At 46.8% G+C, this 57,671-nt stretch carries 55 protein-coding genes, 1 tRNA gene, 1 other RNA gene and 1 pseudogene (2 of these 58 running past the window's edge); 48 read left to right on the top strand and 10 right to left on the bottom strand.

Annotation, left to right across the window (positions count from 1 at the left end):
* The 3 genes in view from M3M37_RS04405 to M3M37_RS04395 are tightly spaced (at most 55 nt apart) and all read left to right on the top strand, a layout consistent with a single transcriptional unit that may run on beyond the window.
* Nucleotides 1–199, top strand: the 3' end of a protein-coding gene (locus M3M37_RS04405; RefSeq protein ID WP_252794417.1) for an amino acid permease. 1,187 nt of this gene lie to the left of the window's left edge; only the last 199 of its 1,386 coding nucleotides appear in the window; its start codon lies off the left edge, out of view; it ends in the stop codon at nt 197–199.
* Nucleotides 186–1,100: a homocysteine S-methyltransferase gene (gene mmuM / locus M3M37_RS04400; protein ID WP_252794415.1), complete on the top strand. Its 915-nt coding sequence runs from the start codon at nt 186–188 to the stop codon at nt 1,098–1,100. Before M3M37_RS04405 ends, mmuM begins: the two co-directional genes overlap by 14 nt.
* 55 nt (nt 1,101–1,155) lie before the next feature.
* Nucleotides 1,156–2,079 carry an L-lactate dehydrogenase gene (locus M3M37_RS04395; protein ID WP_252794413.1) on the top strand — a complete coding sequence of 308 codons (924 nt, stop codon included), beginning with the start codon at nt 1,156–1,158 and terminating at the stop codon, nt 2,077–2,079.
* Nucleotides 2,080–2,528: 449 nt separating this feature from the next.
* On the opposite strand, the pseudogene nrdF reads toward M3M37_RS04395, so the two are convergent.
* The 3 genes and pseudogenes from nrdF to nrdH all read right to left on the bottom strand — a co-directional run.
* Nucleotides 2,529–3,506: pseudogene (gene nrdF, locus M3M37_RS04390) on the bottom strand (class 1b ribonucleoside-diphosphate reductase subunit beta); the annotation flags it as partial.
* Between the two features lie 14 nt (nt 3,507–3,520).
* Complete coding sequence (gene nrdE / locus M3M37_RS04385; protein ID WP_252794412.1) at nt 3,521–5,689, bottom strand: class 1b ribonucleoside-diphosphate reductase subunit alpha; 2,169 nt, start codon at nt 5,687–5,689, stop codon at nt 3,521–3,523.
* A 39-nt stretch (nt 5,690–5,728) separates the two neighbouring features.
* A complete protein-coding gene (nrdH, locus tag M3M37_RS04380) occupies nt 5,729–5,974 on the bottom strand; it encodes a glutaredoxin-like protein NrdH (RefSeq protein WP_252794410.1) in 246 nt (81 codons plus the stop codon).
* Between the two features lie 166 nt (nt 5,975–6,140).
* On the opposite strand from nrdH, the gene M3M37_RS04375 reads away from it, so the two are divergent.
* The 17 genes from M3M37_RS04375 (at nt 6,141) to tsaD (ending at nt 19,033) form a co-directional block, all read left to right on the top strand.
* Nucleotides 6,141–6,749, top strand: a complete 609-nt coding sequence (locus tag M3M37_RS04375) for a class I SAM-dependent methyltransferase (protein WP_252794408.1) — start codon at nt 6,141–6,143, stop codon at nt 6,747–6,749.
* The gene (gene tadA / locus M3M37_RS04370) at nt 6,746–7,234 is read left to right on the top strand and encodes a tRNA adenosine(34) deaminase TadA (protein ID WP_252794406.1); all 489 of its coding nucleotides are present in this window, start codon (nt 6,746–6,748) and stop codon (nt 7,232–7,234) included. Before M3M37_RS04375 ends, tadA begins: the two co-directional genes overlap by 4 nt.
* 28 nt (nt 7,235–7,262) lie before the next feature.
* An RNA gene (gene ffs, locus M3M37_RS04365) (signal recognition particle sRNA small type) lies at nt 7,263–7,361 on the top strand.
* A gap of 147 nt (nt 7,362–7,508) precedes the next feature.
* On the top strand, nt 7,509–9,242 hold the full coding sequence (dnaX, locus tag M3M37_RS04360) for a DNA polymerase III subunit gamma/tau (protein ID WP_252794404.1): 1,734 nt from the start codon (nt 7,509–7,511) through the stop codon (nt 9,240–9,242).
* A gap of 25 nt (nt 9,243–9,267) precedes the next feature.
* Complete coding sequence (locus tag M3M37_RS04355) at nt 9,268–9,588, top strand: YbaB/EbfC family nucleoid-associated protein (protein ID WP_420842961.1); 321 nt, start codon at nt 9,268–9,270, stop codon at nt 9,586–9,588.
* 19 nt (nt 9,589–9,607) lie between these two features.
* Nucleotides 9,608–10,207, top strand: a complete 600-nt coding sequence (gene recR, locus M3M37_RS04350; RefSeq protein ID WP_252794403.1) for a recombination mediator RecR — start codon at nt 9,608–9,610, stop codon at nt 10,205–10,207.
* Nucleotides 10,208–10,214: 7 nt separating this feature from the next.
* Complete coding sequence (locus M3M37_RS04345; RefSeq protein WP_252794401.1) at nt 10,215–10,460, top strand: YaaL family protein; 246 nt, start codon at nt 10,215–10,217, stop codon at nt 10,458–10,460.
* A gap of 128 nt (nt 10,461–10,588) precedes the next feature.
* Nucleotides 10,589–12,529, top strand: a complete 1,941-nt coding sequence (locus tag M3M37_RS04340) for an ABC transporter ATP-binding protein/permease (RefSeq protein ID WP_252794399.1) — start codon at nt 10,589–10,591, stop codon at nt 12,527–12,529.
* Between the two features lie 121 nt (nt 12,530–12,650).
* Nucleotides 12,651–13,280, top strand: coding sequence for a dTMP kinase (gene tmk, locus M3M37_RS04335; protein WP_252794397.1), 630 nt, complete (start codon nt 12,651–12,653; stop codon nt 13,278–13,280).
* Between the two features lie 21 nt (nt 13,281–13,301).
* Nucleotides 13,302–13,628, top strand: coding sequence for a cyclic-di-AMP receptor (locus M3M37_RS04330; protein ID WP_252794391.1), 327 nt, complete (start codon nt 13,302–13,304; stop codon nt 13,626–13,628).
* Nucleotides 13,629–13,631: 3 nt separating this feature from the next.
* Complete coding sequence (gene holB, locus M3M37_RS04325; RefSeq protein ID WP_252794389.1) at nt 13,632–14,660, top strand: DNA polymerase III subunit delta'; 1,029 nt, start codon at nt 13,632–13,634, stop codon at nt 14,658–14,660.
* 14 nt (nt 14,661–14,674) lie between these two features.
* Entirely contained in the window at nt 14,675–15,001 is a 327-nt protein-coding gene (locus M3M37_RS04320; RefSeq protein WP_252794387.1) for a DNA replication initiation control protein YabA, read from the top strand.
* Between the two features lie 2 nt (nt 15,002–15,003).
* Nucleotides 15,004–15,900 carry a 16S rRNA (cytidine(1402)-2'-O)-methyltransferase gene (gene rsmI, locus M3M37_RS04315; protein ID WP_252794386.1) on the top strand — a complete coding sequence of 299 codons (897 nt, stop codon included), beginning with the start codon at nt 15,004–15,006 and terminating at the stop codon, nt 15,898–15,900.
* Nucleotides 15,900–16,670 (top strand): acyl-[acyl-carrier-protein] thioesterase, encoded by a 771-nt coding sequence (locus M3M37_RS04310; RefSeq protein WP_252794385.1) that lies wholly within the window; start codon nt 15,900–15,902, stop codon nt 16,668–16,670. Before rsmI ends, M3M37_RS04310 begins: the two co-directional genes overlap by 1 nt.
* Nucleotides 16,667–17,392, top strand: coding sequence for a tRNA (adenosine(37)-N6)-threonylcarbamoyltransferase complex dimerization subunit type 1 TsaB (gene tsaB, locus M3M37_RS04305; protein ID WP_252794383.1), 726 nt, complete (start codon nt 16,667–16,669; stop codon nt 17,390–17,392). Before M3M37_RS04310 ends, tsaB begins: the two co-directional genes overlap by 4 nt.
* Nucleotides 17,376–17,975, top strand: coding sequence for a GNAT family N-acetyltransferase (locus tag M3M37_RS04300; protein ID WP_252794381.1), 600 nt, complete (start codon nt 17,376–17,378; stop codon nt 17,973–17,975). The genes tsaB and M3M37_RS04300 overlap by 17 nt, the downstream gene beginning before the upstream one ends.
* Before the next feature lie 23 nt (nt 17,976–17,998).
* The gene (gene tsaD / locus M3M37_RS04295) at nt 17,999–19,033 is read left to right on the top strand and encodes a tRNA (adenosine(37)-N6)-threonylcarbamoyltransferase complex transferase subunit TsaD (protein ID WP_252794379.1); all 1,035 of its coding nucleotides are present in this window, start codon (nt 17,999–18,001) and stop codon (nt 19,031–19,033) included.
* 61 nt (nt 19,034–19,094) lie between these two features.
* Here the strand turns inward: tsaD and M3M37_RS04290 are convergent, their stop codons facing one another.
* The gene (locus M3M37_RS04290) at nt 19,095–19,943 is read right to left on the bottom strand and encodes a 3-hydroxyacyl-CoA dehydrogenase (RefSeq protein ID WP_252794377.1); all 849 of its coding nucleotides are present in this window, start codon (nt 19,941–19,943) and stop codon (nt 19,095–19,097) included.
* Nucleotides 19,944–20,588: 645 nt separating this feature from the next.
* Between M3M37_RS04290 and M3M37_RS04285 the strand changes: the two genes are divergently transcribed.
* Both M3M37_RS04285 and M3M37_RS04280 read left to right on the top strand, forming a co-directional pair.
* Entirely contained in the window at nt 20,589–21,350 is a 762-nt protein-coding gene (locus M3M37_RS04285; RefSeq protein ID WP_252794376.1) for a MucBP domain-containing protein, read from the top strand.
* 178 nt (nt 21,351–21,528) lie between these two features.
* Nucleotides 21,529–22,035 (top strand): hypothetical protein, encoded by a 507-nt coding sequence (locus tag M3M37_RS04280; RefSeq protein ID WP_252794374.1) that lies wholly within the window; start codon nt 21,529–21,531, stop codon nt 22,033–22,035.
* A 46-nt stretch (nt 22,036–22,081) separates the two neighbouring features.
* Here M3M37_RS04280 and abc-f read toward each other — a convergent pair whose 3' ends face one another.
* Complete coding sequence (abc-f, locus tag M3M37_RS04275) at nt 22,082–24,028, bottom strand: ribosomal protection-like ABC-F family protein (RefSeq protein ID WP_252794372.1); 1,947 nt, start codon at nt 24,026–24,028, stop codon at nt 22,082–22,084.
* A 247-nt stretch (nt 24,029–24,275) separates the two neighbouring features.
* Between abc-f and M3M37_RS04270 the strand changes: the two genes are divergently transcribed.
* From M3M37_RS04270 to M3M37_RS04255, 4 genes are all read left to right on the top strand, one after another.
* On the top strand, nt 24,276–24,920 hold the full coding sequence (locus tag M3M37_RS04270) for a redox-sensing transcriptional repressor Rex (protein ID WP_252794370.1): 645 nt from the start codon (nt 24,276–24,278) through the stop codon (nt 24,918–24,920).
* 133 nt (nt 24,921–25,053) lie between these two features.
* The gene (gene groES, locus M3M37_RS04265; RefSeq protein ID WP_252795919.1) at nt 25,054–25,338 is read left to right on the top strand and encodes a co-chaperone GroES; all 285 of its coding nucleotides are present in this window, start codon (nt 25,054–25,056) and stop codon (nt 25,336–25,338) included.
* A gap of 57 nt (nt 25,339–25,395) precedes the next feature.
* Nucleotides 25,396–27,021 (top strand): chaperonin GroEL, encoded by a 1,626-nt coding sequence (gene groL, locus M3M37_RS04260; RefSeq protein WP_252794368.1) that lies wholly within the window; start codon nt 25,396–25,398, stop codon nt 27,019–27,021.
* A gap of 131 nt (nt 27,022–27,152) precedes the next feature.
* On the top strand, nt 27,153–28,991 hold the full coding sequence (locus M3M37_RS04255) for an APC family permease (protein WP_252794366.1): 1,839 nt from the start codon (nt 27,153–27,155) through the stop codon (nt 28,989–28,991).
* Between the two features lie 153 nt (nt 28,992–29,144).
* Here the strand turns inward: M3M37_RS04255 and lrgB are convergent, their stop codons facing one another.
* The 3 genes from lrgB to M3M37_RS04240 form a co-directional block, all read right to left on the bottom strand.
* Nucleotides 29,145–29,882: an antiholin-like protein LrgB gene (gene lrgB, locus M3M37_RS04250; RefSeq protein WP_252794364.1), complete on the bottom strand. Its 738-nt coding sequence runs from the start codon at nt 29,880–29,882 to the stop codon at nt 29,145–29,147.
* Between the two features lie 6 nt (nt 29,883–29,888).
* The gene (locus tag M3M37_RS04245; protein ID WP_252794363.1) at nt 29,889–30,308 is read right to left on the bottom strand and encodes a CidA/LrgA family protein; all 420 of its coding nucleotides are present in this window, start codon (nt 30,306–30,308) and stop codon (nt 29,889–29,891) included.
* 69 nt (nt 30,309–30,377) lie between these two features.
* Nucleotides 30,378–31,025 (bottom strand): YigZ family protein, encoded by a 648-nt coding sequence (locus tag M3M37_RS04240; protein WP_252794361.1) that lies wholly within the window; start codon nt 31,023–31,025, stop codon nt 30,378–30,380.
* Nucleotides 31,026–31,068: 43 nt separating this feature from the next.
* Between M3M37_RS04240 and M3M37_RS04235 the strand changes: the two genes are divergently transcribed.
* The 16 genes from M3M37_RS04235 to whiA all read left to right on the top strand — a co-directional run bounded on the left by M3M37_RS04235 (nt 31,069) and on the right by whiA (nt 50,739).
* Complete coding sequence (locus M3M37_RS04235; protein WP_252794359.1) at nt 31,069–32,388, top strand: ATP-dependent helicase ComFA; 1,320 nt, start codon at nt 31,069–31,071, stop codon at nt 32,386–32,388.
* The gene (locus M3M37_RS04230) at nt 32,381–33,061 is read left to right on the top strand and encodes a ComF family protein (protein WP_252794357.1); all 681 of its coding nucleotides are present in this window, start codon (nt 32,381–32,383) and stop codon (nt 33,059–33,061) included. Before M3M37_RS04235 ends, M3M37_RS04230 begins: the two co-directional genes overlap by 8 nt.
* A gap of 51 nt (nt 33,062–33,112) precedes the next feature.
* Nucleotides 33,113–33,676 carry a ribosome hibernation promotion factor gene (locus M3M37_RS04225; protein ID WP_252794355.1) on the top strand — a complete coding sequence of 188 codons (564 nt, stop codon included), beginning with the start codon at nt 33,113–33,115 and terminating at the stop codon, nt 33,674–33,676.
* A 169-nt stretch (nt 33,677–33,845) separates the two neighbouring features.
* Nucleotides 33,846–36,212 (top strand): preprotein translocase subunit SecA, encoded by a 2,367-nt coding sequence (gene secA, locus M3M37_RS04220; RefSeq protein WP_252794353.1) that lies wholly within the window; start codon nt 33,846–33,848, stop codon nt 36,210–36,212.
* Nucleotides 36,213–36,283: 71 nt separating this feature from the next.
* A protein-coding gene (gene prfB / locus M3M37_RS04215) for a peptide chain release factor 2 (RefSeq protein WP_252794352.1) occupies nt 36,284–37,397 on the top strand; the annotation gives its coding sequence in 2 pieces (ribosomal slippage) (nt 36,284–36,355 and nt 36,357–37,397; 1,113 coding nt in all).
* An 11-nt stretch (nt 37,398–37,408) separates the two neighbouring features.
* On the top strand, nt 37,409–38,593 hold the full coding sequence (locus tag M3M37_RS04210) for a PDZ domain-containing protein (protein ID WP_252794350.1): 1,185 nt from the start codon (nt 37,409–37,411) through the stop codon (nt 38,591–38,593).
* A complete protein-coding gene (locus tag M3M37_RS04205) occupies nt 38,590–38,928 on the top strand; it encodes a phage holin family protein (protein WP_252794349.1) in 339 nt (112 codons plus the stop codon). Before M3M37_RS04210 ends, M3M37_RS04205 begins: the two co-directional genes overlap by 4 nt.
* A gap of 15 nt (nt 38,929–38,943) precedes the next feature.
* Entirely contained in the window at nt 38,944–39,906 is a 963-nt protein-coding gene (gene hprK, locus M3M37_RS04200; protein ID WP_252794347.1) for an HPr(Ser) kinase/phosphatase, read from the top strand.
* Between the two features lie 17 nt (nt 39,907–39,923).
* On the top strand, nt 39,924–40,754 hold the full coding sequence (lgt, locus tag M3M37_RS04195) for a prolipoprotein diacylglyceryl transferase (RefSeq protein ID WP_252794345.1): 831 nt from the start codon (nt 39,924–39,926) through the stop codon (nt 40,752–40,754).
* The gene (locus M3M37_RS04190) at nt 40,755–41,771 is read left to right on the top strand and encodes an NAD(P)H-dependent glycerol-3-phosphate dehydrogenase (protein ID WP_252794340.1); all 1,017 of its coding nucleotides are present in this window, start codon (nt 40,755–40,757) and stop codon (nt 41,769–41,771) included.
* Between the two features lie 93 nt (nt 41,772–41,864).
* Nucleotides 41,865–42,794, top strand: a complete 930-nt coding sequence (trxB, locus tag M3M37_RS04185; protein WP_252794339.1) for a thioredoxin-disulfide reductase — start codon at nt 41,865–41,867, stop codon at nt 42,792–42,794.
* A 141-nt stretch (nt 42,795–42,935) separates the two neighbouring features.
* Nucleotides 42,936–44,945, top strand: coding sequence for an excinuclease ABC subunit UvrB (uvrB, locus tag M3M37_RS04180; RefSeq protein WP_252794337.1), 2,010 nt, complete (start codon nt 42,936–42,938; stop codon nt 44,943–44,945).
* A gap of 18 nt (nt 44,946–44,963) precedes the next feature.
* Complete coding sequence (uvrA, locus tag M3M37_RS04175; RefSeq protein ID WP_252794335.1) at nt 44,964–47,819, top strand: excinuclease ABC subunit UvrA; 2,856 nt, start codon at nt 44,964–44,966, stop codon at nt 47,817–47,819.
* Between the two features lie 84 nt (nt 47,820–47,903).
* On the top strand, nt 47,904–48,797 hold the full coding sequence (gene rapZ / locus M3M37_RS04170; RefSeq protein ID WP_252794333.1) for an RNase adapter RapZ: 894 nt from the start codon (nt 47,904–47,906) through the stop codon (nt 48,795–48,797).
* The gene (locus M3M37_RS04165) at nt 48,787–49,794 is read left to right on the top strand and encodes a gluconeogenesis factor YvcK family protein (RefSeq protein ID WP_252794331.1); all 1,008 of its coding nucleotides are present in this window, start codon (nt 48,787–48,789) and stop codon (nt 49,792–49,794) included. Before rapZ ends, M3M37_RS04165 begins: the two co-directional genes overlap by 11 nt.
* A 12-nt stretch (nt 49,795–49,806) precedes the next feature.
* Nucleotides 49,807–50,739, top strand: coding sequence for a DNA-binding protein WhiA (whiA, locus tag M3M37_RS04160; RefSeq protein ID WP_252794329.1), 933 nt, complete (start codon nt 49,807–49,809; stop codon nt 50,737–50,739).
* A gap of 59 nt (nt 50,740–50,798) precedes the next feature.
* Here whiA and clpP read toward each other — a convergent pair whose 3' ends face one another.
* Both clpP and M3M37_RS04150 read right to left on the bottom strand, forming a co-directional pair.
* Nucleotides 50,799–51,392 carry an ATP-dependent Clp endopeptidase proteolytic subunit ClpP gene (gene clpP, locus M3M37_RS04155; RefSeq protein ID WP_252794320.1) on the bottom strand — a complete coding sequence of 198 codons (594 nt, stop codon included), beginning with the start codon at nt 51,390–51,392 and terminating at the stop codon, nt 50,799–50,801.
* Nucleotides 51,393–51,974: 582 nt separating this feature from the next.
* Nucleotides 51,975–52,046, bottom strand: a tRNA-Arg gene (locus tag M3M37_RS04150).
* Nucleotides 52,047–52,293: 247 nt separating this feature from the next.
* Here M3M37_RS04150 and gap point away from each other — a divergent pair.
* The 6 genes from gap to rnr all read left to right on the top strand — a co-directional run.
* Nucleotides 52,294–53,298, top strand: coding sequence for a type I glyceraldehyde-3-phosphate dehydrogenase (gene gap, locus M3M37_RS04145; RefSeq protein WP_252766192.1), 1,005 nt, complete (start codon nt 52,294–52,296; stop codon nt 53,296–53,298).
* Nucleotides 53,299–53,401: 103 nt separating this feature from the next.
* Nucleotides 53,402–54,619, top strand: coding sequence for a phosphoglycerate kinase (locus M3M37_RS04140; RefSeq protein ID WP_252794317.1), 1,218 nt, complete (start codon nt 53,402–53,404; stop codon nt 54,617–54,619).
* A 114-nt stretch (nt 54,620–54,733) separates the two neighbouring features.
* Nucleotides 54,734–55,492 (top strand): triose-phosphate isomerase, encoded by a 759-nt coding sequence (gene tpiA, locus M3M37_RS04135; protein WP_252794315.1) that lies wholly within the window; start codon nt 54,734–54,736, stop codon nt 55,490–55,492.
* An 87-nt stretch (nt 55,493–55,579) separates the two neighbouring features.
* The gene (gene eno / locus M3M37_RS04130) at nt 55,580–56,899 is read left to right on the top strand and encodes a phosphopyruvate hydratase (RefSeq protein ID WP_252766189.1); all 1,320 of its coding nucleotides are present in this window, start codon (nt 55,580–55,582) and stop codon (nt 56,897–56,899) included.
* 148 nt (nt 56,900–57,047) lie between these two features.
* Nucleotides 57,048–57,284 carry a preprotein translocase subunit SecG gene (gene secG, locus M3M37_RS04125; RefSeq protein ID WP_252766188.1) on the top strand — a complete coding sequence of 79 codons (237 nt, stop codon included), beginning with the start codon at nt 57,048–57,050 and terminating at the stop codon, nt 57,282–57,284.
* Between the two features lie 90 nt (nt 57,285–57,374).
* On the top strand, nt 57,375–57,671 hold the start of the coding sequence (gene rnr, locus M3M37_RS04120; RefSeq protein ID WP_252794313.1) for a ribonuclease R. 2,058 nt of this gene lie beyond the right edge of the window; only the first 297 of its 2,355 coding nucleotides appear in the window; it begins with the start codon at nt 57,375–57,377; the stop codon falls past the right edge of the window.

Genomic DNA, 57,671 nt, shown 5'->3' with positions numbered 1-57,671 from the left:
AGCCTTTCGGACCCCGGGTTATCCCTGGTTACCCTGGCTGGCCTTTGTACTATGCTTTTTATCATGCATCCTGATTTGGTTTGATCCGAACCAACGGATTGCTTTAGAAGTTACGCTTCCCTTCGTCCTAATCTGTTATGGTGGTTATGAACTAAAGGAATGGTTTCAAAAGAGGAGGAAACAACATGCCACAAACTAATCCAATTACAGCTAGCTTAGAAACGCCTGTTGTGCTAGACGGCGCAATGGGAACGGAACTGGAAAAACGCGGAGTTAAAACCAACGATGCGTTATGGTCTGCCAACGCACTGCTGACGGATCCGGATGCGATCTATGACGTCCATGCCAGTTACTTCCGGGCAGGGGCAGAGATTGCCATCACTGATACGTATCAAGCTAATGTGACCGCCTTTGCAAAAGTCGGCATTGAAAAAGAAGCAGCGCTGGACTTGATTCGCCGGGGGGTTCAATTAGCTCAACAAGCGCGCGATGACGTCAAACCGGAGGGTCTCGTGGCCGGCTGCGTGGGACCGTATGGGGCTTATCTAGCGGATGGTTCCGAATACACGGGAGACTACCAGTTAAGTCCTGCTGAATACGAAGCCTTTCACACGGAAAAGATTCAAACGTTGGTGGACGCTGGGGTAGATTTACTGTCGGTTGATACGATTCCCAACTTTGCGGAGGTCCAGGCCTTAACTACGATTCTGGCGCAGCAACCTCATTTAGTCCCGACTTGGATTAGTTTAAGTATCAAGGATCCTTATCATCTTAGTGATGGAACGCCGTTAGACGTGGTTACAGAGTGGCTGGATCATTCACAGGCGGTCAGTGGGATTGGAATCAACTGCATGCCTTTTGAGAACGTTTTGCCAGCGTTGAAATTAATGAGGCAAGTCACGCAGAAGCCGTTGGTTGTTTATCCCAATCCGGGTGATATTTATGATCCAGAAACCAAAACCTGGACTCCGGTCGAACACCCCCAGACCTTTGCCGACGTAGTGCCGGATTGGTTGGCTGCGGGTGCGAACATTATTGGCGGTTGTTGCCGGACTACGCCAGCGGAGATCGAACAAATTGCAAAATTATTAAAAAAATAATGGTAAAAACTTAACTTTGTGTTAAAATATGCAACAACGAACGGGAGGGATTTTTATGACACGAAAAATTGGAGTAATTGGGATGGGACACGTTGGTTCTACGGTAGCCCACTACATCGTGGCCAACGGGTTTGCGGATGATCTGGTCCTAATCGATAAGAACGAGGCCAAGGTTACGGCGGATGCGATTGATTTTCGCGAAGCCATGCCCAACTTGCCGTTTCACACCAACATTACGGTGAACGACTATGCGGCTTTAAAGGATGCGGACGTCATTATTTCCGCTCTGGGAAACATTCGCTTAAACGACGGAGCCAACGAAGATCGGTTCTCCGAATTAGCTTATAACAGTGAGCAGGTCAAAGAAGTGGCCCCGCGGATTCGGGATTCCGGCTTTAACGGTATCATCATTGCGATTACCAATCCGGTGGACGTGATTACCCAGTTGTACCAACAAATCACGGGCTTACCAAAGAAACACGTGATTGGAACGGGAACCTTATTGGATTCCGCTCGGATGAAGCGCGCGGTTGCCGAAAAGCTTGGCATCGATTCGCGGTCCGTGACGGGTTATAACCTGGGTGAACACGGAAACTCCCAGTTTACCGCTTGGTCAACGGTGCGCGCTTTAGACCAACCGCTGACGGAACTGGCAGAAACTAAGGGACTTGATTTGGCTGCCTTGGATAACGAAGCTCGGCACGGTGGTTACGCGGTCTTCAAGGGGAAAGGTTACACCAACTATGGAGTAGCGACGGCGGCCGTTCGATTAGCAAACGTGGTCTTGTCAGACGCCAAAACCGTCTTGCCAGTGTCGAACTATCGTTCCGAATACGACGTCTACCTGTCTCATCCAGTGATTGTCGGGCGTGACGGTGTGGTTGCTGACGTGCCGTTGCAATTGACGGATGAAGAACTGGAAAAGCTCCAAAATTCGGCGGATTTCATCAAGGAAAACTACGAAAAGTATAAAAATTAGTGCACAAAAAAAGCTGTCATCCAATTGGGTGACAGCTTTTTGTTTATCTATAAAATATAATGAATATACGAAAATGTAATTTAACTTTTACTAAAACTAGCGAATAAATAGTATTTTTCACCCATTTTTTGAATAAAAACAAGTGCTTCTGTATTGTTTAAATTTTCAGGGTTAATGACATCTTGTATTCTATTTTTAATTATTTCGCTAGATTTGGGGTCTATATCATTAAATAAATTATAAAAAGTGTAATAGACTTCTTCAGCAGATCCCCCATTTGGTTGACCTACCGAAAATTTAAGATGGTTAAATTCAGTAACGTTTATTTTTTTGAGTTCAATTGAGAAACTTATATCACTCCAAAGGCCTGTTTTAATATCATCAACGGTATTTAAATTTTCTTCTAATGCTTTTTTTATAAATTTTTTGTTCTTTGTTAAATTAGGCTTGTAATCGTTGTCGCTCATGGCTTCGACGTTTCCCAGTCGATAACCGTTTCCAACTTCGGAGAAGAAGTCATGGTTCACGGTCGAAGTGGAGATTCCGTTCATAACCACGGGGTTCACGTCTTCGGCAGTATCAGGGAACATCGGATCCTGACCGAGGTTCATGAGCGCCTTGTTGGCGTTGTAACGGATGAAGGTTAAGACCTTGTCCGTCCAGCCGACTTCATCGTACAAGAGGTGGGTATACTTCTCTTCGTTTTCATAGAGGTCATACAGGAAGCTGTACATCCAGTCCTTGAGTTCTTGTTGCTCGTTGTCTGAAAGCTGGTTGAACTCGGTTTGGAATTTGTAACCAATGTAAGTTCCGTGCACCGATTCGTCCCGGATAATCAATTTGATGATTTCAGCCACGTTGGTTAACTGGTTGTGACCTAGGTACCAGAGCGGCGTAAAGAAACCGGAGTAAAAGAGGAAGGTTTCCAAGAAGACGCTGGAAATCTTCTTTTTCAAGGGACTTTCATCGTCGTGGTAGAGGGTATAGATGCGTTTCGTCTTGTTTTGCAGGAACTCTTCTGAGTCACTCCATGCAAAGATCTCGGTAATTTCCTTCGGGGTATTCAGGGTTGAGAAAATGGTGGAGTAACTCTTGGCGTGGACCGATTCCATGAACTGGATGTTATTTAACACCGCAATTTCATGCTGGGTCTTGGCGTTAAGGCGTAGGGCCGCCATTCCGTCTTGGGATTGGAGCGTATCTAAAAGGGTTAAGCCCCCAAAGACGTGCCCGACCAACCACTTGTGGTCGTCGTCTAATTCGCGCCAATCCTTTAAGTCGTTTGACACCGGCACCCGCGTATCGAGCCAGAACTGTTCCGTTAGTTTGTGCCAGGTCGCCTTATCAATCTCGTCGGAAACCTCGTTCCAGTTGATGGCGTCGTAATTACCGTCCCATTTTCCGGTTAGTACTTTGTTTAAATCCATGAACTTTTCCCCTCCTAAATTACACAGCTTTCACACTCGTTGGCCCCGATGGTATCGTTGTTATCGGTAAACGTCCGGACGTAGTAAATCGACTTAATTCCCTTGTGGTGGGCGTAGTTCCGCAGAATCGTGAGATCCCGGGTCGACATTTTTTCGTCCCGTCCGGTTTTCCACTCGTACATGCCTTCCGGAATCGTGGACCGCATGAACATGGTCATACTAAGGCTTTGGTCAACGTGTTGTTGAGCTGCCGCGTAAATGTCGATTTCCTTGCGCATGTCAACGTCGTAGGCCGATTCGTAGTACTTGATGGTGTCGTTAGACAGGTAGGGAGCGGGATAGAAGATGGTTCCAATCTTCGCTTCCTGCCGTTCCTCAATTCGGCTCACGATGGGCGCCAAACTAGCGGTGGCATCCCCAATGTAGGACGTCGATCCGTTGGGGGCGACGGCCAAGCGGTTTTGGTGGTACAAGCCATCCCGCATTACGGCCAGTTTCAGTTCTTCCCAGTCTGCTGGACTCGGAATAAAAGTATCCTTAAATAATTCTTTAACCCGGTCAGAAGTGGGTCCCCAATCTTGTTGGGTGTACTTATCAAAGTAACTGCCGTCAGCATACTTACTCTTCTCAAAGTTGTGGAAGGTTTTGCCTCGTTCGCGAGCTAACCGGTTAGAAGCGACTAAACTCCAGTAGTTTAAGAGCATGAAGTAGATGCTGGTAAACTCGATTGATTCGGGGGAACCGTAGTACATGTGGTGGAGGGCAAAGTAGGAATGTAAGCCCATCGCTCCCAGCCCAATCGAGTGGCTGAGGTCATTACCGTGGCGAATCGAGGGCACGGTGTTGATGTTACTGATGTCCGTCACAAATGTGAGGGCCCGGACCATGGCTTCAATTGATTTACCAAAGTCCGGGGACTGCATCAGGTTCACAACGTTTGTGGAACCCAAGTTACAGGAGACGTCGGTTCCGAGTTTTTCGTACTGTTGTTCGTCGTTAATGATGGACGGCGTTTGGACCTGCATGATTTCAGAACACAGGTTACTCATGATGATTTTGCCGTCGATGGGGTTCTCGCGGTTAGCCGTGTCAATGTTAATGATGTAGGGATAACCAGATTCTTGTTGCAACTTACCAATCTCAGTTTCCAGGTCCCGCGCCTTAATGTACTTCTTTTTAATGTTGTCATTATTGACCAGGTTGTCGTATTCCTTAGTGATGTCCACGTAGGAGAACGGCACGCCGTATTCTTGTTCGACGTCGTAGGGGCTAAATAGGGCCATGTCCTTGTTTTCGGCAGCCAGTTCGTAGAACTTATCGGGGACGGTCACCCCTAAAGACAGGGTATTAACCCGAATTTTTTCGTCCGCGTTTTCCTTTTTCACGGCCAGAAAGTCGATGATGTCTGGGTGAAAGACGCTCAGGTACACGACTCCGGCTCCTTGTCGTTGACCTAGTTGGTTCGAGTAGCTAAAGCTATCTTCCAACAGTTTCATGACCGGCATCACACCACTAGCGGCTCCCTGGATGTGTTTGATGGGATCGCCAGCGGCCCGCAGGTTGTTGAGGTTAATGCCGACCCCGCCCCCAATTTTGGAGAGCTGGAGAGCCGAGTTAATCGTCCGACCAATGCTGTTCATGTCATCAGTGGATTGGATTAAAAAACAGGAGACGAATTCGCCCCGGCGCTTTTTCCCGGCGTTTAAGAAGGTCGGGGTAGCTGGTTGGAAGCGTTGATGAATTAATTCGTCTGCTAAAGCGAGAGCCAGTTCCTGATCGCCGTTCGCCAGGTAGAGGGCGTTCATTGCCGTCCGATCGATGTAACGTTCGAGGTATTGATTACCGTCATCCGTCTTTAAAGCATACTGAGCGTAAAACTTGTAAGCAGCCATAAAGGAATGGAAGTGGAAATCCTGACTGTTTAAGTAGTCGTAAAGTTTTTCAATGAACGTCAAAGAATATTGTTTTAAAAACGCTTCTTCTACGTAATCGTGGTCGATTAGGTAGTCAAAGCGTTCTTGTAACGAGTTAAATTGCATGAGGTTAGGTGCGACGTTTTCTGCTAAGAAAGCTTCGAGCGCCTCTTGATCTTTATCGAGCCGGATACGGCCGTCCTTGGTCGGAATGTTAATTTCGTTGTTTAAGCGAAAGTAACTGGCATCCGTGTGGTCTTTGAGCGACATATACTGATTCCCCTTAATGTGTATAATGAAAGTGGTGGTTTATACAGTTGCTAATTGTTCAACTAAGCGTTTCAGTTGGTCGGGCCGAAAACCACCAAAAGCCTCTAATACTTCTGATTCCACCACGGGAACGGCTTGAAAACCTTGCTCCTTTAAGTAGGGAATTAAGGCTGGGTTTTCACTGGTGTTCTTTTCAGTAAAATCCACGTTGTGTTCGGTTAAAAAACGCTTGGTCATTTTGCATTGGATGCAGTTGTTTTTAGTGTAAACGGTAATCTGGTTCATAATGGACTCCTTCTTTCGTTTGACTATATTCTGATTCTACTACGAAAATGGATTCTTTCAACCAAAAAAACACCACATGTTGTGTCACTCGATTGAGAAACACACTACATGTGGTATGTGAAACAAAATTTTAGCATGATTAATTAAATTAAGGGATGTGATTTTTGTGAGCGACTTTTATTATACACCGAATCCGGATGTGATTCACGACGAAAAAGAATGGGATTTTACAATCGAGGGGCAGACCCTCCATTTCATTTCAGACAACGGAGTGTTTTCTAAACGAACCGTGGACTACGGCTCCCGGGTTTTGATTGAGAACGTGAACCTTACTGATCTACCTGCCGGTCCAATCTTAGACTTAGGTTGTGGTTACGGTCCGATTGGGTTGTTTTTAGCTAAAGAATATCCAGACCGTCAGTTTGAGTTAGTGGATGTGAACCAACGAGCGCTGGCGCTCGCAGAACGCAACGCCGCGGTCAACGGGATTAGCAACGTTACCGTTGCGACTTCAGACGTGTATGCGGGGGTAGGCGAGCAGCAATTTGCCGCCGTGGTCACGAATCCCCCGGTTCGGGCTGGCAAAGACGTGGTGGACGCCATGATTACCGGGGCTGCCACTCATTTGCGTCCCAACGGCCGACTGTTGGTGGTGTTACAAAAGAAACAAGGGGCACCGTCAGCCAAGCGCTTGATGCAGGCAACCTTTGGGAACGCGGAAGTCATCAAACGCGATAAGGGTTACTACGTCTTAGCGAGCGTGCAGCACTCATGATGACGGAGGACGAACGCTACATGGGCCAGGCACTGGCGGAAGCGCGCTTTGCGGCCCAAATCGGCGAAATTCCCATTGGAGCCGTGATTGTCAAGGACCACCAAGTCATTGGAACCGGCCATAACCTGCGCGAACATACGAAGTTAGCCACCCAGCACGCGGAACTGATTGCGATTGAGGAGGCTTGTCTAGCGGTGCAAAGTTGGCGGCTAACCGGCTGTACTTTGTACGTCACGATTGAACCCTGCCTGATGTGCGCCGGAGCAATTGTGAACGCCCGGGTTGACCGGGTGGTTTACGGGGCAGCTAATCCGAAAGCCGGGGCGGGGGAAAGTTTGTACCAAGCTCTGACGGACGAACGCCAAAATCACCAAGTGGAACTAGTGACCGGCTGCCGGGCTGTGGAAGCTGGGGCCGTGATGCAGGCTTTTTTTCGCGACAAACGCCAGCGCCGGAAAAAACGAAAGCAAGGGCTGGACAAGTAGCCGGGGTTAAGTTATGATAGTAACTGCCGTAAGGCCTTGAAGCAAGGGCAGACTTACGAACCGTGTCAGGTCCGGAAGGAAGCAGCACTAAGTATTTTTTGTCCTGTGCTTCTTGTTGTTAGCAAATAAACTCCTAGCCAATTTGGCTAGGAGATTTTTTTTACAATAATTATGGTAAAAACGGATGCGAATGCATCAATTAGAATCGTGGTAATTCGGCGGCATTCTCGCTATAATGTTAGCAGGTGGCGTTCCAGAAGAAAGGAAGGGTGACATGAGTTATCAAGCTTTATACCGGGTCTGGCGGCCCCAACGCTTTGATGAAATCGTGGGGCAACGGGTCATTACGAAGACGTTAAAAAACGCTTTGATAACCGATCAGATTAGTCACGCTTATCTGTTTAGTGGACCCCGTGGAACGGGGAAAACTTCAACTGCGAAGATTTTGGCTAAGGCGGTTAACTGTCAGCATTTAAAAGACGGAGAGCCGTGTAACGAGTGTGAAACCTGCGTCGCCATCAATCAGGGTGCTTTAAACGATGTGATTGAAATTGACGCGGCCTCTAATAACGGGGTCGAAGAGATTCGTAACATCCGTGATAAGGCCAAGTATGCCCCCACGGAGGCAACGTATAAGGTTTACATCATTGACGAAGTGCACATGTTGTCGACCGGAGCCTTTAACGCGTTGTTAAAAACCCTGGAGGAACCGCCGACCCACGTGATCTTTATCCTGGCCACGACGGAACCCCATAAGATTCCGGCAACCATCCTGTCCCGGTTGCAGCGCTTTGATTTCAAACGCATTAGTGCGACGGACATCGAGGAACAGCTCACAAAGATTTTGGAGAGTAAAAAGGTTCAATTCGATGACCGCGCGGTGAAAATCATTGCTAAGAGCGCCGAAGGGGGAATGCGGGATGCCTTGAGTATTCTGGATCAAGCTCTTTCGTATGATCCGGAGCAGTTGACTTATGACAGTGCCCTCCAAGTGACGGGGAGCGTTGCCCGTGATGAGCTCCAGCGCTACTTTGAAGCTGTACTAGCGGGGGACGTGAGCAGTGGACTCCAGGTCGTAGAAGCCACTTTAGCGGATGGCAAAGACGCCAGTCAGTTTATTGAAGACCTGGTGGATTACTGCCAAAACTTGTTGCTGTACCAACAAAATGAAGCCCTGGTAACGGCTGACGAGTTAGGCCTGCTGGGCGATAACTTCCAAAAGATTGCGCAGGAAGTCGACCGGCGCAAAATCTACCAGTTCGTAGAGATTATGAACGAGGTGCAACAACAGCTGCGGTTTACCTATCATCCGGACCTCTATCTGGACATTTTAACCGTTCGGTTGGCGGATGCAGAAGCGCAACCAACGACGCCGGCACCTCCGGCAGAAGCTGCGCCTCCTGCCGGATACCAGCAGCTAGAAGAGCGAGTGGCCCAGTTACAACAGCAACTGCAGACGTTACAGCAACAGCCAGCCCCTGCGACGCCAGCATCGGAGCAAGCGTCATCTGTTAAACGGGCGGTTCCGAATAGTCCCAAGGCTCCTAAGCCCGATGTAAATGGCATCTTTGGCATCTTGGATGCGGCGACTAAGCCGGCCTTGGAACAATATCGTAGCAACTGGGGCGCGTTGTTACAGTTACTGAGCGTTACCCAGCGGGCCGTATTACACGTGGCCCGACCGGTAGCGGCCAGTGATGCGGGCGTCGTGATTGCCTTTGACTACGGCTTTTTATACCAAAAAGCCGGAAGTGATGAACAACTAATGACAGCGCTTGAGCAAGGCTTAGAACAGTTGCTGGGTCAGGTTCCTAAAGTCTTTTTTGTGCCGAAAGAAGAATGGCCGACGCTCCGGCAGGAGTACCTACAGCAGCATCCGCGTGGAGCGCAATCAGAAACAGCTGAGCAACCAGCGGAACAATCTGAACCAACGACGGAAGAACCAAAGAACGTCCGTCGCGCCAAAGAACTCTTTGGCGATGAGTTAGTGAACGTTGAAGATGATTAATTTATAATTTAAAGGAGAAATTACAATGGCAATGAACGGAATGAACATGGGTAAGTTAATGAAGCAAGCACAAGACATGCAACGCAAGATGAGTGCCCAACAAGCAGAAATTGACCAACAAGAATTCACGGGTAAAGCTCCCGATGACTTAGTGGTTGCTACTTTTACCGGGGACCGGAAGATGAAGGATTTACAAATTAAAAAAGAAGCATTGGATCCCGATGATCCGGACATGATTTCTGATTTGACGATTGCAGCCGTGAACGACGCATTGGAACAAATTGACGAAACCACGAAGAACAAGATGGGACAATTCACCCAGGGAATGAACATCCCCGGACTTTAATAGTAAAGAGGAAATCAGCATGCAGTATCCAGAACCAGTGGCTAAGCTCATTGATGGTTTCATGCACCTGCCTGGAATCGGGGAAAAAACGGCCACCCGGTTGGCATTTTATACGATTGATATGCCCAAGGATGAGGTGCAGCAGTTTGCCCAAGCTTTAAATGATACGAAGGAAAAATTAACCTTCTGTTCCGTGTGCGGTAATATCACGGAAACCGATCCGTGTGAAATCTGCAGTGATCCTCTGCGTGATCAATCCCAAGTGTTGGTGGTAGAGCAACCCAAAGACATTGCCACCATGGAAAAGATGAAGGATTACCACGGGCTGTACCACGTGTTACACGGAGTACTGTCGCCAATGGAGGGCAAGGGTCCTGATGACATTAACATCAGCTCTTTAATTAAACGGTTGCAACAAAACGAGACCATCAAAGAAGTGATTATTGCTACAAACGCCACGCCGGAAGGGGACGCCACGGCGATGTACTTGGCGCGCTTGTTAAAACCGGCCGGATTAAAGGTGACCCGCTTAGCCCGGGGACTGGCCGTGGGAAGTGACATTGAGTACGCCGATGAAATGACCCTGTTTCGGGCGGTGGAAGGACGAACGGAAATGTGAGGTTAGGATGTTTAACTTTTTTAAGCCCAAGAACTTCGAAAAGGAGTACGATGAAGAGCTACTCCAGTCGTTGAACCTGTTAAAACAGGATTGGGACCAGGCCCAACAAACAGAAGCAGCCGTGGCGGATGTTGATCCGCAGGTGAAGGCCCAAACCGAATTAGCCAAGCAAAAATTTGAATTTATGTACCGCCAAGCCCGACTCCGGAAGATTAAAAACGATCACATTCAGTCAAGCGTGTACGATTCGTAAAAGGGGAAACTACTTTGGAGTAGGGACCTCTTTTTTAATTAATGGATTAAAAAGGGCTTACAACGGATGCTATATGGTGTATACTATCAACTAAACTAATAATGATTATTAGACTAAAGGAGAACTAGATGGCCTATTTACAACTACAGGATATCCACAAGTCTTATCAAGTGGATCATCAGGAATTTCACGTTTTAAACGGGATTAACCTGGACTTCGAACGAGGCGAATTCGTTTCGATTCTGGGAGAATCCGGTGGTGGAAAGACCACGTTAATGAACATCATTGCGGGGTTAGACAGCCAGTATACCGGCGACGTGTTACTGAACGGGAAATCGTTGAAACATGATACGCCGAAGGAACTGGACCAATACCGCCGGAGTACGATTGGGTTTGTGTTCCAAAGTTTTAACCTAGTTAGCCACCTGACGATTCGGGCCAACGTCATGGTTTCGTTAGAGATGACGAACCTGTCACACCATGAACAGGTGAAACGTGCGGATGAATTATTAGATCAGGTGGGACTGTCCGAACATAAGAACAAGTACCCGAACCAATTATCAGGTGGGCAAAAGCAACGGGTTTCGATTGCGCGGGCGTTGGCTTCTGACCCAGACATCATCATTGCTGATGAACCAACGGGAGCGTTGGATGCCCAAAATACCGACGAAATTTTGCGGTTACTAAATCAAATCGCAGAAGACGGGAAACTCGTGATTGCTGTAACCCACTCCCAAATAGTGGCTGATTACGGAACTCGGATTGTGCATCTGGCCAACGGGTTGATTGACGATGACCGGGTTTTAAAACCGGCTTATCCGGTTGACGAGCAACAAAAACCGTTCCGGGATAAAGTAGCTAGCATGAAGTCGATGGCTGGGATGGCTTGGCAACACTTCCGCTATAACTTGAAGCGGAACCTGTTGATCATGTTTGGCGCCGCCATCGGAATCTTTAGTGTGATTGTAATGCTGGGACTCGGAAACGGGACCAAGGGGTACATTAACCACGAAATTTATTCCCAAATTAATCCGAACACGATTCAAGTGGCTAAAAACGTGGAAAGTGACAATCCGACGCCTAAGGAAACTATGTTGAAGCAAAGTGACGTTAATCGTTTGAAAAAGGTTTCAGGCGTTAAAAAAGTGTCACCCGGTTACTTTGCTGCCGGGAGTGCACGGTTAAAGAGTGGCGACCAAACAATTCCGTTGACCCTCGTGCAAACCTTTGATAACACCTTGCGCAAGTCCAACATTAAGTACGGTCGGGCTCCGCGGGCCAATGAAATTTTGATTAGTAAAAAGGAAGCCAAACAGATTAACCATGACCACCCGAACCAGGCCTTGGGAACGAAGGCAACTTTCTATCTGAGTGCTTCTGACGATCAAACGCAGACACCACAGATTATGCAAAAGGAAGTAACCATCAGTGGGATTACGGATGGGAACAGCTTACCGGATGCCGTGACCTACGGAACGTTACAGTCGATGTACCGAGCTAACAACATTCCGTTTGGACCGAACTACCTTGCGGTGGACATCACTGGAGGGGTGCAAAACGTGCAACCAGTTCAAGATCGGATTAAGGCCATCATGAACGGCAACAAACCGGCCTTCCAGATTACGGGAGCTGGTTCTATTGTCTCCACGTTAAACACCTACGTGAACCTGGCGGTAGCTGTTTTAACTTCAATTGCGGCCATCTCACTCTTGGTATCTGCCATCATGATCATTGTGGTGCTCTACATCAGTGTGGCCGAACGGACCAAGGAAATTGGAATTCTCCGGGCGCTTGGTTTTTCGAAGGGGAACATCCGGAAACTGTTTATTTTTGAATCAGTGTTCCTCGGCTTCTTCTCGGCGGTGCTTGCCATTATTCTGGCTTACCTAGTCGAATGGGGGGCGAACTCCTTGTCGCAAGGTGGGATTCAATACAACATCATGCAAATCTCGGTGGGGAACGCCATCTTTGGCCTCGTAGTTTCTGTCGTCATTTGTTTACTAGCCGCTCTCTTACCAGCTCGTAAAGCTGCTAAGGTGGATCCGGTAGTTAGTTTAAGTGCTGAATAATTAAACTGGGAAAAAGACCGCGTTGGCGGTCTTTTTTGCATTTTCGGACCGGGGCGGGAAATAGACAATTTGGTCAAATTACAGTACAATCGAAACAGAAAATAAGGGGAATGATGACTGAATGAGCGGGCACTTTATCACGTTTGAAGGAAACGACGGCGCTGGAAAAACCACCGTCTTAAACCAGGTTGTAGACCGATTGCAACCCCAGTTGGGGAAGCAATTGGTGGTTACTCGCGAACCCGGGGGCGATCCGATCGCAGAAAAAATCCGGAATTTAATTGTAGATGAACAAAACGAGGCCATGGATGACCGCACGGAAGCACTCCTCTTTGCGGCGGCGCGACGCCAGCACCTGGAACAGACGGTGTTGCCCGCGCTAGCACAAGAACAAGTGGTCCTTTGTGATCGCTATGTCGATAGCTCGGTGGCCTATCAAGGGGCCGGACGGCAGTTAGGTGAACAGGAAGTGCTGGAGTTAAATCAGTTTGCCACGAACGGCGTGCTCCCTGATTTAACCATTTACTTTGCGGTTCCGGTTGCGGTGGGTTTGGAACGGATTGAACACCGCGATGAACAGTCCACTAACCGGTTAGATCGTGAGCAGCGTGATTTTTACGTCCGAGTCCATGATGCTTACGAACGTCTTTCTCAAGCGCATCCCGAACGAATTGTGCGGGTGGATGCGACCCAATCAGTAACAACTGTAACTAACCAGGTACTCGCCATTATTACGCAACACTTGAAGTAAGCCCAGAGGAGGTCATTACACATGAAATTAGTCCTAGCGATTATTCAAGAAAAAGATGCCGGTAAATTGCAAGCCCAGTTAAACGAACACAAAATCATTGCCACACAACTACCCACAAAGGGTGGTTTTTTGCGGGCTAAAAACGTGACGTACATGGTGGGAATCAATGACGAACGGGTCCCAGAGTTACTCGATTTAATTAAGCACTCTTGTCAGGCGCGGGATCAGTACGTAACGCCACCCATTAACCTGGTGGGGAGCATTAACGACACGGCTTACCCGGTCGAAGTTGAAGTTGGGGGAGCCACGGTCATGGTGCTGCCGATTGAAGACTTTTTCCGGTTCTAGCCGATGGAAACCACGGCAGCACAGCACTTACTAGCGGACGTGAACGCCAAACAACCCGATCTGATTCAGCACTTTGTCCAAGTAGTGCAAGCGGGTGACCTGAGTCATGCGTATTTATTCTCAGGTAGTGCTGGGGATGGTAAATTAGCGGTCGCCAAGGTTACTACGATGGCACTGTTTTGCTTACATCCCACTAAGGAAGGATTTCCCTGTGGAGCATGTAACGAGTGCCTGCGGATTGCGAACGATGAACATCCAGACGTTTTAGTGATTGAACCGGACGGCCAATCAATTAAGATTGAGCAGGTGCGGGCGTTGAAACGGGAGTTTTCTAAGAGTGCGGTCGAAGGCAATCAGAAGGTCTTTATCATTGATGCCGCCGACACGATGACGGTCGGAGCGGCTAACAGTCTACTGAAGGTGATTGAAGAACCGCTGGCGACGGTAACGGCCTTTTTGTTGACCACCGATTACCACCACATTTTGCCGACGATTCGGTCACGGACCCAGTTAGTGGAATTCCCGCAAATTAAACAAGCAGCCTTACAAAGTTATTTGGCGGAGCGGGATTTGAGCAAGACGGAGATTAACTTGGCCCTGCAAATCACGAACTCCACCACCGAGTTGGATCAGCTGATTGCGGAGCAGTGGCTCAGTAAGATGAAGCAACAAATTGAAGGCTGGTTTACCTGGATTAGCAAGGGTGATGTGCGAGCCTTTCCGTTAGTCCAGACGAACTTAATGCCCTTGATTAAGGACCGCTTTAGTCAAAACGTGACAATTACAATGATGTGTTTAATTTTCAAGGATGTATTTAACGTCAAATTTAGGAACCGCGCTCCAGAGCAACTGGCATTTGGTGATATTTATGATTTGCTTAAATCAACGGCTGACCAATTGTCAGATCACCAAATTGTCAGTATGATTAATGACATACTGGCAACGTCTCAGTTGCAAAGAGTGAACGTAGGGTTTCAGGGCAGCTTAGAAGTGCTGACGTTAAAATGTTTGCAGTCCATAACTAGCGAATGAGAGGGATGAAGGGATTGTCAACCAAAAATGTAGATGAGGGCATGGATGACCTTTCTACGCAGTTTGAGCAAATGCTGACCAAAATTACGACGCTACGCACCAAGGTGGCCGCAGTTTTGGAGGAAAATTCGGAATTACGAATCGAAAATGAACACCTGCGCGAGCTCTTAGGGGCCGCGGAAAAAAAGCATCAGGGCGTGCGGGAGTTATCCCAATCTAAAAAGAACCTCGAAAAACTCTATAATCAGGGTTATCACATTTGTAACCAGTACTACGGCAAACGCCGGGAAGCGAACGAAAGCTGCATCTTTTGTACTGACATTATTTACGGAGAACGGTAATTATGACGATTTATGCCCAAAGTAGTTTTGCGCCCCGCCAAACGGGCATTCTGTATCTGGTTCCAACCCCGATTGGGAATCTGGATGACATTACGTTGCGGGCGCTAAAGGTGCTACAAACTGCGGATGTGATTGCGGCCGAGGATACCCGGAACACGCAAAAATTACTGAATCACTTTGAAATTAAAACGAAACAAATTAGTTTTCACGAACACAACACGGCCAGTCGGATTCCAGAGCTTGTGAGGATGTTAGAGGATGGGAACACGATTGCCCAAGTTAGCGACGCAGGGATGCCATCGATTAGTGATCCAGGTCACGAACTGGTGGTAGCCTGCATTCAGGCCCACGTCCCCGTGGTGAGTTTGCCGGGATCGACCGCCGGCTTAACCAGTTTAATTGCCTCTGGGTTAGCTCCACAGCCGTTTTTGTTTTACGGCTTTTTACAGCGGAAGCCGAAGGAACAACGAGCGGAACTAACCGAATTACAGAACGAAACCGTAACGCTGATTTTTTATGAGGCCCCACATCGGTTGAAACAGACCCTAAAAAACATGGTGCAAGTTTTGGGTAACCGGCCGGCGGCACTAGGACGGGAACTAACCAAAAAGCACGAGGAATACGTGCGGGGAACGCTCCCAGAGCTACTTGACTGGGCGACAGACAATCAGATTCGCGGTGAATTTGTCATCTTAGTTGGTGGCAATCCGGATCCCCAACCATTAGCCACCACGGCAGCGGTTACGGAAACAGTTCCGATTGAAAACCAAGTCGAACAACTAATTCAAACTGGGTTAAAGCCCAATCAAGCCATTAAGCAGGTGGCAAAGGCTAACCGTCTGGTTCGTCAGACCGTCTACAATCGTTTTCACCAGCTTGATCAAGAGGAGAAGAGTTAATGCCAGCTTCAGTTTTTTCAGAAAGATACAAAATTGCCAATTTTCAAACCGAAATTCACGGGAAAATCACCCTCCAGTGTCTGATTGATAGCTTTATTCAGGTCTCAGAAGATGAATCGGTTGAACTTTCCGTGGGAGTGAGTGATGTGCAGGCAACCGGGGTGACCTGGATTGTGGTGCAACAGGATTTACACATCCATCGGTTGCCTCGGGCTAACGAACGAGTGCGGATTGAAACCCAAGCGGCTTCTCATACCAACTACTTTGCCCGTCGTTTGTACCGGGTGTATGACCAGGCTGATAACCTGTTGGTTGATGTGGAAAGTCTGTGGGTCATGATGGATTTGCAGACGAGAAAAATGGTCAAAATTAATCCGGCGTTAACCGAACCCTTTGGAAGCGAACACGTCAAACGCTTGCCACGCTTGACCAAGATTCCTAATCTGAGTGGGGAACCGGATCAAACGATGACTTATCCCGTGTTGTTTACTGACATTGACTTTAACGGTCACGTTAGCAACACTCACTACGTGGGCTGGATTACCAACACTCTGGACTTTGACTTCCTGCGGGATTACCTGCCGACGGACTTTAGCATTAAGTATGCTGATGAGGTGCGGTACGGGGATGAAGTGGTTAGTCAGGCCCAATTCTTGGATCGAGATGAAGCACACCCCGTTACGGTCCACCAAATTATGGCGGCGGACCAGGTGCGGGCGACGGCCCAAATTAAGTGGGCAAAGATTAAACCAAAGAAGGCGGATGCATGAAAACGCTAGCAATTGATACGTCGAATCGACCGCTCTCGGTGGCCGTAGTCGACGGAGAGCAAGTTCTTGCAACGACTACAATCACGACCCAGCGCAAACATGCGGCGTACGCCATGGATGAAGTAGCGCGGTTGGTTAAGTTGGCCAACTTGACACCGGCGGATTTAGAACGCGTGGTGATTGCCGTGGGACCAGGGTCTTATACCGGATTACGGGTGGCCGTGACGATTGGGAAGGTTTTAGCGACAACCTTGAACATTGATTTAGTGACCGTTTCGAGTTTGCAAACGTTGGCCTTAAACGTTACGACGGAGCAGCAACTGGTGGTACCGTTGTTTGATGCCCGAAACGACATCGTTTTCTCTGGTTGCTACCGGATTAAGAAGACCGGACCCCGCTCGGTTTTACCCGAACAACACGTGGAAATTGCTGCTTGGCTCGATCAATTAGCGGCTTTGCACGAACCGATTACGTTTGTGGGCGAAGACGTTGCCCACTTTTTACCGCAACTTCAAGCACGGTTGGGCAAGCGGGCCCATACGGTGACGGGAATGGATAATCTGCCTCAGGCCGGGCAATTAGGTCTGTACGGGGAACGCTTAACGCCCGTTGCCAACATCGACCAAGTGGTGCCACACTACCTCCGCTTGACGCAGGCCGAAGCAGAATGGCAGGACAAACACCCAGGAGAAGGATCGACCAACTATGTTGAACAAGTTTAAAGAGTGGTACCGCCAAAACATTAACGACCGCAAGGAACAACGGATTACCGAAGCACTGGAATTTAAAAACCGGATTGTGGAAATTAGTGGGATGAAATATTTCCTCGGGAAGGGTTCCATGACTGATTTGCCGGACATTGTGAAGGTGGATCAGGCTGCGTATGGGAGCAAGGTCAAATGGGGACCTAAACGCTTTAAGGCGGGGTTAAAAAATCAGAACGATCGCTTTTATCTGATTTTGCGTCATGCCGATGAGTTAGTCGGTTTTATCTGCATCGTGATTTCTCGGAAAAAAAGTTGTTGTCACATTGAAAACCTAGCGATTCTTCCGGGGTTTCAAAAACGCGGGCTCGGCTATTTTCTGGTGACGACCATTATCGAACGGGCGCGGGAGATGGAATTACGCCGGGTCGTGTTTACCTGTCGGAAGAGTAACGATCGTTCGCAAAGTTTGGTGCGCGATTTAGGGTTTGTCTTGGTAGAAGAAGAGCCTAATTATTACGATGACGGGGAAGCAGCGGTTAACTACCAGTTGCATTTAGATCAACGGAACTATTTAGCGGCCAGCAACTTTGGCCGGTAGGCAACGAAAAAGTGGTGAAAAAAGTGGAAGAAGAAACAAGTTTAATCCTGGCGTTTGAAACGAGTTGTGATGAAACCAGCGTGGCGGTCATTAAGAGTGGCAATGAAATTCTGAGTAACGTGGTGGCCACCCAGATTAAAAGTCACCAGCGGTTTGGCGGAGTTGTTCCCGAAGTCGCTAGCCGGCATCACATTGAACAAATTACCATTTGCCTAAAAAAGGCGCTGCAAACGGCCCAAGTTACTTATGCAGATCTGACGGGCGTTGCCATTACATATGGACCTGGTTTGGTGGGTTCCTTACTGGTCGGGATTACGGCTGCCAAGGCGGTGGCCTGGGCGCACAATTTACCGTTAATCCCGGTTAATCATTTGGCTGGCCACATTTATGCCACCAACTTTGTAACCCCGATTCAATTTCCAGCGTTAGCGTTGGTGGTTTCTGGTGGGCACACGGAGTTGGTGTGGATGCCTAAAGAAGGCGAGTTTCAGATTATCGGCGAAACCCGGGATGACGCGGCGGGTGAAACCTACGATAAGATTGGCCGGGTTTTAGGCATTAACTACCCCGCTGGTCCCACGGTTGATCAATGGGCTCAGAGTGGACAGGATACCTTTGATTTTCCGCGGGCCATGGTGAAGGAAGATAACTTTGACTTTAGCTTTAGTGGATTAAAGAGTGCTTTCATCAACACCGTGCATCATGCCGAACAAGTGGGCGAAACGCTAAATAAACAAGATTTAGCCACTAGCTTTCAAGCAGCGGTCGTGGACGTGTTAGTGACCAAGTCGCTGGCGGCCTTACAACAGTATCCGACCAAGGAATTTATTTTGGTAGGGGGCGTGGCCGCTAATCACGGATTGCGAACCGCCTTACAGACGGCTGTCGAAAAACAAGGCGTACCGTTTGTGATGGCGCCGTTGAAACTTTGTGGGGATAATGCCGCTATGATTGGCGCAGCTGGGGCCATGTTACAACGCCATGGTGCTCGGGCTGATATGTTGCTAAATGCCGATCCCGGTTTAGAATTTGATTGGGAAGCGGATGCCGCTCGTTAAATTGAAAAAAATGGTCGTCGGAAAAATTAATTTCCGACGACCATTTTTTAGTTGGAGTTACTTAGTTGTATTTGTAGAAGCCTTCGCCAGATTCACGTCCAATCTTGCCGGCGTCAATCATCGCTTTGACCTTTTCGGCGGCTGCTTGTAAATCAGGGTCACTGGAATTGTGGGCGATTTCGTAAATGGTTTTCATTCCCACTGTATCCATGATCCGGAAGGGACCGCTGGGGGCTCCAGTTCCGATGGTCCAAGTGTTATCGATGTCTTCAGGACTGGCAATTCCCTTGCTCCAGAGGATTAAAGCGTTGTTTAGAAAGGGAACCAGGAGACTGTTCAAGATGTAGCCTGGTTGTTCCTGATTAATCATGATTGGAATCATGCCAATTTCTTTAGAGTATCGTTGCAATTCCGCGGGTAGAGCGGGATTAGTTTTGCTTTGTGGCATGATTTCGGCCGTGTTGAATTTCCAAATCTCGTTGGCAAAGTGGTAAGCCAAAAACTTACCCGGCCGACCAGTTGCTTCAGCAAATTGTGAAGGTAAGAAGGTAGAAGTGTTAGTTACAAGGATGGTATTGGGATCAGCCAGGTCCTTGAACTGAGCGTAAAAATCATCCTTAGTTACTACGTTTTCTGGCAGGGCTTCGATTACCAGATCAGCACCAGCTAAAGCATCCTTTAAATCAGTGGTGAACTGTAAGTGCTTTTCGGCGTTTTTGATTTGTTCGTCAGTGGCGTTTAAATCAGTCTGAACTGCCGTTTCCCAGCGAGCAATTCGAGCTTTAGTTCGGTCAATAGATTGAGCAGAACGGCCCCAGATGGTGACGTTCTTGTTATGAAAGGCGGACATAAAGCCAATTTGGGAGCCTAAGGTTCCTCCGCCAATGATGGTAACGTTGTTAAATTCCATGATGGTCACTCTTTTCTATGGATTATTTGGTACAAGGCAAGTATAGCACCATGGAATGAGAACTAGCGTAATTAGAAACCGCGAATTAGGGAATGAAAGCGGATAATTTATTGCTGATTACTACCTTGAAATGAATTAGATTAATTGTTACAGTAGGTGAATCATCAAATAAGAAATCAAGCTGTAACGGAGGACTTAATGAATGTTTAAACTTAAAAATATTTTATTCAGCGACTGTGTCTTATGGTTTTTAGCCTCTTTAGGAATGCTTTACGGTTCTTTTGTTAGTCAAACCGTTTATCAAATCGCTACACTGTTCATGTTAATTTTCATGTTGATCTTTTTGCTTTTGTATCCCTACCAAGCAAATAAAAACATGAAGGTCAAAACTGTTCCCTTTGTAATTGTCTTTTTCGTTTTTTCTTCAATTTTAATTACCGTTTTACAGTAGCATTTTGATTGGTTAATGGTCGGCGAATTACTTTTAATCGTGGTTATCTTGGCCGATTACTGGTATATCTGGAAAATTATGAAAAAGGGTCGGCCTAAGTAAGATTGCAATTTTTCATTAAAACGGTTTCATAAAACCAGTTAATTTGGTGGTATAATTACGTTGAAGTAATAATGAAACGAGGATGAATCACAATGAAAAAGTCAAAATTCCTATTAACTGGCGTAGTCGCACTAACACTGGGAACGGTCGGGGTTGTTACTCTGTCAGCAAACCCATTAACGGTTCAAGCCCAAACGGCCAATTCGAATGCTGACCAAGGAGAGATTATTGTCCACTACGTTGATCAGAACGGCAATCCCATCCGCTCAGCAACCACAGCTACGGGCCAATCAGGAACGACTTACTATGCTTCGGTGCCCAGCATTAATGGCTATCGGTACGTCCGGGTTGCAAACGGACAAAACGATAGTTATGGGCCTGCAATGGTATTTGGGGGTTCTACCGATGGTACCGGAGTTCAGGAAATGACCATCATTTATTCGGCAAACGGAAATCAAGGTCAGACTAGTTCTGGTTCGCAATCCACCTCAACGAATTCTGCTACTAAAAAACAGGGTGATTCTGGCGCTACTACCTCGCAATCGACCAGAGCCAGTCAAACAAATTCAACCGCAACAGGCCAATCAGCTACTTCTCAGTCGGGACAAACTGCTGATGACCAGGCAGACGCATCTGGAACCACTACGAAAGCTGACCAAAAGCAAACTACCAAAAAGAAGCAAAAAAAATCCGTTCAGAAAAAGCAAGCAACGAAAAAAACGAATCAAGATCAAGCTAAAACTAAAACTAAGACACATCACAGCATCTTACCGTGGGTGATTGGGGGGATTGTTTTAGTGGCAATTGTGGTCGGAGCTGTAGTGTGGCATCGCCGCTATGTGCCGAAACATTAAGTATGATGATTAATTTTAAAACGTTATCAAACTAAAAGAGGAGCGCAACTGCGTTCCTCTTTTAGTTTTAATCTTAAATTAAAGTTAGCAACTAACTAGTAGTAATTGTTTTGAAAAACATTGCCTGTTAAACTATAAAGAATGCTAAGCAACGGTGCTTAATCAGGAGGAATTTTAGATGGAAGAGCAAGCAAACCAACGCTGGTCGTGGCCAACTTACCTGCTATTTTTTGTTATCAGTGTTTTATGTCCGAACGTTGTCTTGTACTTTACCAGTGCTAAGTTTTTGATAGGAAGAACCACCTTACTAGGTGTTAAGAACCTGGCTCATTTTTCGGACCTGCAGTTTACGTTTTTCCAGCTGTTCTTGGTTTTATTTGTTTCCACCGTGGGATTCGGAGTCACTTATTTAGTTAATTGGCTGGTTTTAAAAATGCTTTCCCGGAAATTAAATGTTCAAGCCTTGTTTGTGGCAATGGGTTTTGCCATTTTGATTGCGGATGCCATTACCATATTAGTGACCGGATTATTTCACATCAATACGCCTATCCTCACAGCAGCTCTCAAAGTCCTAGTCCTCACGTTTTGTTACGCTAGTTTTACTAAGTATCAGGACAAACGGGGGGCTTGTATCTTAGGAGTTCTATCCCTATTGATTCATTTTTCCCTGCTACTATTAAAATAGTCATAAATAAAACTCCTTGTCAGCGTGACGCCGACGGGGAGTTTTTTTAAGCTTCGTTAAGTTCTTCGAGATCCACACTCGCGGTTTCCCACTCATTTTCCACTCGTTGTTGTTCGGATTGGAGTTGGTGGAGTTGTTCCTGGAGCTGTTGACTCCGTTCTGGATCTTGGTAGTTTTCCGGCTGGGTCATGTCAGTTTGAACCTGAGTTACTTGTTCCTCTAGCTGACCCAGTTGTTTTTCTAAGTCCTGTACGGATCGTTCTAATTTGCGGCGTTGGCGTTGGACGTCCTTTTGGCGTTGGAACTGTTGCTTTTTTTCTGAAACCGGCTCGCTGGGCGCGGGAGCTGCTTCTGACTGTTCGTGAGCCGCAATTTCTGCTTCTTCTGCTTTTTTAGCCGTGTAGTAATCATAGTTCCCCATGTAGGTGGTGGAGCCATCCGCACTCAATTCCACGATGTGGGTCGCTAATTGATTGATAAAGTACCGGTCGTGAGAGACAAAGAGAATCGTACCCTGAAATTCCAACAGGGCCTTTTCCAAAACGTTGATGCTGTCAACGTCGAGGTGATTGGTTGGTTCGTCCAGAATTAGGAAGTTATCGTGTTGCATCGAAAGTTTAGTCAATAGCAACCGGGCTCGTTCCCCACCAGAAAGGTTGGCAACCTGTTTTTCGACCGCATTCCCACTAAAAAGAAAACTGCCTAAGATGGAGCGAATTTCTCGTTCTGGCGTGGTCGGATAGTCATCCCAAAGTTCATGAAGCACGTCTTTTTCAGGATGCAGGCGGGCCTGTTGTTGGTCGTAGTACCCGATTTGGACGCCAGTGCCAAAGTTGATGGTTCCTCGCAGTGGGGGAATTTCACCCACAATTGTTTTTAATAGCGTGGATTTTCCGACTCCGTTAGGTCCAAAGATGGCGACCCGTTGACCGCGTTTTAAGTGGAAGTCGATGGGGTAACTAAGTTCTGTTTGGTAGCCGATGCCCAGCTTTTCTACGTCGAGCACGACCTCACCACTTTTACGGTTCGGATGGAATTGGAAGCGGGCGGTCGCATGTTGGGGATGCGGTTTTTCAACCCGTTCGATTTTTGCCAATTGCTTTTGGCGGGATTGAGCTCGTTTGGTGGTCGAAGCGCGGACCATGTTTTTTTGGATGAACTCCTCGTCTTTTTTGATTTGGTGCTGTTGTTTTTCGTATTTCTTGGCGGCAATCTCTAACTGGTGCTGTTTTTCCTTTACAAAAAAGCTATAGTTTCCCGAGTAGTGGGTCAACCGGCCGTTTTCGAGGTCGTAAATTTCATTAACCACTTGATCCAAGAAGTACCGATCATGGGAAACCACCAACAGGGCGCCACTATAAGACTTGAGAAAGTTTTCAAGCCAGGCCGTGGTCTCCATGTCAATGTGGTTGGTCGGTTCGTCGAGAATCAGAAGGTCTGGTTTTTCTAATAGCAGTTTTGCCAGGGCCACCCGAGTTTGTTGACCTCCGGAAAGTTCATTAATCGGTCGGTTTTGGTCAGCAGTTGAAAACCCAAAAGCACTCATGACGGTTCGAATTTCAGCGTGATAGCCATAGCCATTGTCGCGCTTGAAATCTGCTTGTAATTGATCGTAGGTTTTGGAAATGGCCGCCAGTTTCTCAGGATCAGCAATGACCGCTGGTTGACTCATTTCGGTTTCTAATTCGTGAATTCGAGTTTCCATTTTAATTAAACGTGCAAAGGGGAGTTCTAATTCGGCCTCAATGGTCCGGTCAGAATGTAACCCTGTATTTTGGGGGAGGTACCCAATTGACAGTCCTTGTTTAATCGTTACGTGTCCATCACTAGCGGTTTTAGGATCAACCAGTAGCTTTAATAAGGTTGATTTTCCTGCCCCGTTTTGACCTACGAGTCCGATATGACTGTGATCATCGATGGTTAAATTAAGGTCGTCAAAAATGGGCGTCCCGTTAAAGCGTTTGGTCAGGTGTTGTGCCTGTAAAATAATCATTGTGCTTCCTCCTGCCGTAATCTTATCATATTTTGTGGTTTGCTAAGTAAAACCGAGATGAAATCATTCACAAACCTAATGGAATTAACTAAGCGGGTTGAATTTGAAAAAGAAGCATCTTTTTTAGTTGAACATTCCAATCAAGTCGGGAATCATTGCCGGTCTAACGAAAAAATTCACAAGCGCATAGTTTGTGGTAAAATGAGATTAAGAGTAGAACGACTAATTTGAAGGAGGCCATCAGCAAATGGCAGAAGTGAAGATTCCCCGTGCAACCGCAAAACGGCTACCACTTTATTATCGTTACTTAAATATTTTACACGATGGAGGAAAGACACGGGTTTCATCGACGGAACTGGCCGATGCCATTCACGTGGATTCGGCAACGATTCGGCGCGATTTTTCGTACTTTGGAGCCTTGGGAAAACGGGGTTATGGGTACGACGTTACGAACCTCTTGGAATTCTTCAAAAACATCCTGCACCAGGACCGTTTAACCAACGTAGCGTTAGTTGGAGTCGGAAACCTCGGGCACGCGCTATTAAATTTTAACTTTCACCAGGACAGTAACATTCGGATTTCTGCCGCCTTTGACGTAAATCCCAAAAACGTCAACACGATTCAAGGTGGGGTGCCGATTTATCCCATGGATCAGATGATTAAACAACTCCGGGACCAGCAGATTAGCGTGGTCATTTTAACTGTTCCGACTAATGTGGCTCAGGATGTGGCTGATCAGGTTTCAGAAGCAGGCGTGAAGGGCATCTTGAACTTTACCTCCCGACGTTTAAACGTTCCCGATGGGATTCGGGTGCACAATGTGGATCTCACTAATGAACTGCAAACTTTAATTTATTTCATCGATCATTATGATCATGGCAACGATGACTAAGGGTTCCGGAAATAGGAACTCTTTTTTTGAACTAAATTCTTGCATTTAAATTCGAAGGAGCTTATATTTAATAATGTAATTAGCACTTGATGAGTTTGAGTGCTAAAACGTTACTTTATTGGAGGGATTAATGATGTTACAACCAATTGGAGATCGTGTCATTATTGCAATTCAAGACCAACCGGAAGAAACGGTTGGTGGTATTGTATTAGCTGAAAACGCTAAGGAAAAACCAACCCAAGGAAAAGTCGTAGCGGTTGGAACGGGGCGAGTACTTGATAACGGTGAAAAAGTTGCTCCCGTAGTTAGTGAAGGTGACGTTGTGATGTTTGATAAGTACGCCGGAACTAAAGTTAACGATGGAGATCAAGAATATCTTGTGATGCACGAAAGTGACCTCCTCGCAATCGTTAAATAATTTAACAATTAGGCTGAAATAGCAAGTTCAAATTAATTAAACATGAGGTGAATGAAAATGGCTAAAGAATTAAAGTTTTCTGATGACGCTCGGAGCGCCATGCTCAAAGGGGTCGACAAGTTAGCTGACACAGTTAAAACAACGATGGGACCAAAGGGTCGGAACGTAGTCTTGGAAGAAACTGCTGGCGACCCAACGATTACCAACGATGGGGTTACGATTGCTAAGGCAATTAGTTTACCTGATCACTTTGAAAATATGGGGGCTAAGTTAGTTTCTGAGGTAGCATCCAAGACGAACGATGTTGCTGGGGACGGAACTACGACGGCTACGGTTTTAACCCAAGCCATCGTTAAAGAAGGAATGAAAAACGTGACGGCCGGTGCTAATCCAGTGGGCGTTCGTCGCGGAATTGAAAAGGCCACGAAAGCAGCCGTTGATAGCTTACACAAGATGAGCCACAAGGTGGAAAACAAAGATGATATTGCCCAAATCGCTTCGATTTCTTCTGCTAGCGAACAAGTGGGTAGTTTGATTGCCGATGCCATGGAAAAAGTTGGAAACGATGGGGTAATTACCATCGAAGACTCCAAGGGAGTAGAAACCAGCTTGGACGTGGTGGAAGGAATGGAATTTGATCGTGGTTACATGTCCCAATACATGGTCACTGATCAAGAAAAAATGGAAGCTGATTTAGACAATCCTTACATCTTAATCACCGACAAGAAGATTAACAATATGCAAGACATCATGCCGTTGTTGCAATCAGTTGTGGAACAAGGTCGTTCGTTGCTGATGATTGCCGATGACATTGGTGGCGAAGTGCTCCCAACCTTGGTTCTGAACAAGATGCGGGGGACCTTCAACGTGGTTGCTGTTAAGGCTCCTGGTTTTGGTGACCGCCGGAAGGCTCAATTACAAGACATCGCAACCTTAACTGGTGCGACTGTCATTAGTGACGACCTCGGCTTAGAATTGAAGGACACCACAGTTGATCAACTTGGACAATCCAATAAAGTAAACGTTACGAAAGATTCGACGACCATCGTGGAAGGTAAGGGGGACAAGGATGCCATTGCTCAACGCGTTGCCGAAATTAAGGGTCAAATTGCTGCTACCAACTCTGACTTTGACAGAGATAAGTTGCAAGAACGTTTGGCTAAATTAGCTGGTGGAGTAGCCGTTATCAAAGTTGGTGCTGCTACGGAAACCGAATTGAAAGAACGCAAGTACCGGATTGAAGACGCCTTGAACGCCACTCGGGCCGCCGTAGAGGAAGGATTTGTTCCCGGTGGTGGAACGGCCTTCATCAACATCTTAAACGATGTGGCTGCCGTAGAAGCAGAAGGCGACGAACAAACCGGGATTGACATCGTGCGTCGGGCTCTGGAAGCTCCGGTTAAGCAAATTGCTGAAAACGCTGGGGTAGATGGTGCTGTGATTGTGGACCACTTGAAACAAGAAAAACCAGGAATTGGGTACAATGCTGCGGACGACAAGTACGAAGACATGATTGCCGCCGGTGTAGTTGACCCAACCAAGGTTAGTCGGTCTGCCTTACAAAACGCTGCGTCTGTTTCTTCCTTATTGTTGACCACTGAAGCTGTGGTTGCGGAAGAACCAAAGGAAGATGGCGGCAACGATAATCCGGCCATGGCACAAGGAATGCCTGGCATGATGTAATTTAATTAATTAAAGAGAAGTTTACTCTAGTAAACTTCTCTTTTTTTGTTGTCGGAAACGGGCAGTCGGAGTATAGTAGCAGTTGTATAAAAATGCTAGTTAGCAAATTCAAGATATAGGAGTACAGTTTCATGTGGCGATATTTAAAACGTTTAATTATTGGCCGACCGCTGAAAAGTACCGATGAATCAGGGCAATCCCTTACCATTTTTAAGGGATTAGCCCTGTTGTCGTCAGACGCGTTATCATCAGTGGCTTACGGAACGGAACAGATTACGGCAGTCTTGATTACGCTCTCAACGGCAGCCCTTATGTACCAAATGTGGGTTGCGTTGTTGGTGTTAATTCTTCTGGCCGCCATTACTTTGTCCTACCGGCAAATTATTTATGCTTACCCCTCTGGTGGGGGAGCTTACGTGGTGGCTCGGAGTAACTGGGGTGAAGGCGCTGGGCTAGTGGCCGGGGGCTCGCTACTGGTTGACTACATGTTGACCGTGGCGGTGTCTACGACCTCTGGAACGGAAGCGATTACCTCAGCAATTCCCAGCCTGTATCACTATCAGGTTCCGATTGCGATTCTGATTGTGCTGTTCATCATGGTCTTGAACCTGCGGGGGATGCGTGATTCGGCGTCCTTCCTAGTGTTGCCCGTTTACCTTTTCATTTTGATGATTATTCTAATGATTATCGTTGGTGGGTATAACATTTTAACGGGGAAGATTACCTATCATGCTGCAGCACCAATCACGGCCTCCGTGAAGGGGATGACCCTGTTAATGTTCTTTAAAGCCTTTTCGGCCGGGTCTGCTTCCTTAACCGGAGTGGAAGCCATCAGTAACGCAGTGCCCAACTTTAAGCAACCGAACCGGAAGAATGCTTCCAATACTTTGGCTTTAATGGCAATCATCTTGGCCATCTTCTTTGGTTCCATCACGTTCTTAAGTTACTACATGGGCATTATCCCGAACGCTAAGGATACGGTGCTGTCTCAAATCGGGACGGGCGTCTTTGGCCACGGGTTCTTCTACTACATGTTACAACTAGCAACGGCCTTGATTCTGGCTGTTGCTGCCAACACTGGATTCTCAGCCTTTCCCATCTTGGCTTACAACATGGCCAAAGACAAGTATCTGCCCCATGCCTACCTCGATAAGGGGGACCGGTTGGGTTACTCCAACGGGATTATTTCGCTGGCCATTGGAGCCATCGTTTTAATCTGGATCTTTAACGGGAAAACGAACCTCCTGATTCCACTGTACGCGGTTGGGGTGTTTGTACCATTCACACTATCTCAATCCGGAATGATTGTGCATTGGTTGCACCACAAGGAAGGCTTCTGGCCGGGTAAGATGTTCATTAACCTGATTGGGGCTGGAATTTCGGTTATGTTAGTGCTGTTCTTGTTTGCACTGCACTTCAAGGAAGTTTGGCCGTACCTGATCATCATGCCGTTGATCTTGTACATGTTCTACCGGGTTCACAATCACTACCAGCAAGTAGCGCGGCAGTTACGGGTTCACAATAAGAATGAATCCGTTCAGATTCGGGAATATGAGGGTTCTACAGTTATCGTGTTGGTCGGAAATGTTACCCAGGTGACCCGCCAGGCCATCAGTTATGCCAACTCGATTGCAGATCAAGTGGTCGCAGTCCACGTTTCCTTTGCTTCCGATCCGGACAAGGAAAACAAGATTGAAAATCAATTCAAGAGTGAATATCCGGATATCCGGTTTGTTAACATCCATACTTCGTACCGGTCATTGAATGATCCAGTGCTGCGGTTCTGTGATGTAATGGCCCGGAAGGATGATGATATTAACTACTCCACGACCGTCTTGGTTCCGCAATTCGTCCCGCGGAAACCATGGCAACAAGTGCTGCATAACCAGACTGGAGTCCGGTTACGGGCGGCCTTGAATTCACGACAAAACATCATTGTTTCAACTTACAATTACCATTTGAGTAACTAATTATTGCTAAATTGTTTACCTGAAAAGGACGGCTTCCGCTCACCGCAGAAGCCGTTCTTTTTGTTTTTGGTGCATGCTTGAAGTGCAATTACAGCAAAAAAAGCCCCCCTAAAAGCTAACTTTAGGGAGGCTTGGGCTGATGTTCGCTTTAGTTTAAATGTGAACCAAGTTGGCAAAGAGCGGTACGACGACGTCAACCACAATCGAGATAATAACGACAGAGATAGCGGCCATGGACCCTTGGACTTCACCGAGTTCTAACGCTTTGGCCGAACCTAGCGTGTGACCAGCAGTTCCTAAACCTAATCCCACTCCAATCGGGTTCTTGAGGCGGAAGATTTTAATCAACCAGTCTCCGATGGCGTAGATGATTACGGCGTTTAAGATGCAGGCCATGGCTGTGATGGCCGGAATTCCGTGAATCCCAGCGGCAATTGGCATGGCGACGGCTGTTGTAGCGGCTTGTGGGAGCATCGAAGCAATCCCGGCGTTGTTGAGTCCCAATAGTTTGGAAACGAAGTACATGATGACCACTGAAATTGATAATCCAATTACGAGCGAGAGGAGAATCTCCAGCCAGTACTTCTTGACGATGTCGTTTCGTTTAAACAACGGAATCGCAAAGGCAATCGTGGCTGGATAGATGAACCAAAAAATGATGTCACCACCAGGCTTGTAAAGGTTTTTGTAAACCCAAGTCACGTCCAGATTTGTGACTTTGGCGATTAACCACAGGATGAAAATTCCTAACACCATGCTGACGAACAGCGGTTGAAAGAGAAAGAATCCCTTGGATTTTTTAAATAAGAAGGTCCCTAATAGGAAAACTAGTAGGGAGAGGGCAATTCCGAACATCGGCGTGCCCAAAAATTTAATTAATTCCATTTTCATTGCGACTTACTCCTTTACTGGGAAAAACCGGTTTCGTAACCAAATCAAAACCGTGGCTACCAGGGAAACCGAAATCAGCATCACGACCGTGGAAATGAAAATCATGACCACCATCTGTAGTCCTGACTTTTTCATGATGTCTAAGTCAGCGGCCAGTTGGATTCCGGAAGGAACGAAGAGAAAGGCCAAAATGCTAATTAAAAAGTTTCCCACCTTTTCCACGTGGAGGGGTTTGATAACGTGAAAGGTTAAGAGGAGGTAGAGAATCACTAATCCCACTACTGACGCTGGAACGGGAAAGTTCTTGGGAAAGAGGGATGAAATTATGTACGAAACGAATAAAATTACTGCATAAATACCCATCTGTACTAGGATGGGAGCTGCCTTTGAGGTGTCTTGGGTGTTTTTTACATCTTTAGTTGACATCGCAATACTCCTTTCAAAATTGGAATCTTTTTACTATTAATAGTATACCAGAGCTAAATGTAAACGCAATCATTCCTGGGAATTAGGGACGGGGCGTTCAACGAATTGGGTTCCTTCGGACTTAATTTGCATGTTCCCCGCTAGTAGATTTTGTAAATCAGTTTGAAATTGGTCTAAAGCACTGTCCGCCACGGACGTGGTCACGGTGACGTCGGCTTGATAATCCGCGTCCATGATTTGGAAGTCGTGGGTGGTTAAAAAGTAGTTCAGTTGGTCGTAATTTTTGTAGTCTACGGTAATTTTGAGGACCTCGTGGGTCACCCGTTCCACAATGCCTACGGCCTCAATCACTTGGGCTGCTGAACCACTATAAGCGCGGATGAGCCCCCCGGCGCCCAACTTGATGCCTCCAAAGTACCGGGTGACCACAATTGCGACGTTGTGGAGTTGATTTTTTTTGATGACCTCTAGAATGGGAACCCCGGCCGTGCCGCTGGGTTCGCCGTTGTCACTTTCACGTTGCACCTGATTGGTTTCGCCCAGTACGTAGGCAAAACAGTTATGGGTGGCCTTTTTGTGATCGGTTTGAACTTGTTGAATGAAGTTTATGGCCTCAGCTTCTGTGCTAACTCGAGCGATGTTAGCGATGAACTTGGATTTTTTGATGGTGATTTCGTGATTACCGGCGTGGGCAATCGTTAAAAATGGTTGATCCATGTTGAGCTCCTTTCCGTATCTAAATTATAGAGGTGAAATATAAATGGACGAGCAAACCTTCTGGGGCCGCTTAGTGCCGCTGCCAACTGCGGTGGCACGGGCTTTACCCACTGATCAATTTCAGCAACAAGCAGCGATTGAAGTCGGTCCGAGCACCCTTCATTGTAACCGATGCCAAACGGATTGTGAAAAAAGCGGACACCAGCTCCCGAGTGGTGATTACTACTGCCGGAATTGCCTGAACTTAGGTCGAGTAGATAGTTCCATGCAGTTGGTGAGTCAGGCAGAACCAAATGCCTTTCCACCAACGCCAAATCCTTTAGTATGGAGCGGGAAGCTGACTGCGCAACAACAAGCTTGTGCCAGGCAGGTGCAGCGGGGTTTTCAAGCTCATCGGAATCAACTGCTGTGGGCAGTAACGGGGGCTGGTAAGACTGAGATTTCCTTTCCAGGGATTGCCTGGGCGTTACAACACGGTTTGCGAGTGGCAGTGGCTGCCCCTCGAGTTGATGTGTGTGGGGAACTTTATCCGCGTTACCAAGCCGTTTTTCCCACGATTCCGATTGCGCTACTGCATGGTCACACCGAAACGGGGTACGTATATCGGCAATTAACCATCGGTACGACTCACCAATTGCTCCGTTTTCAAGCAGCTTTTGACGTCTTGATCTTAGACGAGGTGGATGCTTTTCCGTATGCCAATAATCCCATGCTTGAACAGGCAGCTCATCGAGCGCTCAAACCAACGGGGAGTTGCCTGTTAATGACTGCAACCCCCAGTTTCCGACTCCAGCGAAAGTACCAGGGGCAGACCGCCTATTTGCCACGGCGATTTCACGGTCATCCGTTACCCCAAATTAACTGGCGGGTGGCTTTTCGGTGGCGGAAGCAGCTTCAGAATGGTCAATTACCCTGGGTGTTACGGCGACTAATTCATGCCAAGGTTCAGGACCGCCACCCTTTCTTACTATTTGTGCCCCGCATTCGTGATTTAGATCCAATTGATCGTTATTTACGCCGCCACGTGGTGGGAACTCCATGTTGGGAAACCGTGTACGCAGGGGATCCAGCGCGGATTAACAAGGTCGAACGGATGCGGAACCGAGAAGTTTTATTTTTAGTGACCACCACGATTTTAGAACGAGGGGTTACTTTTCCTGGGATTGATGTGATTATCCTGGGTGGTGATGATCAAGTCTTTTCGGTAGCTTCGTTAGTGCAAATGGCGGGCAGAGTTGGTCGTAAATCCACTCGGCCCACCGGTCAGGTTGATTGCATCGTGAGTGGCTATGCCAAAAACGTGCGCCATGCGCGCCACCAAATTGCCCAGATGAACCGAAAGGGGGCTTGTGCAGATGCTTGAACGTTGCTTGTGGTGTGATAACCAGATACGGACACCATTGACCGTGGCTTGGCTCTTTAGTTTGCATTCCTACCAGGCTCCTAAGCTGTGTCACCGCTGCCAACCACTTTTTGAACCACCCGAACAGCCCCAGTGCCCGCAATGTGGTCGGTTTCAAACGGATGAACTGGTTTGTGGGGACTGTCGGGCGTGGAACGAGCGGGGATTTGTCGCGCTCAAGAATCAGGCGCTTTATCCCTATCATGGTTTGATGCAGGAGTACTTGGACCGATATAAGTTTCAGGGTGATTATGCGCTACGGCTACTGGTGAAAGCCCGATTGGAACAATGCGTAGTGAATGCAGGAGCATTGATTGTACCGATTCCAGTGACCGCAAAACAACGGCAGCAACGGAAGTTTAACCAGGTTGAGGGATGGTTAACGGATGTGGATTGGGTGTCTGCGTTGGTGGCGAAGCCGAAAACGATCAGTCAACACCAACGAAGTCGGCGAGAACGGATGCAAACGTGGCAACCCTTCGCTATTAATCCTGCCGTAGTTGCCCAACTTCAAGGGGGTTCCGTCTGTTTGGTGGACGACGTGTACACAACGGGACAAACACTGCATCAGGCCCAGCAATTGTTATCACAAAATGGAGTGATCCAGGTGCGTAGCGTAACGCTCGCACGGTAATTGATTGTTATTTTTCGCGTAATTAACTATAATTAAACTAGTAGATTCAATGTGCGGGAACAAGTGAAGGGGATTTACATCATGTTATCTTTTAACGTTCGTGGCGATGATGTCGACATTACGGATGAGGTTCGACAGACCATTGGGAGCCAAATTGAACAAATCAATACGGAGTTAGCGGATGGAGTTTCCGCGGTCGCCCACGTCAACCTAGTTAGCTATCCAAATCACTTGATTAAAGCTGAGATTACAATTATTTTCCCGTTTTTACTATTACGGGGAGAGGCAACAACGAATGCCATTGCCACTAGTATCAGTAACGCGGTGGATCAGATTATGAGTCAGATTGAACGCTATCGCAATAACGTGAATCAACACGCCCAACGGAGTGGTCATCCGGCGCTGTTCTTGGACAAAGAAGCTCCGACGATGACGTTAGACGTGGTCCGTAAGAAACGGATCCCGTTAAAACAGATGGACTCAGAAACCGCCATTTTACAAATGAATTTACTAAATCATGATTTTTACATCTATAAAGACATTAATAATGAAACCATTAACATCATTTATCGGCGTAACGACGGTCATTATGGCCAGATTACGACTGAAAGTTAAGGCGGGTTGTTATTAAATTAGGGCTCTCAAAAGCTAATTTTTGGGAGCTTTCCTCTTCTTTAAATGCGAGAAGAGTAATTTTTAATTAGGCACAGAAAATGTTAGAATAAAAAGTATCTAACTAAAAACCGCCAGCAAACAATCAAGAAACATCAAGGAGATTGAAAGCATGACAACAAACGTACTAAAAAAATGGGTGGAAAGCGATAACCGCCGCATTAAACAGCTGGGCAAAATTGCCGATCAGGTTAGTTCCTACTCGGAAGAATACCGGGAGCTCAGTGATGCTGAATTACAGGCGAAAACGCCGGAATTTAAAAAACGTTATCAAAACGGAACTAGTTTAGACGACTTACTTCCAGAAGCTTTTGCAGTTGCTCGGGAAGGAGCCCGTCGAGTCTTGGGAATGACTCCATTCCGGGTCCAAATCATGGGAGGCATTGTGCTACACGAAGGTAACATTGCCGAAATGAAGACTGGGGAAGGGAAAACGCTGACTGCTACGATGCCGGTTTACCTTAATGCTATTTCGGGTAAAGGGGTTCACGTGGTAACTGTGAACGAATACCTGTCTGCTCGTGATGCTGAGCAAATGGGAGAACTTTACAACTGGCTGGGGCTAACCGTCGGAGTTAATACCGCCGAAAAGAATCCCGAAGAAAAACGGGAAGCCTATAACGCCGACATTACCTACTCAACGAACAGTGAAATTGGTTTTGACTACCTGCGGGATAACATGGTGGTATATAAAGAAGACCGGGTGCAACGACCATTAAACTTTGCCTTGGTTGACGAAGTAGATTCGATTTTAATTGATGAAGCTCGGACCCCGTTGATTATTTCTGGGCAAGCCCAGGGAGCCAACGAATTGTACCGGCAAGCAGATCGGTTTGCGAAAACTTTGACGGCGCAGGACGATTTTAAGGTTGATTTAGAAACCAAAACCGTCTCTTTAACGGAACAAGGGATTAAGAAAGCAGACCAATTCTTTAACCTGAAAAACATCTATGATCCGGATAATACCGCTCTGACTCACCACATTGACCAAGCGTTACGGGCTAACTACGTGATGGAACGGGATAAAGATTACGTGGTTAAAGACGATGAAGTCTTAATTGTGGATTCCTTTACGGGTCGGATTATGGACGGTCGGCGCTTCTCAGATGGACTGCACCAAGCCTTAGAAGCTAAGGAAGGGGTAACCATCCAGGAAGAAAGCAAGACCATGGCTAACATTACTTACCAAAACCTTTTTCGGCGTTACAGTAAGCTAGCTGGAATGACCGGGACGGCCAAGACTGAACAAGAAGAATTTCGTGAAATTTATAATATGAACGTGGTTGCCATTCCGACTAATAAACCCGTGGTTCGAATTGACGAACCTGACGTGTTGTATCCCACGTTACAGTCTAAGTTTGATGCAGTAATTGATAAGGTCAAGGCTTTGCATAAACGGGGACAACCAATTCTACTCGGGACGGTAGCCGTGGAAACTTCGGAATATCTTTCCCAACGATTAGACCAAGAACATGTTCCCCACGTTGTTTTGAACGCGAAAAACCACGCCAAGGAAGCTGATATTGTTGCCAATGCTGGTCAAAAAGGTGCCGTAACGATTGCGACGAACATGGCCGGGCGAGGTACCGATATCAAATTAGGACCTGGCGTAGTTGGTGTGGGTGGCCTAGCTGTCATTGGAACGGAACGACACGAATCCCGGCGGATTGATAATCAGCTGCGGGGCCGGGCTGGTCGGCAAGGAGACCCGGGATATTCCCAATTCTATCTATCCTTAGAGGATGATTTGATGCGCCGGTTTGGTTCGGAACGAATCAAGAACGTCTTAAACACGCTGAAGGTGGAAGATGACGACGCTGTGATTCGGAGCCGGATGATTACGAAGCAAGTGGAATCTGCCCAAAAACGGGTCGAAGGAAATAACTACGATTCGCGGAAAAACGTGTTGAAATACGATAACGTGATGTCTGAACAACGAGATGTGATCTACGGTGAGCGGAACCGCGTCATTGAAGAAAATCAGTCATTACGCTGGGTCATCATGCCAATGGTCGAACGGACGATTGACCGGATTGTTTCCCTGCATACTCAAGGGGAACAAAAGGATTGGAACCTGGATACGATTGTTGATTTTGCCGTTAGTTCATTGGTTAGTATCAATGAAATTGGAGTTGACGATTTAAAGGGGAAGAGTGCGGATGAAATTAAGGAGTATCTGACTCAGTTAGCCCGGCGCTCCTACGATGAAAAGGCCAAGCAGTTCCCAGAACCAAGTCAGCTCTTGGAATTTGAAAAAGTGGTGATTTTACGGGTGGTCGACGATCACTGGACCAACCATATTGATGCCATGGACCAACTCAGAGAGTCGATTGGACTACGGGGTTACGGTCAGTTAAATCCGCTGGTGGAATATCAACGGGAAGGATTCCGGATGTTTGAAGAAATGGTTGCAGACATTGATTACGATGTGACCCGTCTCTTCATGAAAGCCGAGATTCGGCAAAACATTCAAAGATAACCAAGAAGGCGAAGGACTGCGGTTCTTCGCTTTTTCTTGGCAATTTTAAAAATCAATAAGGAGAACGTAAAATGGAATTAAGCACAGCAAAAGCCAAAGTGGCCGACATTAACGAAGCCATTAGTAACTTTGGGAGGTCTCTTTGACCTCGATCAATTAAACGAAGATATTAGTATTAACGAGGCTAAAATGGCTCAACCAGGTTTCTGGGATGACCAACAAGCCGCCCAGCAGTTAATTGCGACGACCAATCAGCTCAAGGAAAAGTATGATAAATTTCATGAGTTGGAAACAGAAGCCGAAAATCTGGAAGTTAGCTTGGCGCTCCTCACGGAAGCAGATGATCCAGAACTAGCTCAGGACTTTGAGCACGATCTGGAGCAAGCGGAACAACATTTGCATAATTACCAGCTAAGCCTGTTGTTAAACGGGAAGTATGATCACAATAATGCGATTGTGGAAATTCATCCGGGCGCCGGTGGGACGGAAGCCGAAGACTGGGCGGAAATGCTGCTGCGAATGTACACGCGGTGGGCTGAGCAGAACAACTTTAAGGTTGAAATCGATGATTATCAACCGGGGGAAGTTGCGGGTCTTAGTAGTGTCACGTTGACCGTTAGTGGTCCGAATGCCTATGGTTATTTGAAGGCAGAAAAAGGAATCCACCGGTTGGTGCGGATTTCACCCTTTGATTCGGCCGCACGCCGGCACACCTCATTTGCGTCTGTGGACGTGATGCCCGAGTTAGACGACAGCGTAACGGTTGAGATTAATCCGGATGACCTGCGGATTGATGTCTTTCGGTCCAGCGGTGCTGGAGGGCAACACATTAATAAAACCTCTTCGGCTGTCCGGATTACCCACTTGCCGACGGGGATTGTGACGGCAAGTCAGGCGCAACGTTCTCAACTTCAAAACCGAGTTACTGCGATGAATATGTTAAAATCAAAGTTGTATGAACGTGAAGAACAAAAGAAGGCCGAGGAAAAGGCGAAGTTGGCGGGAACCCAGCTCGACATTGGGTGGGGTTCGCAAATTCGGTCCTACGTCTTTCATCCGTATACCATGGTGAAAGATCACCGGACGGGTTACGAAACCGCGAACGGGAAAGCCGTAATGGACGGTGACCTGAATCCCTTCATTGACGCGTACTTACAGTGGAAACTACAACAAGATAATCAATAAGGATGGCAATTATGCAACAACAGTTATTATTTAACGTTTTATTTTTCTTCATGATGCCAGCGTTTTGGTTCGGAATCGGGCGGACCTTGGTGGATCACCACTTACGAGTGAAACGGGAACGCTCGCTCTATGGCAGCGCCATTAATCCCAAACATACCGAACTGCGGACCTTTTTATGGGGGACGGTTGGGTTAGGAATCGTAGGTTCTATCCTGTCCTTTGCGTTTGGAATCGAAGTTTCCTACGCCTGGATTTTTTCTTACGAGGTGATTGTGGCCTTGATGTTGGTGATTCCAGGGGCAATGTTACCGTTTGCTGGAATGGGAATCCTAATGGTACTGATTCTGTTATTGGGTAACAACTTTTATACCCATATTTTAAACGGAAACTTTAGCTTAACCTTACAAAACACCATGCCCGTGGGAATGAACTTCTTAGAGCTACTAACGGTTATGCTGATTTTGCAATACCTGTTTTTGAAGTTTAACCGGAAGTCCGTAAATTCGCCGGTGCTTAGCAAGAACATTCGTGGGAACCGAGTTGCTTCGTATCTCTTTAACAAATTCACCATTTTTCCGCTCGTTTTTCTAGTTCCAGGACAATTATTTGTTGCGAACAGTCCCTTCTGGCCAATGTTTCGGTTGTTCGGAAGCAAGGTTAGCATCTTGGTAGTGCCGTTCTTGATTGGTTACCGGTTTAAGTTTGTGAGTGATATGTCGACAGACATTCTTAAACGTCTGGCCAATGCCACTGGTTGGTTAGCTTGGTTGAGTTTGGGGCTTACAATCGATGCCTTCCTCTGGAAAAACCTCTGGTTTGAAATGCTATCAATTGTGGTCTTACTGTTGGCTTACGGAATGGTACTTTACCATTACCACCGCGTTGACAAACGGGCTTCTGCTAAGCAAGTCGAACAAGCTGTGGATGGAATTCGAATTCTAGCGGTGAAACCAAATACACCTGCTAGTAAGATGAACCTGCAAACTGGAGACCTGATTTTAGAGGTTAACGGGCAAGCCGTTCGCAACGAAGAACAGTTATACCGGGCCTTGCAAAGTAGTCCCACTTTTTGCCATTTAAAGATTAAAAATCGCAACGGTCAGTTAGAACTAAAGGATGCAGCCATTTACGAAGGCGCACCCCATGAAATTGGAATTGTAACCTTTCCCGAGGAACAAACAGGAGCGACCAAATGAGAGTAATTAGTCGGTGGCTGGTTAATTTTATTTTGTTATTGGCCTTTGCCACGATTTTTCCAGCTTCCTTTTACATTGGAAGCTGGCAGGTGGCGCTTGGCGCCGCTGCCGTTTTAACCTTATTACAGGTTTTAATTAAACCGATTTTATCAATATTGTTTTTGCCAATTAACATTGTGACGTTCGGACTCTTTAACCTAGTGCTCAACGCCTTAATCCTTGAGCTGACGGCTGTACTCGTGGGTCCAATGATGAGCTTTTCATCGTTTGGAATGGTCTTTTTGATTTCACTACTAATGTCGATTTGCAATTACTTCATTACACCGGACGTGTAGGCAAGGAGGATTTTCATGAGCAATAAGAGTGTGAGTGTTAAAGAATTAGTGGACAATACCCATTTGAACGTTTTTTCCGGGGCTGAATATTTAGATCGACCGATTACGACGAGTGATATCTCACGGCCAGGGTTAGAATTAACCGGCTACTTTGCCTATTACCCTTCGGAACGGATTCAACTGTTGGGAATTACGGAAACGTCATTCGCCAAACACTTGGAAGAAAAGGACTTGCAAGAATACATGACTAGGTTGTGCCAACCTGACACGCCAGCCTTTGTAATCTCAACGGACATTGAACCACCGGTTGAACTGATTCGGGCTGCTAAAACAGCCCAAATTCCAATCTTGGAATCAAAGTTAAACACCTCGCGGGTCTTAAGTAATATGACAGACTATTTGGAAGAAAAATTGGCTCCGCGACAATCCATTCACGGGGTGCTAGTCGAAGTTTACGGAGTTGGAATTCTAATTACTGGAGAATCCGGAATCGGTAAAAGTGAAACCGCGCTGGAACTCGTGAAACGCGGGCACCGGCTGATTGCCGATGACCGGGTCGACGTACACCAACACGATGAACAAGATATCATTGGTCAGGCTCCCCAAATTTTGAGTCACCTGTTAGAAATTCGGGGAATCGGAATTATCGACGTGATGACGCTGTTTGGAACCGGAGCTGTTCGGTCGGAAACGCGGATTGACTTAATCATTCATCTAGACGTGTGGGAAAAGGGTAAGAAGTACGATCGCCTAGGCACTGGTAACGACAAACAACAAATTTTTGATGTCGAAGTTAAGCAACTAAACATTCCGGTTAAGCCCGGTCGGAACCTCGCCATCATCATTGAAACCGCAGCCATGAATTTCCGGGCCAACACGATGGGCTACAATGCTACTAAGATGTTTGATGAAGAATTAAACGGCTTAATTAAAAGTAACAGTGCTGCTGATCAACCAAAGCCTGACGAAGGTAAATAAGGGGGGGACTTGCGACGATGTTTGCAATTGCAGCCTTAAATCCGATTGCCTTTAGCTTTGGTCCGTTCAACGTACGGTGGTACGGACTCATCATTGCCAGTGCTGTCTTAATTGCCGTGTGGTTGGCAATGCGAGAAGTGCATCGCCAAGGACTCAATGAGGATCTGGTGTATAACCTTATTTTAGGTGCGATTCCGATTGCCATTGTCTCTGCTCGGATTTATTACGTGGTTTTTCGGTGGAATTATTATGCGAGCCATCCGGGAGAAATTATCGCCATTTGGGACGGGGGCATTGCCATCTACGGCGCTTTGTTAGGAGCGGGTTTGTTTATCTGGTGGTTCTGTCGCCGTCATCAATTATCCCTTTGGCAGGTGTTTGACATTGCGGCTCCGACCGTAATTATTGCGCAAGGAATCGGCCGGTGGGGGAATTTTATGAACCAGGAAGCGTACGGAGCCGTTACCACCCACCGTTTTCTCACCCAATTACATTTACCGACCGGAATTATCAATCAGATGTTAATCAACGGAGCCTACCGGCAACCGACCTTTCTTTATGAATCCGTTTGGGACCTCTTAGGCTTCATTTTGTTGATGACCATGCGCCATTCCGACCACCTGTTTAAACGTGGAGAAATTTTTTTAACTTACGTCATGTGGTATTCTTACGGCCGTTTTTTTACCGAAGGAATGCGGACGGATAGCTTAATGCTCGGTCCTATGCGGATTTCTCAGGTGCTATCAGTAGTGCTGTTTGTGGGGGCGTTGGCGGTCCTCGTTTATCGCCGCCACACGGACCACAGTTTACAGTGGTACGACGTTTACAACTCTAAAGGAGACCAATAAATGAAAACTAAAATTGCCGTATTAGGAGCTGGCTCCTGGGGCAGCATGTTAGCTGCCATCTTGGATGCCAACGGGAATGAGGTCCAACTGTGGACCAGAAGTGCAGAACAGGCCAACGAGCTGAACCAGCACCACACTAATTCCCATTACATTCACGATTACACCTTTTCGGCCAGTTTGCAGGCCACCACTGATTTAGAGGCAGCCTTAACTGATGCGACGGATATTTTGTTCATCGTACCGGCTCAGGCAACTCGCTCCGTAGCACAGGACGTTAATCAAATCCTGGCTAAGTTAGGCACTAAACCAGCCTTGATTCACGGGAGTAAAGGATTGGAAACCAAAACCTACCTGCGGATTTCCCAGGTGCTGGCAGAAACAATTGATCCTGATCACCGTACCAGTATTGCAGTGCTTTCGGGTCCCAGTCATGCCGAAGGGGTTGCCCAACACGATCCGACCTTGGTAACGGTGGCGAGTGATGATTTTGACGCCGCTAAACACTTCCAAAAATTATTTATGAACGATTCCTTTCGGGTTTATACCAACTCAGATGTCATTGGGGTTGAATTTGGCGGCGCCCTCAAAAACATTATTGCCCTTGCATCGGGAGCCCTAGCTGGATTAGGTTACGGGGATAATTCCCGAGCGGCTTTGATGACTCGGGGGGTAGCCGAAATTTCGCGATTAGGGGTCAGCTTTGGCGCTAACCCACTGACCTTTGCTGGTCTATCCGGAATGGGAGACGTGATTGTTACGGCGACCAGTACCAACTCGCGGAATTACCGAGCTGGTTATCAACTAGGACAGGGCGTTCCGCTCGACGAGGTGGTCGCTAACATGGGCATGGTGATTGAAGGAATTGCCACTAGTCAAGCCGCTTATGACTTAGCTCAGACAACCGGAATTTCGATGCCGATTACCGAAGCCATTCACGCCGTCCTCGAACAAGAAGAAACCGTTCCGGATTCTATTCACGCTTTAATGACGCGGGAAGGGCAAACGGAGAATGGTTAACCAAAGTAGTCGTGAGCTAAATAAGTTACTAACTTTAAGTAAGTATGTTAGGATAAAGCTATTGAAAGTTAACCACTAAATGAGGTGAACAAAATGACCAAAAAATACGATGTAATTGTAATTGGAGCTGGACCAGCGGGAATGACCGCCGCTCTTTACGCTTCACGGGCCGAACTTTCCGTTTTAATGCTTGATCGGGGCGTATACGGAGGCCAAATGAACAATACCGCTGAGATTGAAAACTACACGGGTTTCAAATCGATTCTCGGTCCAGACCTGTCGGAAAAAATGTACGAAAGTAGTACCCAATTTGGGGTGGAATACGCCTACGGAGAAGTCACTGGGATTGAGTTAGCGGGGAACCAAAAAATTGTTCACACCGCCGAAGATCAATTTGAAGCACCAGCCGTGATCATTGGTTCCGGTTCAGAATACCGGAAACTCGGAGTTCCTGGTGAAGATGACTATGGTGGCCGTGGGGTTTCCTACTGTGCCGTTTGTGACGGGGCCTTCTTTAAGAATGAAGACGTTGTTGTGGTCGGTGGGGGAGATTCTGCCGTGCAGGAAGCCACTTACTTGGCTAACTTGACAAAAAAGGTGACGGTGGTACACCGCCGGGATCAACTTCGGGCCCAAAAGATTTTACAGGAACGCGCCTTTGCTCGTGACAACATTGAGTTTGTTTGGAATAGTAACGTTACTGAAATTCTTGGTGATGGCAAAAAGGTTTCTGGGGTTGCATTGAAGAATAACCAAACCGGTGCAACCAGTGAACTGCCAACGGCCGGGGTGTTTGTATACGTTGGCATTTTGCCAATTACGGAGGCCTTTAAAGACCTGGGCATTACCGATGAACAAGGTTGGATTTTGACCAATGACGAAATGGAAACGAACGTCCCTGGGATTTTTGCCGTTGGAGACGTCCGCAAGAAGCATTTACGCCAGATTACCACTGCCGTTGGGGATGGTGGAATCGCTGGTCAAGCGGTCTTTGACTACGTGGAATCCGTTAAAAGTAAATAACAACTCAAAGGGAAGGACTCTGGGAGTGCTTCTTTTTTGTTTGGCGAAAGTATGTTCGTGTGCTAAGATAATAATACTGACCTAGTTGACTGGAACAACTAGCACCTACGATTAATCACCAATTAAGAATAAGAGGATCAAATGGTTACAAAAACACAAAATCAATTTGAGTTGGTTTCAAAGTACCAACCAACCGGCGATCAACCCACGGCAATTCACAAAATTGACGCCGGTTTGGCTGCTGGCGATAAAGAACAAACCCTGTTGGGAGCTACGGGAACGGGGAAAACGTTCACGATGGCTAACATCATTCGGGATCAAAATCGGCCCACTTTAGTGTTGGCCCACAATAAAACCCTGGCGGGGCAGTTGTATAACGAGCTCAAGGAGTTTTTCCCGAACAATGCCGTGGAATACTTCGTTAGTTACTACGATTTCTATCAACCAGAGGCCTACGTTCCTTCAAGTGACACTTACATTGAAAAGGATGCATCGATTAATGATGAAATTGACCAACTACGGCACGCTGCGACGAGTGCGTTATTGTCTCGGAACGATGTGATTGTGGTGGCTTCTGTTTCCTCTATCTTTGGATTGGGGAATCCCGAAGAATACCAAAATCATACCGTTTCGCTACGGGTTGGTGATGAAATGGAACGCGACGTCTTGCTCCGGAAGCTGGTTAACATCCAGTTTCAACGCAATGACATTGACTTTGACCGAGGCCGTTTTCGGGTCCATGGGGATACCGTGGAGGTTTTTCCGGCTTCTGGAACGCAAAATGCCTACCGGATTGAATTCTTTGGCGATGAAATTGACAAAATTACCCAGGTTAACACCCTAACCGGGGAAGTCCTGGGGGAACCGACCTCGGTGACACTCTTTCCGGCGACCCACTTTTTGACCAACGATGAAATTATGCGGGTAGCTTTGCCAGAAATTAAAACCGACATGGAAACTCAAGTCGGCAAGTTAGAACACTCCGGTAAGCTCTTAGAGGCCCAACGATTAAAGCAACGAACCACCTACGATCTAGAAATGATGCGGGAAATGGGTTACACGTCGGGAATTGAAAACTACTCGCGTTACATGGATCGCCGGAAACCGGGCGAACCACCGTACACACTGCTGGATTTCTTTCCCAAGGACTTCTTGATGTTTATCGATGAATCGCACCAAACAGTGCCCCAAGTTCGGGGAATGTTAAAGGGAGATCGAGCCCGCAAGAAACAGCTAATTGACTATGGCTTTCGGTTACCGAGTGCCTATGACAACCGACCGTTAAACTTTGATGAGTTTGAAAAACACATTCACCAGGTGGTTTATATGTCAGCCACTCCTGGTGATTACGAATTGGAACACAGCAGCCAGGTGGTGGAACAAATTATTCGGCCAACTGGATTATTGGATCCAACCGTCGAAGTGCGACCGACTAAGAATCAGATGGATGACTTACTAGGAGAAATTAACGCTCGGGTTAAGAAAAACCAGCGGACCTTTGTGACAACCTTGACCAAAAAGATGGCCGAGGATTTAACCGATTATCTCAAGGATCTGGGGGTAAAAGTGAAATACCTGCATAGTGACATCAAAACCCTGGAACGAACGCGGATTCTTCGAGATCTCAGATTGGGGAAATTTGACGTCCTGATTGGAATTAACCTCCTGCGGGAGGGGATTGATGTGCCGGAAGTTTCGTTGGTGGCCATTTTGGACGCTGATAAGGAAGGTTTCTTACGGAACGAACGCTCCCTGATTCAAACCATCGGACGGGCAGCTCGAAACGAAGACGGGCACGTGATCATGTACGCCGATCACGTAACGGACTCGATGCAGTTGGCCATGGACGAAACTCAACGTCGGCGGGACAAGCAAATCGCGTATAACGAATCCCATCATCAGCAACCGCACACTATCATTAAGCCGGTGGAAAAGGTCATTTCGGCTTACAAACAAACCGAAGACGATCATTACAACAAGAAAAAACCGTTTGCAGAGTCTGACTTTGAACAGATGAGTGAGAAAGAACAACGCGTGGTGTTGCAGAATTTGAGTGATGAAATGCAGACCGCGGCGCAACAACTGGACTTTGAACAGGCGGCAAACCTGCGGGATACGATTAAAAAACTAAAGCAAGAAATGGATTCATAATTAAAGGAGGTGGAGACCATGGCCAATGATGCCATTAAAATTTGCGGCGCCCGGGAACACAACTTAAAGGACGTCAACGTGGACATTCCGAAAAACAAGCTTGTGGTAATGACGGGCCTCTCTGGATCAGGGAAGAGTTCGCTCGCGTTTGATACCTTATATGCGGAAGGCCAACGCCGGTACGTGGAAAGTCTTTCGTCATACGCCCGCCAGTTTCTGGGGCAGATGAATAAGCCGGACGTCGATTCGATTACCGGATTGAGTCCGGCCATTTCGATTGACCAGAAAACGACGTCGAAAAACCCTCGTTCCACCGTGGGAACGGTGACGGAAATTAACGATTACCTGCGGCTCTTGTGGGCTCGGGTGGGGACCCCGGTCTGCCCGAACGATGGCACGGTGATTCAAAGCCAGTCCGTGGATCAAATGATTGATCGCATTGTGGAATTACCGGAGCGAACGAAGTTACAAATTTTGTCACCAATTGTGCGCTCGAAACGGGGCCAACACAAAAAGGTGATTCAACGAATTAAAAAGGAAGGGTTTGTCCGGATCATCGTGGACGGCGAACAACACGACGTTAACGATGACCTGGAGTTGAATCAGAACCAACGCCACGACATTAGCATTGTGATTGACCGGATTGTGGTTAAACCCGGGATTAACGCCCGGTTGTCTGATTCCTTAGAGACGGCCTTACGTTTGAGTGAGGGGTATGCGACCCTTGATTTTCTGGGTCAACGGGAACCAATGCTCTTTTCAGAACACTATGCTTGTCCCGTGTGTGGCTTTACCGTGGGGCAATTAGAGCCCCGACTCTTTTCGTTTAACTCACCGCTGGGGGCTTGTCCGGAATGTGATGGACTGGGTGCTAAGTTAGAGGTGGATGAGGAACTGGTAATTCCTGATCCCAGTAAAACACTACGTGACGGTGTAATTGAGCCCTGGAATCCGATTAGCTCCAAGTACTACCCGACGTTATTGGAACAAGCAGCGGCGTCCTTTGACATCGACATGGATGTGCCGTTTGAAAAACTGCCCAAGGACCAACGGGAGTTGATTTTGCACGGATCCAAGGGGAAAGAATTTCATTTCCACTACGAAAGTGACTTTGGGGGCGTTCGCGATGCCGACGTTCCGTTTGAAGGGGTTATGACGAACATTGCTCGTCGGTACCGGGACACGAACAGTGACTTTACCCGGGACCAGATGCGCAAGTACATGCGGGAGTTAACCTGTCAGGCTTGTCATGGGCTACGGTTAAACCAAAAAGCCCTGGCCGTTAAGATTAACGGGTTAAGCATTGCCGAGGTCTGTGAACAAAACATTACGGAGGAATTTAACTTCTTTCAAAACGTTGATCTTGGCGAGCAGGACACCACGATTGCAAAACCGGTGATTAAGGAAATTAGTGACCGGTTGGACTTTCTGCTTAACGTGGGCCTAAGCTACCTAACCCTGTCCCGGGCAGCGCGTACCCTATCTGGTGGGGAAGCCCAACGAATTCGCTTGGCCACCCAAATTGGTTCCAACCTTTCGGGAATTCTTTACGTGTTAGATGAACCGTCGATTGGACTCCACCAACGGGATAACGCCCGCTTGATTAAGTCACTGAAGCAGATGCGTGACCTGGGTAATACCTTGGTCGTGGTAGAACACGACCAGGAAACGATGCTGGCGGCTGACTACCTTGTGGACGTTGGTCCGGGAGCTGGTGCGAACGGTGGTCGGATCATGGCGACTGGAACGCCCGCCGAGGTGGAACAGAACCCGAACTCGTTGACGGGTCAATATTTATCTGGCAAAAAGTTTATTCCAGTCCCACTGCAACGCCGGACCGGAAACGGGAAGTTTGTGACGGTGAAGGGCGCTCAAGCCAACAACCTGAAAAACATCACGGTGAAGTTTCCGTTGGGAGAACTGAACGTGGTTACCGGGGTCTCTGGCTCCGGGAAATCGACCCTCGTGAATGACATTTTAAAGCGCGCGTTGGCCCAGAAATTAAACCATAATTCTGCTAAACCGGGAAAGTATAAATCAATTACCGGCTACCAGCAGATTGAAAAACTGGTTAACATCGATCAGAGCCCGATTGGGCGGACGCCGCGGAGTAACCCTGCCACCTACACGGGCGTTTTTGACGACATCCGCGATTTATTTGCCAAAACAAACGAGGCTCAGCTGCGTGGTTATCAAAAGGGCCGGTTTAGCTTTAACATCAAGGGTGGTCGGTGTGAAACCTGTCACGGAGATGGAATCCTAAAGATTGGGATGGACTTCTTACCAGACGTGTACGTTCCCTGCGAAGTTTGCCACGGCAAACGATATAATGCTGAAACCCTACAGGTGGAATACAAGGGTAAAAACATTGCGCAAGTTTTAGACCTAACGGTACGCGAAGCTCTCGACTTTTTCTCGGCAATTCCCAAGATTACCCGGAAACTGCAGACGATTGCCGACGTGGGACTCGGGTACGTAAAACTGGGACAACCAGCGACGACCCTTTCTGGTGGGGAAGCCCAGCGGATGAAATTGGCGTCAGAACTGCACAAACGTTCCTCGGGAAAGAACTTTTACATTCTCGATGAACCAACGACCGGATTACATACGGACGACGTCAAACGCTTGTTGCAGGTGTTACAAGCCCTCGTGGATGAAGGCAACACCGTCTTAATCATTGAACACAACATGGATGTGATCAAGCAGGCCGACCACGTGATTGACCTTGGTCCAGAAGGTGGCGATGCTGGTGGAACCGTCGTAGCCACTGGAACCCCAGAAGAAATTACGAGCGTTTCTGAGAGTTATACGGGTCAATATTTAAAACCGATTTTAGCGCAGGACACAGAACGTACGAAAGCGGCATTAGACTAAAAAGAATCGTCACTGACGATTCTTTTTTGCTGGGGATGAAACACCCGGTATGCTATACTTAGACAAAGTTTGGAGGAGAGGGCAATGCGAAAAGATGATCAATTGGTAGTCATAACCGGAATGAGTGGGGCAGGGAAGACCAAAGCGCTCCAAACCTTTGAAGACCTGGGGTACTTTTGTGTTGACAACCTGCCAACGGCGTTGATGGGCAAATTTACCGAATTATTGCGCACTTCCAGTGAAATTAATCAGGTGGCCGTGGTCTTAGATTTACGGTCCGCTGAATCAAGTCAAGCTGTAGTGGACTTGTTGCTTAAGATTGCCAAACGACACAACGACCGGGAAGCAGTCATTTTTCTGGATGCGAATACCGAAAAGCTGGTCTCCCGCTACGAAGAAAGTCGGCGGGATCACCCGTTAGCTCGGAACGGACGGGTGGTTGACGGCATTGAAAAGGAACGGAAGCTCCTGACTGAAGTGCGCGATAATGCCAGTTGGGTAATTGATACCACGGATCTTAAGCCACAAGACTTACAAGCAAAAATTGTGAAACGATTTGAACAGCACGAGTTACCGCAATTTCACGTGGAGCTAATGTCCTTTGGCTTTAAGCACGGACTGCCCCTGGATGCTGACATGGTGTTTGACGTGCGCTTCATTTCCAATCCATATTACATTCCCGAACTCCGGGATCAAACTGGTCAGGATCAACCAGTTTATGACTATGTCATGGAACAGGATAGTGCGGAGACTTTCTTTAACAAAACCCTTGATCTCCTCGAATTTGAATTGCCCCGCATTAGACAAAGTTCGAAATCCAGCGAGACAATTGCGATTGGTTGTACGGGTGGAAAGCACCGCTCCGTGGCGATGACCGAACGACTGGCGCATCATTTGCGTGAACTGGGCTACGTGGTAAACATTACCCACCGTGACATTCAACGACACAAAGGAGCAGAGAATTCCAATGGTAGATAAAGTTGCGAAACGAATTGATCGCCCCCGAATGGTGGTGATTGGCGGAGGAACCGGGTTGCCCGTGATTCTGAGAAACTTAAAGAAACGCGACGTGGATATCACAGCCGTCGTGACGGTGGCTGACGATGGCGGTTCGTCCGGAATTTTGCGGAACTACATTAACGTGTTACCGCCCGGAGATATCCGCAATGTTCTGGTGGCCTTATCCACCTTGCCAGAGCTGTACCTAGATATTTTTCAATACCGGTTTAAGTCTTCGGATAAATTTTTGTCTGGGCATGCGATTGGTAATTTAATTATTACGGCACTTTCCGAAATGGAAGGCGGCTTCTTTGACGCAGTGCAGGAATTAACCCGGATGATGCAAGTCGACGGGCATGTTTACCCGGTTTGTGATGAAGAACTGGTGCTGCACGCCGAGTTTAGTGACGGCAGTCAGCTAGCCGGAGAAGCAGAGATTACGGCTGCTGACAAGCTGGTGAAGCGGGTGTGGGTGGAATCTCCGACTAACGACCACCAACCGGAGGCCGTCCCCGACGTGATTGAGGCCATTATGAACGCCGATCAAATCGTGCTGGGTCCTGGAAGCTTATATACCAGTATTCTGCCGAATTTAATGGTAAGCAACGTGGGGGAAGCGGTCAAAGCTACGAATGCTGAGGTGGTCTATATTTGTAACATTATGACCCAAAAAGGAGAAACGGATCACTTTACGGATGCCGATCACGTGCGGGTTTTAGACCGGCAGTTGGGGCAGAACTTCATTAATACCGTCCTAGTTAATAACCGTCCGGTCCCGGCGAGCTACATTGATCATCAGCGCTGGGGGGATGAATCACAACCCGTCGGGCATGACTACCAAGGTCTCAAGGAACTAGGTTGTCGGGTGATTTCCTCGGACTTTTTAGAACTGAAAGACCACGGTGCCTTCCATAACGGTCAGCTTGTTTCCAACGAACTGATTCGCTTGCTCGGTCAACCAAAATTCAATCATTAGGAGGTCACCAAGATGTCGTATGCTAGTGATGTGAAAAAGGAGCTCACCCGCTTAGAGGTTCATCGTACCAATGCCAAGGCGGAATTAATGGCGTTGATTCGGATGAATGGGACCTTAACGCTGTCAAATCAACATTTCTCGTTAGAAGTCCAATCTGAAAATTCTGCGATTACCCAACGAATTTATCGGTTGCTGTTACAGTTTTATCAAGTTAAGGCTAGTGTCGTAGTTCGGAAAAAGATGAAGCTGAAGAAGAATAATTTGTACGTGGTGCGCTTGCAACAGCGGGTGGAGTCCATTCTGGATGACTTGGGAATTTTAGATCATTATCAGATTTTAGAACGGGTCCCGGTGGAGCTGTTACAGGATGATCTGCAGGTTCGTTCCTACTTACGCGGGGCCTTTTTGGCCGGGGGCTCGGTCAATAATCCTCAAACTTCGCGGTATCACTTAGAAATTTATTCTTTGTACGAAGACCACAGTGAAATGCTGACTGAGATGATGAACCAGTACCACCTAGGGGCCAAGCAAACCAAGCGGCGCAGCGGTTACATTGTGTACTTGAAGGAAGCCGAAAAGATTGCGGATTTCTTACAGCTGATTGGGGCCACCAATGCGATGCTGAAGTTTGAAGACATCCGGATTGTTCGCGACATGCGTAACTCAGTCAACCGGTTGGTTAATTGCGAAAATGCCAACATGAATAAGGTGGCGAACGCGTCGACCCGTCAGATTGAAAATATCCAACTGATTGAAGAACGAGTGGGACTTGAGTCCTTGCCACCGAAACTGCGCGATGTTGCCGAAACGCGCTTGAAAAATCAGGAAGTTAGTTTGAAAGAACTCGGCGAGTTGGTTGCGAATGGGCCGATTTCTAAGTCAGGGATTAATCACCGGTTACATAAGATTAACGACTACGCAGAGAAGTTACGGGCCCAGCCGTAATGTCACTGCCCAATAAAAAAGTGCCGAGAAAATTAATTCTCGACACTTGTAGTTATCGCTTATTTTCGATCGGAACTGTTCTTCATAATACCGTCAATTAAGCCATAATCAACTGCTTCAGGAGCAGTGAGGTAGTTATCACGTTCGGTATCACGGTTAATCTTAGAGAGTGGCTGACCGGAGTGGTCTGCTAAGAGTTCGTTAATCATCTTCCGAGCTCGCAGAATCTCTTTGGCAGCAATCTCAATTTCAGTTTGTTGACCTTGCGCACCACCAGATGGTTGGTGAATCATGATTTGAGCGTGTGGCAAAGCAAACCGTTTCCCCTTGGTTCCAGCCGTAGCCAAAACGCTGGCCATTGAAGCAGCCATTCCCATGACGATCGTTTGCACGTCGGCTTTGATGAAGTTCATGGTATCGTAAATGGCCATTCCGGAAGTAATGACTCCACCTGGAGAGTTGATGTATAGGTAGATGTCCTTGTCAGAATCTTGGGCATCTAGGAATAACAATTGGGCAATCACGGCGTTCGCCATGTTGTCTTCAATTTCTCCGGAAAGCATGATAATGCGATCTTTTAGTAATCGTGAGTAGATGTCATATGCGCGTTCACCTTGAGGTGAGTTTTCAACGACTGTTGGAACTAATGGCATAGTTGAATCCTCTCTTTCTTCTCTAAATTTAATTGGAATTTTTAATTCGTGAGTTTATCTTACAATGATGGTCAATCAAGGTCAAATAAAGAGCTTATGAAAATTTCATTCATTTTTTTATTGTAATTAGGTTCGTCAAACTTGCTTTTTATTTTAAAATTGAGTATAACCAGTGTACTAAATTATAAATTGAGCTTTAGGTCGTGAAAATCATGGTGCATGGAGTTATTTTGTTCTTGTTTGTGATAATTTTACTGGCTCCTCTAAAGAAAGTTATCACCTTTATGGAAGGGGTTGATCTTATGATCAATTTATTAAGTTCCTGTTTAGCTATTTACGGTACTAATGTTTCCATGCCCTAGAGCTTAATTTAAATTATCTTTATTCGGTAATATGGTTTCATTAAGTTTTTCAAATGGTACAAAGTAATGAAATAAACTAAAAGAGGATGATCAACGTCATCCTCTTTTAACTTGCCTAAAAATTTTTGGTAATCAGTGAAAATTTATGAAAATCAGAAATTCTAAAATCGCTTAACGAAGCGGTTTTTGAGCACTTATGGTACTTTATGGAACCTCACTATGCGCCACGAGGGAATCGAACCCCCATCTCAAGAACCGGAATCTTACGTGCTATCCATTACACTAGTGGCGCGTCAGAATACTCTTATTATATTAAATGATTCAACGCTAATAATCAACCCCTAACTTTAAAATCGTTTGGTTTGAATTCAAATGGTGGTTTGCTATACTAAAAGCCGTAGTTAGCCAGTGACTGGCTATCAATGCACGTGATTATGGAACCGCTTTAAGCTTGAGGGGAAATCACTGACATTTCCTGACAAAAGTGGTAAGATAGTTACGTATTAAATATTAGATATTCCTGAAGGAGGAAGCCGATTATGACTACAAAGATTGGTATTAATGGTTTCGGACGAATTGGTCGTCTTGCATTCCGTCGGATTCACGAACTAGGTGCTGAAGGGATCGAAGTTGCTGCAATTAACGACTTAACTACCCCTTCAATGTTAGCTTACTTATTGAAGTATGATTCTGTTCACGGTCGTTTCCCTGGCAAAGTGGAATCCACTGAAGACGCAATCATCGTTGATGGTAAGCGCATTCCTGTTTACGCAGAACGTGATGCTAAGAACATTCCTTGGGTTAAGAACGATGGTGTTGACTTCGTACTTGAATGTACTGGTTTCTACACTTCCAAAGAAAAATCACAAGCTCACTTGGATGCCGGTGCAAAACGGGTATTGATTTCAGCTCCTGCTGGTGACATTACTACTGTTGTTCCTGGGGTTAACTTGGATGTCTTGAGCCAAGACGACAAGATCGTTTCTGCTGGTTCATGTACTACTAGTTGTTTAGCACCAATGGCTTACTGGCTGAACAAAGACTTCGGTGTTAAAGTTGGTACCATGACTACTGTCCACGCTTACACTGCTACTCAAGCATTGCAAGATGGACCACGGAGCGCTAAGTTTGCTAACAACCGTGCCGCTGCTGTTAACACGATTCCTCACAGTTCTGGTGCTGCTAAGGCCATTGGTTTGGTTATCCCAGAACTTGACGGTGCATTAAAGGGTCACGCACAACGGGTTGCTACCATCGATGGTTCTTTAACTGAATTAGTTACTGTCTTGGACAAGAACGTTACAGTTGACCAAGTTAACGACGCCATGAAGAGCCACGAAAACGAAGCCTTTGGTTACAACGACGACTTCATCGTTTCTTCAGATATCGTTGACGATGACCACGGTTCCATCTTCGATCCTAACCAAACTGAAATCGTTGAAAACGACGGTTTACAATTAGTTAAGACGGTTGCTTGGTACGACAACGAATGGGGCTTCACTTGCAACATGGTTCGGACTTTGCTTAAATTTGCTACGATGTAATTTAACCACTAGTTCTCTGAACTGAATGTGATTGAAAAGGCGGAGGAGGGATAACCTCCCCCGCCTTTTTTCTAAATTAAAGAATCTCAGGAGGAAACACAGCATGAGTAAATTAATCATTGATGATTTAGATCTCAAGGGTAAAAAAGTCTTAATGCGGGTTGATTTCAACGTGCCCATTAAAGATGGCGTGGTTGGTGACGATAACCGGATCGTGGCCGCTTTGCCTTCCATCGAATACGTGATTGATCACGGTGGCAAAGCCATCTTGTTCTCACACTTGGGCCGGATTAAGTCCGAAGACGACAAACCCGGTTTGTCATTACGCCCGGTGGCCGAAAAGCTCTCGAAGTTATTGGGCAAACCAGTGACGTTTGTTCCCGTTAACGAAGGGCCACAACTGGAAGAAGCCATTGATAACATGCAAGATGGTCAAGTATTACTAGCTGAAAACACTCGTTACCAAGACGTCATTAACGGCGAACAAGTTAAACGTGAATCCGGTAACGATCCTAAATTAGGTGAATACTGGGCTTCTCTCGGTGACGTTTTTGTGAACGACGCTTTTGGAACTGCTCACCGGAGCCACGCTTCAAACGTGGGAATTGCGACGGCTATGGAAAAAGAAGGCAAGCCAGTGGCTGCTGGATTCCTGTTGGAAAAAGAAATCCAATTCTTAGGGAACGCCGTGGACAATCCTAAGCACCCGTTCGTAGCCATTTTAGGGGGAGCAAAGGTTTCCGACAAAATTGGTGTGATTGATCATCTGTTGGACAAAGCCGACAAGATCATCATCGGTGGAGGAATGACTTACACCTTCTACGCTGCTAAGGGTATTGGGATTGGAAACTCTTTAGTGGAAAAGGACAAGATTGACGTTGCTAAGGAAATCCTGAAAAAAGGTGGCGACAAGATCGTGCTACCTGTCGACTCTGTTTGTGCCGACCAGTTCTCGAATGATGCTAAAACCCAAGTGGTGGATGGCTCCATTCCAGACGGCATGATGGCCTTAGACATTGGTCCTAAATCAATCCAACTGTTTGAAGACGTCTTAAAGGACGCGAAGACGGTGGTTTGGAACGGACCAATGGGTGTCTTTGAAATGCCTAAATTTGCTGAAGGTACTTTAGCAATTGGTCGTTACCTCGGTACTTTGAAGGATGCTACCACGATCGTGGGTGGAGGAGACTCAACGGCTGCCGTTAAAGAACTAGGTGTGGCTGACCAGTTAACTCACATCTCAACCGGTGGGGGAGCTTCTTTGGAATACTTGGAAGGAAAGACCTTACCTGGAATTGCTTGTGTTTCTAACAAAGATTAATTTAAAAAGACTAGTGCTCGCTGAGCGCTGGTCTTTTTTATTTAGAGTGATTGCTAGTTATTTGGGGAGATTTCCGCTAAAATTAAACTAACGAGACGAGAGGAGAAAGAAAAAATGAGAACTCCCTTTATTGGTGGCAATTGGAAAATGAATTTATCGTTAACCGAAGCCGCTCAATTTATTGATGAGATTCAGACCCAGCTTCCACCCAGTGACGAGGTGGAAACGGTGTTGGCGGCTTCGCCATTGTTTCTGCACACAATGCAGGAGCATAATAACAGCCCCCTGTTAGTTGCTGCCGAAAACTGTTTTTACGAAGACGAGGGGGCCTATACCGGTGAGGTAAGCCCCCAAGCATTGAGTCAGATGGGAATTAAGTACGTGATTGTCGGTCACTCGGAGCGCCGGAAGTACTTTCATGAAACCGATGAAATTGTGAACAAAAAGGTCCACGCAGTGTTCCGGAACCACATGCTCCCCATCATTTGCTGTGATGAAACTATGGGTCGTTATGAAACCGGCGACCACATCTCCTGGATGGTCAATCAGGTGACAGCCGCCATTCGGGGGTTGGATGCCGATGACGTGAAAAAAGCGGTCGTGGCCTACGAACCCAGCTGGGCCATCGGAACTGGGCATACTGCTCCAGCGGATGCCGCAGAGGAAGGTTGTTATTTGATTCGGCAAACGATTGCGGATATTTATTCCGATCAGATTGCGAATCAAGTCCGGATTTTGTACGGGGGGAGCGTCACCCATGAAAACATCCGTGAACTAATGAAGCAACCAGATATTGACGGGGTGTTGGCTGGGAAAGCCAGTCTTACCACGCAGGAGTTTGTGGAATTAGCTAACTTTCACCAACCAAAATAGTTGGTGAATTTATTTGCAAAGTGATTTTTAAAACTGTAAAATTTAGATGGATAGAATTAGTTTATCAAACTACTAAGGAGATTTATTATGTCAATTATTTCTGATGTATACGCACGCGAAGTCCTTGACTCTCGTGGTAATCCAACTGTTGAAGCAGAAGTTTACACCGAAGACGGTGCAATGGGCCGGGGAATTGTTCCTTCCGGTGCCTCAACTGGTGAACACGAAGCCGTTGAATTACGTGATGGTGACAAGAGTCGCTACATGGGCAAAGGGGTTACGAAAGCCGTTGCGAACGTAAACGACAAGATTGCAAAGGAAATCATCGGTTACGACGTAACTGATCAATTAGGCATTGATCAAGCCATGATTAAGTTAGACGGAACGCCTAACAAAGCTAAGCTTGGTGCCAACGCCATTTTAGCCGTTTCCATCGCCGTAGCTCGCGCTGCTGCTGACGAATTAGGCACTCCTTTATACAACTACTTAGGTGGTTTCGATGCCCACGTTTTACCAACTCCAATGATGAACGTTATCAATGGTGGTAAACACGCTAACAACAAGGTGGACTTCCAAGAATTCATGATCATGCCAGTTGGTGCTCCAACGTTCCGGGAAGCCGTTCGGATGGGTTCAGAAACGTTCCACAACTTAAAGGCCATCTTAAACGAACGTGGTTACTCCACGGCCGTTGGTGACGAAGGTGGATTCGCTCCTGACTTGAAGAACAACGAAGAACCATTTGAAATCCTGGTGGAAGCCATCGAACGTGCTGGCTACAAACCAGGTAAGGACATCTGCATTGCCTTTGACTGTGCTGCTTCTGAATTCTACAACACGGACACGAAGAAGTACGACTTGGTCGGTGACGGCAAGTCTTACACTGCTTCAGAATTCGTGGCATTGCTCGACTCCCTGATTGAAAAGTACCCAATCATCTCCATCGAAGACCCATTGGACGAAAACGAATGGGAAGACTGGAAGGTTGCTACTGCTGAATTAGGTAAGAAAGTTCAAATCGTTGGTGACGACCTCTTCGTAACTAACACTGAATACTTATCTAAGGGAATTAAGATGCACGTGGCTAACTCAATCTTGATTAAGTTGAACCAAATTGGGACCTTAACTGAAACTGTCAACGCAGTTAACATGGCTAAGGAAGCTAGTTACACGGCCATCATTTCCCACCGTTCTGGTGAAACGGAAGACACGACGATTTCTGACTTAGTGGTTGCTTTAAACGCTGGTCAAATCAAGACTGGTTCCATGAGCCGGGGCGAACGGATTGCCAAGTACAACCAATTGATGAGAATCGAAGACCAATTAGGTTCAGTTGCTCAATACAAGGGGATTCACTCCTTCTACAACTTGGACTACACTGCTCGCGAAAACATCATCAACAAATAATTAATTACCATCAAAAGTCGTTAGCGCTTGCTAACGACTTTTTTCTTTGGGAGAAAGCTTTCCCTGGGTTAGAATCATGAGCGTAGTTGTGTTATAATAAAAAGTATGAATTATTAGACCGTGACTAGCTGTCGAGGAGGAAATTTCTGTGACTAATTTTTTGATGATTATCCTGTGGATTGTGAGCGTGCTCATTATCGCGGCAGTGTTAATGCAACCTTCCAAGAATAATGATGCCATGGCTTCGTTTACCGGAGGAGCGAGCGATTTGTTCTCAGAATCCAAATCCCGAGGCTTTGAATCATTTATTCAAAAAGTAACTGTGGTATTAGGGATTTTGTTTTTTGCGATTGCCCTAGTTTTAATGTGGATCGCTCAACATTAATGAAAAAACTCCTGTTGCCGACAGGAGCTTTTTTTATATGATTGTCCGACAGACTAGCAACTGAAGAAGTAGAAAAAAGAGGAATTTAACGTGCAAGATAACAAACTAAAACAAGAAATCGCCGATCTTTTAAGTTCGCATGCAAACGAACAGTTCGACGTGGAAAAAATTGCGGATGCCCTCCGCTACCACGGCTCGGCCGCCTTTAAACTAATTGTGCAAGAACTAGCCGAGTTGGAACGGGACCGAGTAGTCGTAGTTACTAACGACGGTAACTTTAAGATTAACCCGAGTGAACTGTCCCACGAAGGGGTCTTTCACTCTAATCCGAAAGGCTTTGGGTTCGTTGCCTATGACGAACAACTCCCCGATGCCTTTATTGCACCC

It is taken from the genome of Fructilactobacillus carniphilus, from assembly GCF_024029675.1.
GTDB classification, from domain to species: Bacteria; Bacillota; Bacilli; order Lactobacillales; family Lactobacillaceae; genus Fructilactobacillus; species Fructilactobacillus carniphilus.
Note: the sequence above shows the minus strand (reverse complement) of the source record. Positions and strands in the feature narration are given on the sequence as shown.

What these genes read in the sequence shown, in the direction of transcription:
- mmuM (WP_252794415.1), top strand. Translation starts at nt 186, where the DNA reads ATGCCACAAACTAATCCAATTACAGCTAGCTTAGAAACGCCTGTTGTG.
- M3M37_RS04395 (WP_252794413.1), top strand. Translation starts at nt 1,156, where the DNA reads ATGACACGAAAAATTGGAGTAATTGGGATGGGACACGTTGGTTCTACG.
- nrdE (WP_252794412.1), bottom strand. Translation starts at nt 5,689, where the DNA reads ATGTCGCTCAAAGACCACACGGATGCCAGTTACTTTCGCTTAAACAAC.
- nrdH (WP_252794410.1), bottom strand. Translation starts at nt 5,974, where the DNA reads ATGAACCAGATTACCGTTTACACTAAAAACAACTGCATCCAATGCAAA.
- tadA (WP_252794406.1), top strand. Translation starts at nt 6,746, where the DNA reads ATGATGACGGAGGACGAACGCTACATGGGCCAGGCACTGGCGGAAGCG.
- dnaX (WP_252794404.1), top strand. Translation starts at nt 7,509, where the DNA reads ATGAGTTATCAAGCTTTATACCGGGTCTGGCGGCCCCAACGCTTTGAT.
- M3M37_RS04355 (WP_420842961.1), top strand. Translation starts at nt 9,268, where the DNA reads ATGGCAATGAACGGAATGAACATGGGTAAGTTAATGAAGCAAGCACAA.
- recR (WP_252794403.1), top strand. Translation starts at nt 9,608, where the DNA reads ATGCAGTATCCAGAACCAGTGGCTAAGCTCATTGATGGTTTCATGCAC.
- M3M37_RS04345 (WP_252794401.1), top strand. Translation starts at nt 10,215, where the DNA reads ATGTTTAACTTTTTTAAGCCCAAGAACTTCGAAAAGGAGTACGATGAA.
- M3M37_RS04340 (WP_252794399.1), top strand. Translation starts at nt 10,589, where the DNA reads ATGGCCTATTTACAACTACAGGATATCCACAAGTCTTATCAAGTGGAT.
- tmk (WP_252794397.1), top strand. Translation starts at nt 12,651, where the DNA reads ATGAGCGGGCACTTTATCACGTTTGAAGGAAACGACGGCGCTGGAAAA.
- M3M37_RS04330 (WP_252794391.1), top strand. Translation starts at nt 13,302, where the DNA reads ATGAAATTAGTCCTAGCGATTATTCAAGAAAAAGATGCCGGTAAATTG.
- holB (WP_252794389.1), top strand. Translation starts at nt 13,632, where the DNA reads ATGGAAACCACGGCAGCACAGCACTTACTAGCGGACGTGAACGCCAAA.
- rsmI (WP_252794386.1), top strand. Translation starts at nt 15,004, where the DNA reads ATGACGATTTATGCCCAAAGTAGTTTTGCGCCCCGCCAAACGGGCATT.
- M3M37_RS04310 (WP_252794385.1), top strand. Translation starts at nt 15,900, where the DNA reads ATGCCAGCTTCAGTTTTTTCAGAAAGATACAAAATTGCCAATTTTCAA.
- tsaB (WP_252794383.1), top strand. Translation starts at nt 16,667, where the DNA reads ATGAAAACGCTAGCAATTGATACGTCGAATCGACCGCTCTCGGTGGCC.
- M3M37_RS04300 (WP_252794381.1), top strand. Translation starts at nt 17,376, where the DNA reads ATGTTGAACAAGTTTAAAGAGTGGTACCGCCAAAACATTAACGACCGC.
- M3M37_RS04290 (WP_252794377.1), bottom strand. Translation starts at nt 19,943, where the DNA reads ATGGAATTTAACAACGTTACCATCATTGGCGGAGGAACCTTAGGCTCC.
- M3M37_RS04285 (WP_252794376.1), top strand. Translation starts at nt 20,589, where the DNA reads ATGAAAAAGTCAAAATTCCTATTAACTGGCGTAGTCGCACTAACACTG.
- M3M37_RS04280 (WP_252794374.1), top strand. Translation starts at nt 21,529, where the DNA reads ATGGAAGAGCAAGCAAACCAACGCTGGTCGTGGCCAACTTACCTGCTA.
- abc-f (WP_252794372.1), bottom strand. Translation starts at nt 24,028, where the DNA reads ATGATTATTTTACAGGCACAACACCTGACCAAACGCTTTAACGGGACG.
- M3M37_RS04270 (WP_252794370.1), top strand. Translation starts at nt 24,276, where the DNA reads ATGGCAGAAGTGAAGATTCCCCGTGCAACCGCAAAACGGCTACCACTT.
- groES (WP_252795919.1), top strand. Translation starts at nt 25,054, where the DNA reads ATGTTACAACCAATTGGAGATCGTGTCATTATTGCAATTCAAGACCAA.
- groL (WP_252794368.1), top strand. Translation starts at nt 25,396, where the DNA reads ATGGCTAAAGAATTAAAGTTTTCTGATGACGCTCGGAGCGCCATGCTC.
- M3M37_RS04255 (WP_252794366.1), top strand. Translation starts at nt 27,153, where the DNA reads ATGTGGCGATATTTAAAACGTTTAATTATTGGCCGACCGCTGAAAAGT.
- lrgB (WP_252794364.1), bottom strand. Translation starts at nt 29,882, where the DNA reads ATGAAAATGGAATTAATTAAATTTTTGGGCACGCCGATGTTCGGAATT.
- M3M37_RS04245 (WP_252794363.1), bottom strand. Translation starts at nt 30,308, where the DNA reads ATGTCAACTAAAGATGTAAAAAACACCCAAGACACCTCAAAGGCAGCT.
- M3M37_RS04240 (WP_252794361.1), bottom strand. Translation starts at nt 31,025, where the DNA reads ATGGATCAACCATTTTTAACGATTGCCCACGCCGGTAATCACGAAATC.
- M3M37_RS04235 (WP_252794359.1), top strand. Translation starts at nt 31,069, where the DNA reads ATGGACGAGCAAACCTTCTGGGGCCGCTTAGTGCCGCTGCCAACTGCG.
- M3M37_RS04230 (WP_252794357.1), top strand. Translation starts at nt 32,381, where the DNA reads ATGCTTGAACGTTGCTTGTGGTGTGATAACCAGATACGGACACCATTG.
- secA (WP_252794353.1), top strand. Translation starts at nt 33,846, where the DNA reads ATGACAACAAACGTACTAAAAAAATGGGTGGAAAGCGATAACCGCCGC.
- M3M37_RS04210 (WP_252794350.1), top strand. Translation starts at nt 37,409, where the DNA reads ATGCAACAACAGTTATTATTTAACGTTTTATTTTTCTTCATGATGCCA.
- M3M37_RS04205 (WP_252794349.1), top strand. Translation starts at nt 38,590, where the DNA reads ATGAGAGTAATTAGTCGGTGGCTGGTTAATTTTATTTTGTTATTGGCC.
- hprK (WP_252794347.1), top strand. Translation starts at nt 38,944, where the DNA reads ATGAGCAATAAGAGTGTGAGTGTTAAAGAATTAGTGGACAATACCCAT.
- lgt (WP_252794345.1), top strand. Translation starts at nt 39,924, where the DNA reads ATGTTTGCAATTGCAGCCTTAAATCCGATTGCCTTTAGCTTTGGTCCG.
- M3M37_RS04190 (WP_252794340.1), top strand. Translation starts at nt 40,755, where the DNA reads ATGAAAACTAAAATTGCCGTATTAGGAGCTGGCTCCTGGGGCAGCATG.
- trxB (WP_252794339.1), top strand. Translation starts at nt 41,865, where the DNA reads ATGACCAAAAAATACGATGTAATTGTAATTGGAGCTGGACCAGCGGGA.
- uvrB (WP_252794337.1), top strand. Translation starts at nt 42,936, where the DNA reads ATGGTTACAAAAACACAAAATCAATTTGAGTTGGTTTCAAAGTACCAA.
- uvrA (WP_252794335.1), top strand. Translation starts at nt 44,964, where the DNA reads ATGGCCAATGATGCCATTAAAATTTGCGGCGCCCGGGAACACAACTTA.
- rapZ (WP_252794333.1), top strand. Translation starts at nt 47,904, where the DNA reads ATGCGAAAAGATGATCAATTGGTAGTCATAACCGGAATGAGTGGGGCA.
- M3M37_RS04165 (WP_252794331.1), top strand. Translation starts at nt 48,787, where the DNA reads ATGGTAGATAAAGTTGCGAAACGAATTGATCGCCCCCGAATGGTGGTG.
- whiA (WP_252794329.1), top strand. Translation starts at nt 49,807, where the DNA reads ATGTCGTATGCTAGTGATGTGAAAAAGGAGCTCACCCGCTTAGAGGTT.
- clpP (WP_252794320.1), bottom strand. Translation starts at nt 51,392, where the DNA reads ATGCCATTAGTTCCAACAGTCGTTGAAAACTCACCTCAAGGTGAACGC.
- gap (WP_252766192.1), top strand. Translation starts at nt 52,294, where the DNA reads ATGACTACAAAGATTGGTATTAATGGTTTCGGACGAATTGGTCGTCTT.
- M3M37_RS04140 (WP_252794317.1), top strand. Translation starts at nt 53,402, where the DNA reads ATGAGTAAATTAATCATTGATGATTTAGATCTCAAGGGTAAAAAAGTC.
- tpiA (WP_252794315.1), top strand. Translation starts at nt 54,734, where the DNA reads ATGAGAACTCCCTTTATTGGTGGCAATTGGAAAATGAATTTATCGTTA.
- eno (WP_252766189.1), top strand. Translation starts at nt 55,580, where the DNA reads ATGTCAATTATTTCTGATGTATACGCACGCGAAGTCCTTGACTCTCGT.